Here is a 57671-nt window from a genome sequence, read left to right as displayed (position 1 = left end):
ACAGTCGAACAACGTCACTCGGCAGGCATGGTTACACGCCGGACTGCCCTACGGCACCGCGTCGACGACCATCGACTGTGCCTGTGGATCATCTCAACAGGCCGTACACATAGTCGCCGGTCTCATCGCATCCTGTCAGATCGACGCCGGTATCGGATGCGGCGTCGAGGTCATGAGCCGGGTCTTCCTCGGTCAAGCCGCCACCCCGGAAACTGGAAACCCGTATCCGCCGGACTGGACCATCGACATGGGTGACCAGTTCACCTCGGCGCAACGCATCGCCGATCTTCGCGGAATCACGAGGGAAGACGCCGACGCGTTGGGCCTGCTCTCGCAGCAGCGGGCCGGCCGCGCGTGGGCAGATGGGGTCTTCGACCGCGAAATCGTCCCGGTCGACGTTCCGGTACTGGGCGAAGATGGCGCCCCCACCGGCGAGAGCGTGCGTGTGGAACGCGATGGGGGTTTACGTGAGACGAGCGCGGAAGCCCTCGCCGGACTTGCGCCCGTGATGCCGAATCAGATTCATACCGCCGGAAACTCTTCGCAAATCAGTGACGGCGCGGCCGCAGTGCTTCTGATGAGCGAGGCACGGGCACTCGAGCTCGGAGTCCGTCCGCGTGCACGGATTCTCGCCTCGGCGATGATCGGTTCCGATCCCTACTATCACCTCGATGGTCCGATCGAGTCCACCGCGCTCGTCCTCGAACGCGCCAAGATGTCGCTTGCCGACATCGATCTCGTGGAAATCAACGAGGCTTTCGCTTCGGTGGTGTTGTCCTGGGCCCAGGTTCACGGTGCAGATATGTCGAAGGTGAACGTGAACGGCGGCGCTATTGCGCTCGGGCACGCAGTCGGTTCGACCGGAGCTCGGTTGATCACCTCGGCGTTGCACGAGCTCGAACGTTCCGACAAGTCCACCGCGCTGGTGACGATGTGTGCCGGTGGTGCACAGTCGACAGCGACGATCATCGAATGCATCCGGTAAGAGCGCACCCGACCGACGAGAGAGCCGAGACTTTTCATGACAATGGCATTGACCGAACAAGAACGGGACCTCACCGATGCGGTTCGCGCATGGGCGACCCGTACCGTCACCTCCGACGTCCTGCGCAGTGCAGTGGATGCAGATACCGAGGAGCGCCCCGCTTTCTGGAGCTCGCTGGCTGCACTCGGCGTGCTGGGTCTTCATCTGAAGGAAGAGGACGGCGGCGCAGGGTGTGGATTGGGTGAAACTGCCGTGGTGGCAGAGGAACTCGGTAGAGCATTGGTTCCGGGGCCGTTCCTCTCGACTGTCCTTCTCAGTGCGGTACTCGACGAAGCAGGTCGCAGCGAGGAGCTCGTAGCCCTGGCCGACGGCTCGAGGATCGGCGCTATATCGCTGCACCCCGGTTCGTTGCGCGTGACTTCCGAGTCGAACCAGTCGGTACTCGTCGGTGCATCTGATTTCGTCGTCAGTGGCCAGATCGGTGATCTCTTCCTGCTGGCCGCGCTCGATGCAGAGAACCACACGGTATTCGTCGTCGTCCCGCGGGAGCGCCTCGAGATCACTGCCGTGGAGAGCTATGATCTCGTGCGACGCAATGCAACTGCGACTGCACGCAGTATCTCGCTCGCGCCCGGTGACATCCTTTCGATCGATGCCCAACGCGTACTGGATCTGGCGGCAATACTGTTCTCCGCCGAGGCGTCGGGCGTCGCAGACTGGGCGGTGCGCACTGCAGGCGACTACGCGCGAACGCGCAAGCAGTTCGGGCGCATCATCGGCCAGTTCCAAGGCGTCAAGCACCGCATCGCGCGCATGCTCATTCGCAGCGAGCAAGCGCGCGTGTGCGTATGGGACGCCGCCCGCGCAGCGGACGCAGGTGCGCCTTCCGCAGAGGTGTCCCTGGCTGCTGCTGTGGCGGGAGCTACCGCACTCGATGCTGCATTCTCGTTGACCAAGGATTGCATTCAGATCCTCGGCGGAATCGGATACACCTGGGAACACGACGCGCACCTCTATCTCCGACGGGCACAGACCTTGCTGCTCATGCTCGGCTCGACCGCGTCCTGGCGTTCTCGGGTGACGGCTGCGACGCTGGCCGGGACCAGGCGTTCACTCGAAGTGGAGCTTCCGCCCGAAGCCGAACAAGTCCGCGCGAAAGTGCGATCCGAGCTTGCTTCGATTGCCGATTCGGCTGATGCCGACCGCATCCGGTTGTTGGCCGAAAAAGGCTATACAGCACCACATTTGCCGGCACCGTGGGGTCGAGGGGCCGACGCTGTCGAACAGCTGGTGATCGCCGAGGAATTGGCCTCGTTCTCTCTCGCTCCGTTCGACATGATCATCGGTAACTGGGTGGTGCCCACACTCATCGAGCACGGCAATCCTGAGCAGATCGAGCAGTTCGTTCCGGCCAGCCTGCGCGGCGACATTCGCTGGTGTCAGCTGTTCTCCGAACCCGGTGCGGGCTCCGACCTTGCCGGATTGAGTACCAAGGCGACCAAGGTGGACGGCGGTTGGCGGCTGCAGGGCCAGAAAGTCTGGACGTCCATGGCGCGTGAAGCGCACTGGGGGATCTGTCTCGCTCGCACCGACGCATCGGTGCCGAAGCACAAAGGCTTGTCCTACTTCCTCGTCGACATGCGGAACAGTCCCGGGCTCGACATCCGACCTCTTCGCGAGATCACCGGTGAATCGTTGTTCAACGAGGTCTTCTTCGACGACGTGTTCGTTCCGGACGAAATGTTGGTGGGGGAGAGCGGCGCCGGATGGAAATTGGCTCGAACGACACTCGCCAACGAACGAGTCTCGTTGTCGAACGATTCTTCTCTCGGTTCGGGTGGCGAGGCGTTGTTGAAACTCGCTGCCGAATTGCCCGGCGGTATCGACGCTCAGCAATCGGCAGTTCTCGGTGAAGTTCTGTGTGACGCCCAGTCCGGTGGGTTGCTCGCACTGCGGACCACGCTGCGCACACTTACCGGTGCCCAGCCCGGAGCGGAATCCTCGGTCGCGAAAGTTATCGGCGTGGAGCACATTCAACAGGTGTGGGAAGTGGCGATGGAGTGGGCCGGGCCGTCGTCTCTGGTCGGTGAGCAGCCCCGAAGTTCCGCGCAACACATGTTCTTGAATGCCCAGTGCCTGTCGATAGCGGGCGGCACCACCAACGTTCAGCTCAACATCATCGGCGAACGGTTGCTGGGCCTGCCGCGGGATCCCGAGCCGGGTAAGTGACCATCCGACAACCACACTCGAAAGATCGAAGGAATCCCCAATGGCTATAGACCTCGCTACCGCGCTCGCCGCAGAGCCGACAGTGCGCGAGATCTCGTGGACCGACCGAGATGTGATCCTCTATCACCTCGGCGTCGGTGCGGGAGAGAACCCACTCGATCCCGGTCAACTCGGCTGGGTGTACGAAAAGAACCTCTCCGTGCTGCCGACCTTTGCTCTGGTTGCTGGAGGAGGCATTTCAGCGGGTGTCTCCAAGAGCACAGGCCTGCAGATGCCGGGCGTCGAAGTAGACCTGCGCAAGCTTCTGCACAGTGGCCAATCGCTGACCGCACATGCACCGATCCCGTCTACCGGCAGCGCCCAGGTCACGACGCGTGTGGCGAACATCTGGGACAAGGGCAAGGCGGCAGTGATCGAACTCGAACATGTTGCGACCGGCAAGGATGGCCGCGCACTGTTCACGACGGTGATGCAAATTTGGGCTCGTGGTGAGGGCGGCTTCGGTGGCGAGGCCGGACCGGACACCACTGACACCGTGCCGGATAGGGAGCCGGATCATGTCCTGCAGTCTTCGACTCGTCCCGATCAAGCGGCGCTCTATCGACTCAGCGGTGACCTCAATCCACTGCACATAGACCCGAGCTTCGCCGCGGCAGTCGGCTTCGATCGGCCCATCTTGCACGGCCTCGCGTCTTACGGGATCGTGTGCAGGACAGTGGTAGACCGTCTGATGGGCTCCGACCCGAGCCGAGTTCGTAACTTCTCGGTCCGTTTCGCCGGGCCGTTGTTTCCGGGCGAGGTACTGGAGAGCTCCGTCTGGGACGAGGGCGGACGCTTGATTCTCCGCACGACGGCTCCCGAGCGCGATGGACAAGCCATCCTGACCCACGCATCCATGGAAGTAGTCTCATGACCACCGGTACGCACCCCACGTATGAAACCAGCCCGTCCGGGACGGTGCTGACCTCGGTCAGCAACGATTCCGCCGTCGATCGAGCCACCCAAGCAGCACGCCGAGTGATCGATGCTCTGCTGCGTACAGATCGTGGCAACGCGAACCTCGAGCGGGTGACAGAGGAGCTGATCAGTGTCGCCCAGCACCTGGAGAGCCATGCACCCGCGGTGGAGGAGCGACTGATCGACATGTGGAACGGTGAGGGTGTTACGCGGCACGATCCGGTGACCGGTCTCGAGAATGCGATCGCCCCTCCGCTCGTGCTGGAAGGCAAGTCCGATGGCTCGGTCGAAGGCACTGTCGTCTTGACGCTCGCATACCAGGGTCCCCCGGGACACGTGCATGGGGGAGTGTCGGCACTGCTGCTCGACCACACGCTGGGAGTCGCCAATGCGTGGGCCGGAACGGCTGGCATGACAGCACAATTGAATCTTCGCTACCACTCCCCGACACCGTTGTTCGAGCCGCTGACTGTCACTGCCAAGCTCGATTCCGTCGATGGCCGCAAGATCAACACGGTCGGCTACATCAGGACCGCAGACGGTCGGGTATGCGTATCAGTCGAGGCATTGTTCATCGACAAAACGGTGCCACGTCCACGCTGAGCTGAGTGGGCAAGCTTGTGAAACGAACGGCGTCGCATAGGGTTTCCACCCGGTGCGACGCCGTTGTCGTGACTGCTCTCACACGGTGATGTCGCGCCGTGAGAGCTTCCCGGTTGCGTTGCGGGGCAAGCTGTCTCCGGTGATACGCCAGCGGGTGGGTACCTTGAAGTAAGACAACCGCTCCGCCGTCCACTCGCGAAGTTCGCTCTCTTCGAGCACAGCGCCCGGTCGAAGAACCACCACCGCAGACACCTCTTGGCCGAGATCGGTGTGCGGTGTTCCGATGACCGCGCATTCGAGTACGTCAGGGTGTTCGTCGAGGCACTGCTCGATCTCGACTGGATAGACGTTCTCTCCACCACGCAGGATCAGGTCCGACCGCCTGCCGGTCAGCCGAAGTCTGCCGTCCTCGATCAACCCGTAGTCTCCGGTCCGCAACCACCGTCCCGGTGCGATCGCGGCGTCGGTTGCCGCCTCGTCTTCCCAGTATCCGAGCATCACGAAGGGGCTACGGACACAGATTTCGCCTTCGGTGCCGTCGGGAAGCCATTCGCCGAACGGATCTCGGATTTCTAGGCTGACGGTGATGATGGGCCGACCCAGAGTTCCGGGATACCGCTCGAGGTCCGGCCCGGCAGCGACGGCGATGGCCGTGCTGCACTCGGTCAGGCCGTAGCTGTCCACCAGCGAGTTCTTGGCGAACGGAACCTCTTGGCGCAGACGTTCTTTGAAGGCGATCGACGAAGGCGCCGAGGCAAGTGCGAACGAGGTCAGCGAACTCAGATCGAAGCGATCGAGATTGCCGTGTTCGACGAGACGGGCAGCCATGGTGGGGACCGCACCCCAGTCCGTCACTCGCTCACGTTCGACGAGACCGAGGATGGTGTCGACATCGAAGGCGCCTTCGCTCATGACGACCGCGCTACCGGTTGCGAGGCGGGGGATCACGAGATTGTGAAGGCTGGCGATGTGAAACAACGGCGAGGTGAGAAGGTACTTCTTCTCGCTCGGAACCGACGGGTCGAGCTCGACGCCGCTGAACGCTGCGATGATGGCGTCGCTGAATCGGTGGTAGTCGACGACCGCGAGGATGTTCCTCTGTGAGTGCAGGGCGCCCTTGGGCTTGCCGCTCGTGCCGCTCGTATAGAGGATGGCTGCGGGATCGTCTTCGTCGACCGCGGTGACCGGGAGCGCGGCACCGCGGTACTGCTCGATGATCTTCGGCAGGTCTTCGTGCATCGTCAGTACCGGGGTGTCGAGGTTCATCCCGGCCAGTGTGGCGGCGCGTTTGGCGTCGGCGATGATCACGCTGGGCCTGCTGTGCTTCACGCCGTATTCGATCTCGCGGGGAACCCACCAACTGTTCAGTGCGACTGTTATCGCGCCGAGCGACTGTGTAGCCCAGAATGCAATGACCCATTCCACCGAGTTCGCGCCGAGAATCGCTACGCGGTCTCCCTTGCTCACCCCGTGGTCATCGCGCAAGGCGGTCGCCAACGCCGCGACAGCGGCGGCGTGGTCCGCGTAGGACAACCTGCGGTCGGCAGTGATGAGGTAGTCCCTCTCACCCCACTTTGCCGACGCGGCCAGCAGTTCGCCCACTCCTCGCGTCCGGTTCTTCATCACGGGCATGCGGGTGCCCAGTACCGATTCCTCGGCCAGTTCGAATCTCCCGCCGGGTCCAGTGAGCCGGGTGATCACCTGATCCAGGTAGAACTGCGGATCTGTAGAAGCGGTCATCGAAAGGGCCTTTCGTCCTCGGGCAGGTGTACCGCCACAAGATGGCACGTAGCGCTCAGTGGCAGACGGTCGTTGCCACTGAGCGAGACTCCCCCCCGGGCAGTCACCATCCGCAGATACGTTACGGGAGTAATCGGACTTGGAGGACAGTTATGACCATAGATCGCGACTCGCTCACCGTGCAGCTCGATCGTTCGGCGTCGGCCATATTCGGGCGGATCACGCTGCGCAGCCGCGTCATCGAAGCAACGACGATTGCGATGCACGCATGACCCAGAACTTGGCTTCGGTGGGCAAGACCATCGCTCAGGACGACCGGGGGCAGCGCGGGACCATCGCGGAGATGCTTCTCGATCGACTGGGCGATCACCACGACGGACTACGAACCCGCGAGCAGGACTGGACGTGGCACGAGGTTGTCCTCGAGAGTGCCGCGCGCGGTGCGCTTGCCGAGTCGATGCGCGTCGACGGACCGTTCCACATCGGTGTCCTGCTCGAGAACACTCCTGAATTCGTGTTCTGGCTCGGTGGCGCGGCGCTGGTCGGTGGAACGATCGTCGGGATCAACCCGACCAAGCGGGGCGGCGAACTCGAAGCCGAGATTCGCTACGTCGATTGCCAGCTGATCGTCACCGACACTGCCGGTATGGCCATGCTCTCCAGCCTCGATCTGGGCCTGACACCGGATCGGTTCGTCCTCGTAGACGAGCCCGAATACCTGGACAGATGCGCCGGTTTCATGCAGGAAGCGCCGGTGGCAGCGCCGTCGGTCGACAGTTCGAGCCTGATGTTGTTGCTGTTCACCTCCGGGACGACGGGCGCGTCCAAAGCGGTCCGTTGCAGTCAAGGACGTCTTGCCAGGCTCGCCTACACCAACTCGGCCAAGTACGGACATTCGCGGGACGACGTCGACTACTGCTGTATGCCGTTGTTCCACGGCAATGCACTGATGGCGCTGTGGGCCCCGGCTCTCGCCAACGGTGCCGTCGTGTGTCTGACCCCCAAGTTCTCCGCGTCGGGATTCCTGCCCGATGTGCGATTCTTCGGCGCGACCTTCTTCACGTACGTCGGAAAGGCTCTCGCCTACTTGATGGCGACACCGGAATCCGAGGACGACCACGTCAACACGCTCGTGCGAGGGTTCGGTACCGAAGCATCCCCGGAGGACAAGGCGGAGTTCGTGCGACGATTCGGCGCCGAACTCTTCGAGGGGTACGGATCGAGTGAAGGCGCCGGTTCGGTGGCTCTCGATCCGAAAGCGCCGGCGGGCGCGCTCGGTCGTCCCGCTCACAAGAACATCGCGATCGTGGACCCCGAGACGCGTGAGAAGAAGGGGCTCGCCCGGTGCGACGAGTACGGCCGGGTTCTCAACCCCGACGAGTGCATCGGTGAGATGGTCGATATGGCAGGCGCATCTGCCTTCGAGGGTTACTACAAGAACGAGAGCGCGATCGCGGACCGACTGCGGCACGGCTGGTACTGGACGGGCGACCTCGGTTACATCGACGAAGATGGCTTCATCTACTTCGCCGGACGTAAGGGTGACTGGATTCGGGTCGACGGTGAGAACACCTCGGCGCTGATGGTCGAACGCATCTGCAGGCGGTACCCGTCCGTCATAGCCACCGGTGTCTACTCGGTGCCCGACCCTCGTTCGGGTGATCAGGTGATGGCTGCGCTGGAGGTGCCCGACGTCGACGCTTTCGACGCCGCGGACTTCGCGTCCTTCCTCACCGCGCAGGACGATCTGGGAACCAAGTCGGCGCCGCGCTTTCTTCGAGTTTCGGCCGACCTGCCCGTGACGGGCTCCAATAAAATTGTCAAAAATAAGCTGCAACAGCAGAATTGGCGCTGCGAAGATCTGATCTTCCGGTGGGAGGGTCGAGGTGCTCCTCAGTACCGCTTGATGACCGAAGAAGACAAAGATCTGCTGGAAAAGGAATTCGACACCTATGGGCGTCGGCGGTTCCTGTCCGCCTGAGTCGATCCACCCATTGGTAGTGACAGTTGGTAGTGACAGCCGGAGTCAGGCACGAGGAGTATTGAGATGAATCTCGAGGAAACACCAGAGCAGAGCGCTCTCCGGCAGGAGTTACGCACGTATTTTGCAGAGCTTCTGCCGCCCGAGAAGCGACGCGTCGCCGGCGAGCAAGGGGTCGGCGGCGAGCACTTTCGGGAGATAGTGCGGTTGCTCGGCAAAGACGGATGGCTCGGAATCGGCTGGCCCGTCGAGTTCGGCGGCCAGGGACGTTCTGCCGAGGATCAGTTCGTGTTCTTCGACGAGGTTCAGCGGGCCGGATTGCCGTTCCCGTTCGTCACCGTCAACACGGTCGGTCCGACGCTGATGAAATTCGGTACCGAAGAGCAGAAGGAACGCTTTCTGCCCGGCATTCTGGCGGGCGAGATCGTCTTCGCCATCGGCTACACCGAGCCCGAGGCAGGCACGGATCTCGCGTCGCTGCGGACGAAGGCAGTCCGAGACGGTGAGGACTGGGTTGTCAACGGCAACAAGATCTTCACCAGTGGCGCCAACACGGCCGACTACGTGTGGCTCGCAGCCCGCACGGACCCGGAAGCTCCGAAGCATCGCGGGATCTCGATTCTGATCGTGCCCACCGACGACGAGGGCTTCAGCTGGTCGCCCATCAATACCGTCGGTGGATTGATGGTCACCTCGACGTACTACAGCGATATTCGGATCACGGACTCCGAAGTGGTGGGCGAGGTCAACGGAGGTTGGCAGCTCATCACAGCGCAGCTCAACCACGAACGGATCGGCCTCGCCGCGCTCGGAGGCCGAACACTCGGTCTCTGGCGACAGGTATTCGACTGGGCTCGGGACAACGGTGCACTCGAAATTCCCTGGGTACGAATCGAATTCGCCCGCACTCACGCCAAGCTCGAGGCGATGCGGCTGATGAACTGGAAGATGGCTGCTGCCGTCGCACAGGACACCCTGTCCGGAGCCGACGCCGGCGCCATCAAGACCTACGGCACGGAAACGCACATCGAGGTCTACCGCGCACTGCAGGGCATCCTCGGTGCGGTGGGGCGTCTTCGGCCCGGATCTCCCGGCGCAGTTCTCGGCGGCCAGATCGAACAAATTTCCAGGCAGTCCGTGGTGAACACCTTCGGCGGTGGGGTCAACGAGGTCCTGCGCGACATGGTCGGCACGATGGGCCTCGGCCTGGTTCGCGCCAAGAGAAACGCATGATCGAGGTGAGCGCACGCCTGCGCGAATTCGAGGGCGCGGTATTGGTCCCACCGACACTCGGACCCGACCCGGTGAACGCACCGATGATCAGACATTGGACGGAGGTCATGGGGGTCGGGGATCCGAAGCATGCCGACGGGTCGGTCGCCCCCGGTGCGATGCTCCAGGTATGGACGATGAAGTCTTACACGGACAAGATGTCCGGAGTCGACCCTTCGCCGACCTGGACCGAACTGATCGCGATCCTCGACGAGGCCGGATTCACCTCTGTTGTGGCCACCGACTCCGATATGGAGTTCTTCCGAGAGCTACGTCCCGGTGACCATCTTCAGGTGTCGGAAGTCGTCGAAGCGATTTCCGAGGAGAAGAAGACCGGGCTGGGCGTCGGGCATTTCATCACCACGCTCAAGACCTACCGAGATGCCGACGGCATGGTCGTCGGCACACAGCGGTGGCGCACGTTGCGGTACCGGCCGGCGGAGAAGGCCGCTCCTCGTGCCCTGCGACCTCGTCCGGCGCTGAACGACGACAATGCGTTCTGGTTCGCAGCTGCCCTCGAACACCGGTTGGTGATCCAGCGATGCACCTCCTGCGGTGTACTCCGACATCCGACCGGTCCGATGTGTGGACAATGCCGATCCACCGACTGGGACACCGTGGACGCGTCGGGGCGAGGCCATGTGTACAGCTTCGTCGTCAACCACCATCCACAGATCGATGCCTTCGACTATCCGTTGATCGTCGCAGTCATCGAACTAGAGGAGGGTACTCGCTTGGTCGCCAACATGACCGGCATCGAGCCCGCCGACGTCACCATCGACATGGCCGTCGAGTTGACCTGGATCGACGCCGACTCGGATCTGACTTTGCCTGCCTTCCGGCCTATTTCATCTCAGGAGCACTGATGGATTTCAGTTTCAGCGAAGAGCAGCGAACGATCGGTGAACTTGCTGCCGATGTCTTCGGAGCGCGCGCAAGTACCGAACGAATCGTGGCTGTGGAAGCCTCGACGGAGCGGATCGATCGGGACCTGTGGGACGAGCTCGGCCGAACCGGTGTGCTCGGCATCGCGGTGAGCGAAGATTTCGGTGGAAGCGCCCTCGATTTCTCCGCACTCTGCGTCGTTCTCGTCGAACAGGGGCGCCGGGTTGCTCCGGTTCCGCTGTGGCCACATTTGTTGAGCGCGTTGATCATCGGAGAGTTCGGAACCGAGGACCAGAAGAGCGAGTGGCTTCCCGCCGCATCCGATGGTTCGAAAATTTTGACTGTCGGACTCGAAGGCTTCGGTCCTTTCGGTAGCGGTGCGCCGTCCATGACTGCAACCGAGGTCGACGGCGTCTGGCGCGTGACGGGATCGAAGGTGGCGGTCCCGTCGGTGCATGTCGCCGCACGAGTTGTGGTTTCCGCCGAGACGTCCTCGGGCCCTGCGCTCTTCCTGTTGGATCCGTCTTCCGACGGGGTGAGCCGCCAGGACAACGAGTCCACGACTCGCGAACTCTGCGCCGACATCACCGCCGAGGGCGCGCGCGTCGATATTCTCGGTGTAGCCGGTGACAGTGCGGTCGGCCGTCTCGAGTCCTACTCCGAAATCGCTTTGGCTGCAGTTCAGTTGGGTGTCGCCGAAAGTGCAGTGAAGCAGGCGGTGGCGTATCTGAACGAACGAGTCCAGTTCGGCCGACCACTCGCCACGTTCCAAGCGGTGGGCCATCAGCTCGCCGACTGCTACATCGACATCGAAGCCATGCGTGTCACCCTCTGGCAGGCAGCCGGGCTTCTGTCGGCGAAGCAGGACCCGGGTACATCTGTGCTGGTCGCCAAGTGGTGGGCCAGCGACGCCGGACAGCGAGTGGTGCACCGAACCCAGCATGTGCACGGTGGCATCGGCGTGGACACCGACTACCCGATTCACCGCTACCTGCTGTGGGGCAAGCAGATCGGCGCCACGCTTGGCGGCGCGGCGTCCGACCTGAATCGGCTCGGCGACCTCTTGGCAACCGGGGTCGAGGTCATCGCATGAGCAGCCCCGTGGTGAGTGTGCGAGCCCCGAGCGATTGTGCAGTTGGAGATGAGCTACCGGAGTCGATCGTGCCGATCACGCGGGCGCTGATCGTGGCGGGTGCGCTTGCGACCCGCGACTTCCAGGATGTTCACCACGACGCCGTGCAGGCGGTCGAGCGGGGGTCGAAGGACATCTTCATGAACATACTGACCACCAATGGTCTGGTGGGACAGTTCGTCAGCGCGTGGGCGGGTCCTGCTGCGACCGTGCGGAGGATAAAGGTCCGGCTCGGGGCGCCCAACTATCCTGGAGACGATATGCATTTGAGCGGAACGGTGTCCAGCAAGGACGGCGATACGGTCGAGGTGACGGTGCGCGGCCGCAACAGTCTCGGTGACCACGTCAAAGGGACCGTGACCGTAGCGTATGAATCCTCGGGTGCTCTATGAGTAGCCAATTATCCGGTGCTGCAGCCATTGTCGGAATCGGTGCCACCGAATTCTCCAAAAATTCCGGGCGCAGTGAACTTCAACTCGCTTGCGAGGCCATCGTTGCAGCCTTGGCAGATGCCGGTATCGATCCTTCCGAGGTCGACGGATTGTCCACCTTCACTGCCGAAACCAACGGTGAGGCGATCGTAGCTCGCAACACCGGTCTCGGTGAACTGAAGTTCTTCTCGCGCATCGGGTACGGCGGCGGGGCCGCATGTGCCACTGTGCAACAGGCAGCGATGGCGGTCGCCACGGGCGTCGCCGACGTCGTCGTCTGCTATCGCGCGTTCAACGAAAGATCCGGTACGCGTTACGGTCTGGGTCAGCACGACCGGCCGATGGACAGTACGGCCGATCGGGCCGCATATGCGTGGTTGACGCCGCAGGGCTTGTCGACTCCAGCTCAGTGGGTTGCGATGTTCGCCCGTCGTTACATGCACGAATACGGCGCGACGAGCGAAGACTTCGGCCGCGTCGCCGTGGTGGCCCGGGCACATGCCGCGGTCAATCCCGCCGCGTGGTTCTACAACCGGCCCATCACACTCGAAGATCACCAGAATTCTCGCTGGATCGCCGAGCCGCTGCACTTGCTGGACTGCTGCCAGGAAACCGACGGGGGCCAGGCATTGGTCATCGTCTCTACCGAGCGTGCACGGGATCTGAAGCATGCCCCGGCGATAGTCCGAGGTGCTGCGCAGGGCTCGGGTCGAGATCAGCACATGATGGCGAGCTACTACCGTCCCGAGATCACCGGCATCCCCGAAATGGGAGTGGTGGCGAAGCAGTTGTACGGCCAGAGCGGGTTGACGCCTGCGGACATTTCCGCCGCAATCCTCTACGACCACTTCACTCCCTTGGTGCTTCCGCAGCTCGAGGAACTGGGCTTCTGTGGGCGAGGAGAGGCGAAGGATTTCATTCGCGAAGGAAATCTCGAGATCGGTGGATCTCTGCCCACGAATACGCACGGTGGTCAGCTGGGGGAGGCCTACCTACACGGTGTGAACGGCATCGCCGAAGCCGTGCGCCTACTGCGTGGGACGTCGATCACCCAACCGAACGAAGTGAACAATGTACTGGTCACTGCCGGTACAGCCGTGCCCACCAGTGGGCTGATCCTAGGACGCGAGCAATGAGTACGACCGAGCAGACCCACAGGACCCCGGACCAGTGGAAAGGCGTGGATCTCGGCACCAGGACGGTGTCCTACGAAGAGAAGGACGCCATCCTCTACGCCCTGGCGGTGGGAGCAGAGGCCGGCGAGTTGGATCTGGTCTTCGAGAAGAACCTTCGTGTTCTGCCCACCTTCGCGTTGACCCTCGCACAGTGGGCGCCCGACGAGTTGGGCTCACGCGGCGGCTTCGACACCACCACCGCACTGCACGGGTCGCAAAGCATGGAGGTCATCGCCCCGCTGCCCGCGAGTGGTTCGATCACCATGCGGGCATCGGTGGGCGAGGTATGGGACAAGGGCGCGGCGGCCGTATTCGAGGTGAAGGTCGAATCGCCGTTCTTCGTGGCAACCTGGGCAATCTTCGCGCCGGGATCGGGTGGCTTCGGCGGCGAGCGAGGACCGGCGAAAACTACCCGACCCGAGCAGAGCCCCTCTTCGACCGATGTGCTCCGCACCAGTTCGAATCAAGCTGCGCTGTACCGCCTCACCGGCGATCGTCACCATATCCACATCGATCCGAAAGCGGCCGAGGCCATCGGTCAGCCGCGACCGATCATGCATGGCCTCTGCACGCTGGCGGCGAGCACACTCGCCCTCGCCCGCAGACTCGGTGTGCATCCGGCCGACCTCGCCAGCGTGAGCGGACGCTTCGCGGCCCCGCTGTTCCCGGGCGACTCACCGGAGCTGCTCTCGTGGGACGAGCCCGACGGCACCGCCTTCGAGTTGGTCCGCGACGGGCAACCGGTCATCGCCGGTGCCCGCGCGCGGTTCAACTCGGGAGAATGAGCGACCGAGGTCAGTGATGGGTTGCCAGGTAACGGGCGGGGTACTCGCCGCCTCCGTGCACCGCGAGGTCTGCACCGTTGACGTACGAGGCCCACTCGCTGGAGAGGAACAAGCACGCTCCGGCGATGTCTTGGGGAACGGCCATCCGGCCGATCGGAAGGGTACGAACCACAGCCGCACCGCCATCGTCGCCGTACACCGCGGCGGCGCTGTCGGTGCGGATCAGACCCGTCGTGATGTGGTTGATCCGCACTTTCGGGGCCCACTCCAACGCAAGGGCCTTGGTGAGCACCAGGAGACCGGCTTTGGCGGCACTGTAGGCAGCGGTTCCGGGTTGCGGATCGTGGGCGGACACGCTGCCGATGTTGACGATCGAACCACCTTCGGGTTGCGTCTGCATCACTGCGTTGGCGGCCTGCGACACATTGAAAGGCGCGAGGAGATTCAATGCCACGATCTTCTCGACGAATCGTGGTGAGACGGTTGCAGCATCGGCGTCCGGTGAGCCGCCGGCATTGTTCACCAGTACGTCGAGTCGGCCGTGGGCTGCGACTGCATCCTCGATCAATCCGGCGGCGTCGGCCGGGTCGCGGACGTCCGTTGCACGGAACTTCGCAGTGCGTCCGTCGAAGCTCGGCAACGTCTCGGGAACTGTGCGGCCGCAGACCATTACGTCAGCACCGGCCGCCAAGAACGCGGTGGCGATTTCGAAGCCGATACCTTTGGTGCCGCCGGTGACGACGATGCTGCGATGGGAGAAGTCGAAAGCTCGAGGGGCAGTCACAGTGAATCCTTCTTCGATGATGGTGGAATCGGTTGAATTACCGATTTTTCGATGGGAACGTATTCGGTTCCGGTCTGACGACAAACAGTAAAGAAAAATCCGATTCTAGATAACGAGGAGTGAAAATGGGAAAGCTCGATGGCAAGGTTGCACTCATAACGGGTGCGGGTCAAGGTATCGGTCAAGGTATCGCACTCGCCTTGGCGAAGGAAGGTGCGGCCATTGCCGTTGCCGGCCGCACCGAAAGCAAACTGCACGACACCTGCGCAATGCTGACCGACATCGGAGTGCGTAGCGAAGCTGTTGTCTGCAACGTGAAAGATCGTGCCGACATCACCGCCGCTGTGGAACAGACCGTGAGTGCCCTTGGTTCAGTGGACATCCTGGTGAACAACGCCAACGACTGCAAGCCCGGACCGATTTTGTCGATAGTCGACGAAGAGTACGAAAGGTCTTTCGCTTCGGGCCCACTGGCAGCTTTGCGCTTGATGCAACTGTGTCATCCGCATATGAAGGCGCGTGGGGGCGGCGTGATCATCAATATGGTGACCGCGGCTTCGGTGCGCTGGGACGCGAGCAACTACGGTGCATACGCTTCGATCAAGGAAGGAATGCGCGCGCTCACCCGGTCCGCTGCCTGTGAATGGGGCGAGGACCGAATCCGCGTTCTGGCCGTGGCCCCGCACGCGAAGACCCCTGCCCTCGAACGGTGGATGCAGAAGAATCCAGAGGAGGCAGCCGAGTTCGTCGAGAGTATTCCGCTCGGCCGGGTCGGTGACCCGGAAACCGATATCGGCCGTGCCGTGTTGTTCCTCGTCAGCGACGATGCCGGCTATCTCACCGGAGCGACGATTCCTCTCGACGGCGGACAGTCGCGCTGGGGATGATTTCTTTTCCGGCCGAGTCTCGCACAGCGGGAACGCGTCGAACCTGCCCAGACGCGCCAGTAAGGTCAGCCTGGATATTTTTCGCATCGGAAAGGGCACAACGCGATGACATTGGTCGAGGCGCCGCACAGTACACGGTCGGTGGTGGTGACAGTTGCTGCCGTAATAGAGGAAACCACGGACGCGCGCTCGTTGGTCTTCGACGTACCCGCCGAGAGTCGGGAGCGACTGAAGTACAAGCCGGGTCAGTTTCTGACGCTACGGATTCCGAGTGAACGCGAAGGGTCGGTAGCACGTTGCTATTCGTTGGCGAGCTCACCCTTCACCGACGAACTCCTCAAGGTGACCGTCAAACGCACCGACGGCGGATTCGGGTCGCATTGGCTGTGTGACAACGTCGCGGTCGGCGACAGCATCGAAGTGCTTCCCCCTGCAGGGGTGTTCACCGTCGTGGACCTCGACGAAGACGTCGCGCTCTTCGCAGCAGGCAGCGGCATCACCCCGGTGATGTCGATCCTGAAATCCCTTCTCGACCAGGGCAAGGGCAAGGTTGCGTTGTTCTACGCCAATCGTGACGAGAACGCGGTCATCTTCGCCGCAGAGCTACGCGAGTTGGCCGCAAAATATGACGATCGACTGACCATCGTCCACTGGTTGGAGTCTGTGCAAGGTCGACCCACGATCGGTCAACTCGCAACCCTCTCGCAGCATTGGACGGACAGGCGCGCATACATCTGTGGGCCGAAGCCGTTCATGGATGCCATTCACGAGTCGCTGGCGAACGCCGGTGCGTCGCGAAGCAAGATCCACACGGAAATTTTCGTCTCACTGACCGGAGATCCTTTTGCGCCGGTGGTCGAAGAACTGATCTCACTCGACGCTACCGACGGGCCTGCACCTGCGTCGGTAGAGGTCGAGATGGATGGTGAGTCTCACGAGATGATCTGGCCACGTAGCGCGACGCTCGTCGACGTGATGTTGTCCAAGAATCTCGACGTTCCGTACTCGTGCCGAGAGGGCGAATGCGGCTCGTGTGCATGCCGTGTCCTCGACGGTGAAGTAGAGATGGGAAATTCGTCCATCCTCGATCCTGCCGATATCGAAGAGGGATACATTCTCGCCTGCCAAGCACGCCCGGTGAGTGACAGGCTGAAAATCGAATTCTGAGAGTGAATCGAAAAGACCGGGAGGGTGGCAATTGCCACCCTCCCGGTCTTTTCGATTCACGGTCCTGCTATTCGGTCACGACTTCTTTTCGCGCAATTCGTTTTTCAGCACTTTGCCCGACGCATTCCGAGGCAGAGCTTCGGTGAACTGCACCGACCGGGGTGCTTTGAAGCCGGCTAGCTTGTCCTTGCAGAACGAGACGATCGCCTCCTCGGACAGATCGGTGCCTGGCCCCAGGACGACGTAGGCGCGGCCGACCTCGCCCATCCGCTCGTCGGGTACACCGATCACGGCGGCCTCGTACACCCCGGGAAGTCGCAGCAACATTGCTTCGATCTCGGCCGGGTAGACGTTGAATCCGCCGCTGATGTACATGTCCTTGAGGCGGTCGGTGATGTCGAGATAGCCGCGGTCGTCGAGGACTCCGACGTCGCCGGTATGCAGCCATCCATCCGAGTCGATGGTCTTGGCCGTCGCCTCGGGATCGTCCAGATAACCGAGCATCACGTTGGGACCGCGCAAGAGGATCTCGTCGTGTTCCCCGATCCGGATTTCGAAACCTGCGGTGGCGCGTCCGGACGAGGTGGAGACCGTGACCGGGTCGTCTTCGATGCGACACATCGTTGCCACTACCGCTTCGGTCTGGCCGTAGGCGGTGAGGACGGCATCGAAGGACAGTTCGGACTGCATCCGTTCGACCAGAGCCACCGGGACCGGGGCCGCGCCGGTGACGGCAATTCGAAGGTTGGACATGTCGTAGTCGGCACGCCGGGGGTGATCGAGAATGCTCTGGTAGATCGTCGGCGCGCCCGGGAGGACGCTGATGCGCTGCTCGGACACGATGGCCATCACGGCCTCCACGTCGAACACCGCCATCGGGAGCACTGTGGCCCCGGCGAGTAGCGCGGTGACGAAACCTGCCTTGTACCCGAAGCTGTGAAAGAACGGATTGATGATCAGGTAGTTGTCTTCTGCGGTGAGAGCGGCATTTTCGGCCCAGGACTGCGCCACTGACATGAGTTGACGATGCGCGCTCAGCACGCCCTTGCTGCGACCGGTCGTGCCCGAAGTGAACAAAATGTCGGAGACGGATTCGGCGTCGACCGCTGCGCTGCGGATGTCGGCCTCTGCGCGGGACGCGGCGGTCCCGACGTCGAAGAATTCGTCCCAGTCGGTGACGCCGGGCTTCGGTTGATCGGTGCCGCTGAGTGGGATTCGCACGATGAGCGGCACCTGCAACTCCGGTGCGGACTCCTGCAGTCGATCGAGTCGATCGGTACCGAGAAAGTCACCGACCACGACGAGGGCCGCGGCATGCACGCGGTCGATGATGTCGGCGGCCTCGGTGCCGGTGTAGCGGGTGTTGATGGGAACGACGACGCCGCCTGCCCAATGGGTACCGAGCGCTGCCACGATCCAGTGGTAGGTGTTCGGCGACCAGATCGCTACGCGCGCACCTGCTTCGACCCCGGAGGCAATGAGCGAGGAAGCGAATGCTTCTACCTGCTCGTGCAGCTGGGCGAAGGTCAGGCTGCAATCGCCGTCGATGATCGCGAGACGGTCGGGATGGTTCTCGGCGGCGCGAGTGAGCGCTGCCGGTGTGGTGCTCGGTCCTTCGATCATTCGGCTCCTAACCTAACGCTTGCTTGGCAGATTATCCTATGGAAGAGGTTCAGCGCATTTCGTTGCCGAATGGCAGATTGAACAACCAAGCACTTGCTTGGTACGCTAACACGGCAATCATGAGAGCTGTCGGCAGCTCGACCGATCGACTTCCACGTCAGCAACGTCAAGGAGACATACACGTGAATGACATGCTCGAGGGACGCGTTGTAATCGTGACCGGAGCCGGCCGCGGTTTGGGGCGTGCACACGCTTTGGCTTTCGCGGCCGCAGGCGCCAAAGTTGTCGTCAACGATTTCGACCCAGGCAAAGATGGACGTCCGACGGGGGAGAGCCCGGCTGAGCAGGTCGTCGATACCATTCGGGCCGCGGGCGGCGAAGCGGTGGTCAACGGAGACGACATCGCGGACTGGGACGGTGCCGAGCGGCTCGTGAACACGGCCCTCGATGGCTTCGGACGCCTCGACGTTCTCGTCAACAACGGTGGATTTCTGCGTGACCGCATGCTCGCGACGATGAGCGAAGAAGAGTGGGATGCGGTCATCCGAGTGCATCTCAAAGGCCACTTCGCACCGATGCGTCATGCCAGCACCTATTGGCGCGCACAGGCGAAGGCAGGCAATGTCGTCGATGCCCGCATCATCAACACCAGCTCGGGTGCAGGTCTGCTGGGCAGCATCGGACAGGGAAACTACGCGGCGGCCAAAGCCGGCATCGCGGCGCTCACCATCCAGGCCGCAGCCGAGTTCGCTCGGTACGGAATCACCGTCAACGCGATCGCACCCGCTGCGCGTACTCGCATGACCGTCGGTGCGGGAGGCGCGATGGCAGAGACCATGGCGGCGCCCGAGGAAGGCTTCGACGCGATGGCGCCGGAGAACGTCTCTCCCTTGGTCGTGTGGCTGGGCAGCACAGCTTCCGCTCATGTCACCGGAAGGGTCTTCGAGGTCGAGGGCGGCAAAGTCTCTCTCGCCGACGGTTGGCGCCATGGGACCGTCATCGACAAGGGCGCCCGTTGGGATCCGGAGGAACTCGGACCGGTCGTCGACGAGCTGATCGGTGGTGCCGCACCGCCGACACCCGTGTACGGAGCCTGAACGCTCGCACTGCCTTTGCTCATCCATCGATTTCGACTCAATCCACTTTCAGGAGCCACACGTGCCCGAAGCTGTCATCGTCTCTGCCGCCCGTTCACCGATCGGACGCGCACGCAAGGGATCACTGCGGGATCTTCGCGCCGATGATCTCGCCGCCACCATCATTCATGCTGCACTGGACAAAATCCCGGCATTCGATCCTCGGGAACTGACCGACATCATGATCGGTTGTGCGCAGCCCGCAGGCGAGCAGGGTTACGGCCTCGCTCGCGTGATTTCCGTTCTTCTCGGTTACGACACCGTGCCCGGTACGACGGTGCAGCGATACTGCGCCTCCAGCCTCCAGACCACTCGGATGGCGTTCCATGCCATTCGCGCCGGCGAGGGCGACGCCTTCATCTCCGGTGGCGTGGAAATGGTCTCGCGTTTCGGACTGGGTAAGTCCGACGGGATGCCGGACACCAAGAACAGCAAGTTTGCGGCACCCGCAGAGCGCGCTGCAGCGCAGGCAGGCAGCACGTGGACGGATCCTCGCGAAGAGGGACTTGTCCCCGATGTCTACCTCGCAATGGGCGAGACCGCGGAAAACGTCGCGAGCCTTCGGTCCATCAGCCGTCGCGAGCAGGACGAATACGCCGCGCTCAGTCAGGCACGTGCTCAGGAGTCCATCGCTTCCGGATTCTTCGATCGCGAAATCACCCCCGTTCAGACTCCGGACGGACAGACGGTCTCTCGCGACGACGGCCCCCGCGCCGGTGTCGACGTCGATTCGCTGTCGACGCTCGAGCCGGTCTTCCGCCCGGATGGAACAGTCACAGCAGGAAACTGCTGCCCGGTCAACGACGGCGCAGCGGCCCTGGTCATCATGTCCGAGCAGCGAGCCAAGGATCTCGGGATCGAGCCGCTCGCACGCATCCTGTCGACCTCGGTTTCCGGAATATCTCCCGAAATCATGGGCTTGAGCCCGGTTGAAGCTACCCGTCGGGCCGTCGCTTCGGCAGGGTTGAACGTCAGCGATGTCGACCTGTTCGAGATCAACGAAGCCTTTGCCGCACAGGTCATTCCCAGCTACCGCGATTTGGGAGTCGACGTCGATCGGGTGAACGTGCACGGCGGTGCCATTGCACTCGGGCACCCGTTCGGTATGACCGGGGCCCGGATGACGGCGACGCTGCTCAACGCTCTTTCCTGGGGCGACAAGGAGATCGGCGTCGAGACCATGTGCGCAGCCGGTGGCCAGGGCATGGCAATGGTGGTTCAGCGCCTGAAGTAATTCATGGCCGTATGGTGCCCGCTAGTTCCGTTGGCCCAGAAGGGGCATGGTGGCGGGCACCATAGAGTCAACGCTCGAACAGTGCGCTGAGCGCGGGGCCGACGTCACGATAGGTGCGGATGACCTTGATGCGGCCGTGCCCGAGGCGAGCGAGATCGCGGCCGAGGTCTACGTCGTTCTCGCCAGAGGTGTCGAGCAGGATGTCCAGGCGCGGAATTTGCGCCGCGGTAGGGCGTGGATCGGGTCCGGCGTTGTGCACGCAGTCGGACAGCAGAACCACTCGCGAGTCCGGTGAGGACACTGTCCGTAGCAACCCGGCCGCGGTGTCGAGCGCGAACTGGACGTTGGTCAGACCGCGGGCTGGAATCCGCAGGACGGTATCGAGGATTCCGAGAGGTGTCATCGGGTCACCGAAGCGAGTGAGAACGGCTGCGTCGGAACAGAATGCGACCACGGCAAGGTTGTCGCGATTCAGTTCACCCGCGAGTGCGCCGACGGTCGCCGCGGCTGTCCGTACTCGTTCGCCCTTCATCGATCCGGAGATGTCGACGACAAGAACGACGGACCGTTTGGTGTGCAGGCGTTCTCGTACCACGATGTCTTCGTCCTCCGGCATCGGAATGGCAGCGAGCACATCGAGCGTGCGGTCGAGGTCGATCTCGTCGCTGCTGCCCCGGTATCGGATCGAGGTCAGTTCACCTACCCCGCGTCGGGCATGGGTGTCGCGACGGGGACGTCGGACAGCCAAGCGAGCAGCGATCTTTCGAGCGCGTGCTCGGGTTGCGGCATCGGACGCCGATTCCTGCGCGGTGGCTTCTGCGAGTGCGATCACCTCGGCAGTTTCCTCGGTGAGCCCCGGAGTCGACGGGTTGTTCTCCCCGGTAGTCATCCCCGGCCCAGGACGCCCGTCGGCGATGAGCACCGCGCCGGCCCCACCGCCGGGACGAAACAGTGACGGCGACTCGGTGAGTTGTTTCGGCCTGCGCCGCAACGGCTTCAACGCGCCGCCGGTGCCTCGGTTCCCGGGCCTACGGACCGGTGAGTCGGCAGTGACGGCTCTTCAACCGGGTGCCGCTGCGGCGGGGCGGAGCACGAAGTGGTCCTCCCAGATGGAGCGCAGAATCATTTCCGGTGTCGCACCCGAAGTCTCGTCGACGTGGATGCGTCCGGACAGTGCGAGCAGGATCGCGTCGAGCATCACCTGCTGGTAGCTCTCCGGTAGATCACGAGGGGGTTCTACGTCGGTACTCGCGGGGAGTTCGACGGAGCGGAGCAATGCCAACTGCTGTGCGATAAAGGTCAGATCGATCGCGCCGCGCACACTGCTGCCCTGCGTGATGTCCTCGTGCTCGCGCGTGGCTCGGGTGATCGCCACCGAATCTGCAATCAAGCGCGGGGAGTCGGATTCGGTTCGTAGTCCGACGATTCCACGTTCCGCCTCGGCATTCTGGTAACCGATGGCGAGCCTGCACAAGCGATCGTGCACGCTCGTCGACAATCGTGTGGTACCGACGTTGTCGTAGGGATTCATCGATGCGATCAAACGGAACGTCGGGAGGGCGTGCACGGTACCGACACGCGGGATGGCGATGCGTCGCTCTGCCATTGCGGTGAGCAGCGTGTTCAAGGTGTCTTCCGGTGCGCGGTTGAACTCCTCGATGTACAGAAATCCGCCGGTGCGCATGGCCTCGACAAGCGGCCCAGGCACGAAGTTGTCCTCGCTGTAGTCCTCGCGAAGAACTCGGGCAGGGTTGTGGTGGCCCACGATTCGGGCGGGCGTCAGGTCCGCGTTGCCCTCGACGAACAGTAACGGGATGTTCCACTCGGCGGTGATGGCACCGAGCAGAGTGCTCTTGCTGGTGCCGGGCGGACCCTCGATGAGGAGGTCCCGCCCGGCCGCAACCGCAGCCAACAGCAGATCGAGTTCGTGCTCTCGCCCGACGACGCGCGCCGCGATCCGGCCGCGGATCTCGACGATCGACAACGGAGCGAGCTGCGTCTTGCCATCGAGCTGTGCCATGGGTTCTGCTACTTCGCCAGGTATCCGGCATCGATGGGCAGTGTGACGCCTGTGACATAGCGGGCCTCGTCCGAGACGAGCCAGGCAATGGCGTTGCTGATATCGATGGACTCGATCATCGGGACGGGCAGGAGATTGCCCGCCAGCGCAATGGCTTCGGGGTTGGCGACGAGATAGTTCTGCATGGCCTCGTTGAGCACCATCGGGGTGCTCACTCCCGTCGGATGCACGCTGTTGACTCGAATGGAGTGCTGCGCCAGCCAACTGGTGAACGTACGCATCAGCCCGACGAGGGCGTGTTTGCTTGCCGCGTAACCGTCGGCCGCGCCCGATCCGGTGCCGCCTGCACCGGACAGGCCCTGGGTGGAACTCGTCAGGACGATGGATCCGCCCTGGCCCTTCTCGATCATGGAGGGTACGCCCACGTGGACGGTGTTCCACGCGCCGAACAGGTTGACCTCGATGACGTCTCGGAAGGTTTTGACGTGATCCGGGTTCACGGCACCCAGTGGTGCGATACCGGCATTGGCGAGAATGATGTCGATCGGACCCAATTCGGCGACCGCCCCATCGACCACATTCTTCAGCGCGTCGTAGTCACGGACGTCTGCTTCCGTGGCGATGATCCGCCGGTCGAGTGCCTCGACCTCCTTGACGGTCTGCGCGAGATCTTCCGGTGTTGCCAGGGGGTAGGGGACCGTATCGATCTGTGCGCAGATGTCGACGGCGATGATGTCGGCACCTTCTTGTGCGAGCTTGATGGCGTGGCTACGGCCTTGGCCGCGTGCTGCACCGGTGATGAAGGCTACTTTCCCGTCGAGCTTTCCCATGATCGAGCTTCCTTGTTGTCCGTCGATGAAATCAGTTCGAGCGCAGAACGCTTCGCCGAAGTGGACGAGGGCGTGGTGCGGCGCGATGTCCGTGTGGACACCCGCTCGAACGTATATGACACCGAGTGCAGGAGTGGGCGGATTGCTCGAAATTTCTAACTGCTGTTCAGCGTGTCGAGTAACTCGGTTACCGCTGCCCGCCCGGCCCGATTGGCGCCGATGGTGCTCGCCGACGGCCCGTACCCGAGCAGGTGCACGCGATGGTTCGCCGCGACACGGGTCGCGAGTCGGCCGTCCATGACGATTCCGCCGCCGGGCCCGCGCAATCGTAGCGGCGCCAAGTGGTCGAGCGCGCTGCGAAATCCGGTCGCCCACAGGATCACATCGGCATCCACGCTCGTACCGTCCTCCCACCGGACCCCGTTCGAGGTGATCTGCGAAAACATCGGTAGGCGTTTCAAGGCGCCCCGATTCCGCGCTGCCTTCAGACGATCGGTGAGCAGCAATCCGGTGACGGACACGACCGAGCCGGGCGGCAGTCCGCGTCGAACTCGATCCTCGACCATCGCGACGGCAGCTCGCCCGGCCTCGGGTCCGAAGTTCTCTTCGCGGAATTCCGGTTCGCGGCGCGTGACCCACGTCGTGCGGGTGACCTGAGAAATCTCGTCGAGCAGCTGGACGGCCGAGATGCCACCGCCGACGACGATCACGTGTTCGCCGGCGAATTCGCCTGCCGTTCGATAGTCCTTCGTATGCAGTTGCCGGCCGGCGAACAACTCGGCGCCCCGATAGTGCGGGATGAACGGTTTCTCCCACGTACCGGTGGCATTGATCAATCCTCGTGCCGACAGAACTGTCTCACCGGCTTCGATGCGGAAGCGTGGTTCGCGGCCGCAGACGACGTTCACCGTGACCGGCCGTCGCACCCGGAGGTCGAACTTGTTCTCGTAGGCGCGGTAGTAGCGAGGCACGGCCTGGGCTGCCACGACGGAGTCGGGGGCCTCACCGGTCAACGTATCGGCAAATTCCATTCCTGGCAGATCGTGGACCCTGTTGACGGTACTCAGCGTCAGTGACGGCCAGCGGTACTGCCATGCTCCACCCGGTGCGGGAGACCGGTCGAGCATCACGAAGTCTTCTTCGGCATGCAACCCTGCCCGATGCAGGTGGTAACCGGCCGACAGCCCGGCCTGTCCCGCGCCGATCACGGCAATATCCGTTTCGATCACATCGACCAGTAGATCAGCCCGCGCAGCACCACTGTCGCTACCGCTGGGTAACGTCTAGGTCATGATCGGACAGACTCGTGACGGCGATGTCGTCACACTCGAACTTCAGCGACCGGAACGCCGCAACGCGCTCGACACTGCACTGTGTGTGGCCCTGCGTGAGGGAATCGAAGACGCCGTCGCCGGCGACGCCAGAGTGATCGTCATCACGGGGCAGGGCTCGAGCTTCTGTGCAGGCGCCGATCTCAGTGGCGACTCGTTCCCGAGCGACTTCCCCGAGACCCTGAACACACTGCTGCAGACGGTCCAGAATGTCCCGATCCCGGTCATCGCCGCGGTCAACGGTCCAGCGGTCGGTGCCGGTACCCAGCTCGCCATCGCAAGCGATCTCCGGGTCGTCGCGGACGGTGGCTACTTCGAGATCCCCTCGACCCGCCTGGGTATCGCGGTCAACAACTGGACCATCAAGCGGCTCTCCTCGCTCGCAGGCGGCTCGGTCGCGCGCACGATCCTTCTCGGTGGTGAACGTCTGCATGCAGATCAGGCACATCACAGCGGACTCGCCAACAAGCGCGGAGGAGTGGACGTCGCGCAGCAGTGGGCACAGTCGATCACCGCGCTCGCGCCGCTGGCATTGCGGCACCTCAAGCTCGTCTTCAACGACGACGGTGCGCACGACGAGCCGAAGCCCGAGCAGTGGGAAGCGTTCGGCGCTGCGTGGAAGAGCGAGGACATGCAAGAAGCCCGGCGTGCACGCAACGAAAAGCGCCCGCCGAAGTTCCTCGGCCGCTAGCTGCCAACTGCCTTCCCGCGTGCGTATGCTTTTCACGTGAACCGGGAGGTGTGGTGAGCACCGAAGAGAATTCGCGCCTGCAGTACGAAGGGTCCGACGGCGTGCGACACGAGGTGATCCTCTCGCCCGAGCGCGTCCGACTCACCGTCGGACGTTCCCCGCAGGCAGACATCGCGTTCGAAAACGATCACGAGGTCTCACGGCTTCACGCGGCCATCGAGTGGATGGGAACGCACTGGACTCTCGTCGACGACGGATTGTCCAGAAACGGTACCTACCTGAACGGGGACAGGCTCGCCGGTAGGCGGAGTCTGCGGCAGGGAGACACAATCCGCATCGGTGGGTCGACTCTGACCTTCCGCGACTACTCCGGACTCCGCGACGAGGCCACTCGCATCGCCGCGGATCTCCCCAAGGCCAGGACACTGACCGACACTCAACGCGCCGTTCTCGTCGCGTTGTGCAGGCCCTACAAACACAATGCGACGTTTGCGAACCCGTCGTCGAATCAGCAGATCGCAGCGGAAATCTTCCTGAGCATCGATGCCGTCAAGACTCACCTGCGGGTCTTGTTCGCCAAGTTCGGGGTCGAGGACTTGCCGCAGAATCAGAAGAGAGTCAAACTCGCCGAACGTGCCCTGCAGAGCGGTGCCATCTCACAACGCGACCTGTAGGGCGGCGCCGGTAGTCGTTGTTGCGGCGGTCTCCGCTGCCACGACGAGAGTACGGATCGCGTCGGCTACTACTGCTGCGCGTTCGAGGATCACCATGTGCCCGGCGTTCTCGATGCTCACCATTCGGGCGGCGGGCAGTAGGGCTGCGATGGCATGCGAGTGACGGATGGGCGTCATCGAGTCCTCGGACCCACACAACACGAAGGTCGGTACGACGGCTAGGGCGGCAAGGCTCTTCCGCTCGTCGAAGTCGTGCAATGAGCCGAGGAATCCTGCCATCGTGACGACGGAGGTGTCGTTGAGCATCGCTGTTGCCAGCGCGACGACCCGTGGTCTGACCCGGCGGGATCCGCACCCGGCTGCCCGGACGATGGGGGCGCACACTCCCCGGCTCATGCGCTTGGTGATTCCCATGATCGACGGGGCGCGTCGAACCGCTGATTGGCACATCGTGACCAGCGGATGCGCGAGGCAGACACCGAGGCCCTCCTCTGCCAATCCCGAGGATGCGGTGGCGACCAATCCGACGCCTACCAGGCGTTCGCCAACTTCGCCCAGGTGCTGACGGGCGTAGGACATCGTGGCCATTCCACCCATCGAGTGACCGACGATCACGTATCTTCCGGTCGGGACAACCGCCCGTACCACTGCACCGAGGTCGCGACCGAGATTGTCGATCGTGTACGACTCTGCGTCGGAGGATCCGGATGCGCCATGTCCGCGGTGGTCGTAGAAGACCATCCGAACGTCCGCTCCCCATGACTGCTCCAGTTCGTCGCGTACGTCGAACCAGGATTCCATTCGTAGACAGTGACCGTGCACGAAGACCACGGTCAGGCCGGCATCGAGGCGTCCGCTCTCGTGAACGGCCAGCGTGGTGCCGTCGTCTGTCACGACTGTGCTGTGCCTGCGCTGTTCGTTCATGAGGGACTCCGATGTCTTCGATGGCCTCTAGTGGTGATTCGCGGGAACCGTCACTTGTGTTACCTACATCACTGTGCCGCGTAGCTTCTGGCAGCGGAATGCACCTGAGGGGGGTGGGGCCGCACCCCAGGGGGCACGATTTCCACCCTCGGGTGGGTAGTGACCAAACCATCTACCGCGCAGGATCGAACTACATAGAGGCGCAGGGTGAGCAGGGAGGACGGGGCGATGACCGATGTCGACGTCGTGGAGTTGCTCGAGGCGCAGGTAGCGCTGGCGGTAGTCGGAGACCGTGTAGCACTCGGCAAGGTCCTCGAGCTGGTACAACCGCGCCTGAAGCGTTACTGCGCTGCGCGTTTGGGCAATCTGGACGTCTCGGCCGACGACGTCGTGCAGGACGTATGTCTGGCGTTGGTGACTGCCGTTCCCAAGTACCGCGACATGGGGCGGCCGTTCATGGCGTTCGTGTTCGGCATCGCGTCACACAAACTGGCCGACGCAGGTCGACGTGCAACCATTCGGCGCGCCTACTCGCTCGAAGCGGTAACCGACGAATTGGTGTCGGAAGAAACGCCCGAGGACCGCGTTCTGGAAATCGAATTGCAGAGCCACGCGCAGGCGTTGATGGATACTCTGTCGGCGCAGCACCGAAAAATCATTCTGATGCGCGTCGTGTGGGGGATGACGGCCCCAGAGACAGGCCGTGCCCTGAATATGACCGCCGGGGCGGTTCGGGTAGCGCAGCACCGAGCGCTGAACAATCTGCGCTCGTCGTTGACCAACTTTTCTCTACTGTGTGCGTGAACGTGTATCGCCGAGCTGAGTGAACAACATTTTTATCAAGTGAACCCCCAAGCTCTTCCGAGAGCAAGGGGGTTCACTCGAGAAAAAGGGTGCGCGGTCAGCGGCACACGCACCCCGGGCCGACTAGACCGTCCGCGTCAATCGATCGGCAAGCAAGCGGGAGAACTTGGCAGGGTCCTTGAGTTCGGTGCCCTCGGCGAGCAATGCTGTCGCATACAGCAACTCGGCTGTCTCTGAGAGGTTCGGGTCCTCGCTGCGATCCTCGCGAGCCTTCTTCAGACCCTTCACCAGATCGTGAGTCGGGTTGAGTTCGAGGATGCGCTTGGACGGCGGAAGGAACTGTCCCGACGCCTTGTACATCTTCTCGAGTTGCGGCGAGAAGCTGAACTCGTCGCCGACGACACAGGCAGGTGAGGTGGTCAGACGTGAAGAGAGGCGAACCTCTTTCACGTCGTCACCGAGAGTCTCGGTCATCCACGTCAGCAGGTCGGCGAAGTCCTTGTCCTGCTCTTCGCGCTGGGCCTCGGCTTCCTTCTTCTCCTCCTCGGTGTCCAGGTCGACCTCGCCCTTGGATATCGACTGGAACGCCTTGCCGTCGAAGTCAGGGACGTTTCCGACCCACACTTCGTCGACCGAGTCGGTCAGCAACAGCACTTCGAGGCCGCGAGCCTTGAAGGCTTCCATGTGCGGGGAGCTTTCGATCTGCGAACGGGACTCGCCCGTCATGTAGTAGATCTGCTCCTGGCCGTCCTTCATTCGATCGACGTACTCGGCCAGCGTCGTGACGCCGTCCTCGGAGTTCGTGGAAGCGAAAGACGAAATGCCCAAGAGGGTTTCGCGATTGTCGTTGTCCGAGATCAGGCCTTCCTTGATCGCGCGACCGAACTGCAACCAGAAGGTCTTGTACTTCTCGGGCTGCTCGGCCTGCATTTCCTTGATCGTCGCGAGCACCTTACGGGTGAGGCGACGGCGGATCGCGCGAATCTGCCTGTCCTGCTGCAGGATTTCGCGGGAGACGTTGAGCGAGAGATCTGCAGCGTCGACGACACCGCGGACGAAACGCAGGTATTCGGGCATCAACTCCTCGCAGTCGTCCATGATGAAGACGCGCTTGACGTACAGATGTACGCCGGTCTTGCCCTCGCGCATGAACAGGTCGAACGGTGCCTGCGACGGAATGAACAGCAGCGCTTGGTATTCGAAAGTGCCCTCGGCCTTGAACGGGATGACCTCGAGTGGCTCGTCCCAGGCGTGGCTCACATGCTTGTAGAACTCCTTGTACTCCTCTTCGGACACTTCGTCCTTGGAGCGGGTCCACAGTGCCTTCTGGGAGTTGACGGTTTCCGTCTCGATTGTGACGGTCTCTTCGCCACCCTCGCCGTTCTCGTCTTTCGGACTCGTGACCCGCTTCTCCACATCGATGCGGATGGGCCAGGCGATGAAGTCGGAGTACTTCTTGACGAGTTCCTTGACCTTGCGCTCGTCTGCGTAGTCGTGGAGATGGTCCTCCTCGTCCGCAGGCTTGAGGTGCAGAGTCACCGAGCTGCCCTGAGGTGCGTCCTCGACGTCACTGATCTCGTAGGTGCCCTCGCCGGTGGACTCCCACTTGGTTGCCGTGGCCTCGCCTGCCCGACGCGTCAGCAGTGTCACCTTCTCGGCGACCATGAACGTCGAGTAGAAGCCGATGCCGAACTGTCCGATCAGCTCTTCGGAGGCTGCTGCGTCCTTGGCTTCTTTGAGCTTCTTGCGTACTTCTGCGGTGCCCGACTTGGCGAGCGTGCCGATGAGGTCGATGACCTCCGCACGCGACATGCCGATGCCGTTGTCGCGGATGGTGAGTGTGCGTGCCTGTTTGTCGATGTCGAGTTCGATGTGCAGATCGGAGACGTCGACGTCGAGGTCTTTGTTCTGATACGACTCGAGGCGCAGCTTGTCGAGTGCATCGGAGGAGTTGGAAATCAGCTCGCGTAGAAAGCTGTCCTTGTTGGAGTAGATGGAGTGAACCATCAAGTCGAGGAGCTGTCGCGTCTCCGCCTGAAATTCCCGCTGTTCGGTGGTCATGGGTAGGTGAGATCTCCTTCTAGGGCAAACGGTCGCCGAATATTCTAGTGCAAGGCTACTTCTGCGCGCATATGGCGAGCCGGCCGCACCTCGCGCGAAGCGCGGCTGACCTACTGTGGTGCGGTGACGAAGAAAACGATAGTGCCGATCGCGCTCGCAACTGCCGGCGCGGCGTGGCTGACCAGGGCTGCCTGGGGTTTTCCGGCGCAGCTGGGAGCCGGGCCCGCGAAGATCGCCCCGTATGCGGCGGGCTCCTCGCGATATCGTGACCGACGTTTCCACAATTCCGAACCGAGTTCGAGCTTCACCGGCGGCGACGAGTCGATCCTGCGGTCGCTGCTGCGCGGTCGTTCGCAGGGGCGGCCGAGCCGTCCGGTTCCGCTCGCCCCGCTGATCGCCCCCGTCGATGCCGGCGATATCGCAGTGACTTGGTACGGGCATTCGAGCGTCCTCATCGAGATCGACGGAGTCCGAGTGTTGGCCGATCCAGTGTGGAGCAACCGGGTATCTCCGTCCACGGTCGTCGGACCCGCACGATTGCATCCGACCCCCGCGCCGCTCGACGCGTTGCCACGTGTCGACGTGATCGTCATTTCCCACGATCATTACGACCATCTCGACAAGACGACCGTGCAGCAGCTCGCGGGCCTGCACGATGCACCGTTCGTCGTACCGGTCGGGATCGGCGCTCACCTTCTTCGGTGGCGAATTCCTCAGGACCGAATCATCGAGCTGGATTGGGACGAGCAGACCCAGGTCGCCGGATTGACCATCACGTGCACCGAGGCGCGGCACTTCTCCGGACGTGGGCTCAGGCGGGATCTGACGCAGTGGGCGTCGTGGGCCTTCGCCGGCGCCTCGCACCGCGTCTTCTTCGGCGGCGACACCGGATACACCACCAAATTCGCCGAAATCGGTGCCAAGTACGGCCCCTTCGATCTCACGTTGTTGCCGGTCGGGGCCTACGACCCGCGCTGGGCAGACATTCACATGAATCCCGAGGAAGCGGTGCGCGCACACGGAGACCTCGGCGGCGACGTCCTGGTTCCCGTGCATTGGGCGACTTTCAATTTGGCGTTCCATCCGTGGTCGGAGCCGATCGTCCGATTGACCGCGGCGGCCGAGCCGTCGGGTGTGAAGGTTTCGGTCCCGATGCCTGGTCAACGGGTGGACCTCGCGCGAGGGTCGACCGGCGACCGTTGGTGGGCCCGGCTCGGCTGATCGACGGCCTAGTCTTACTGCCATGTCGATCGAAACGGACGCTCAGCGCAAGAACGGACTCACCGAAGCCGAGGTGGCGACACTTCGGTCCGAGGGCAAGTCCAACGACGTCCCGGCCCGCGCAAGCCGGTCTGTCAAGGAAATCGTTCGTGGCAACGTCTTCACCCGCATCAACGCGATTCTGGGTGTCCTACTGGCCATCGTGCTGTCGACGGGTTCGATCATCGACGGCATGTTCGGGCTGCTGATCGTCGCCAACAGCGGTATCGGCATCATCCAGGAGATTCGAGCCAAGAGAACTCTCGACGCGCTTGCGATCGTCGGGCAGAGCAAGCCGGTCGTCAGGCGTGATGGTGAGGCCAGAGAAGTCGCGCCGGACGAGGTGGTGCTCGGTGACATCATCGAGCTGGGTTCGGGTGATCAGATCGTCGTGGACGGGGTGGCGATCGAATCGGACAGTCTCGAGATCGACGAATCGCTGCTGACAGGTGAGGCCGACACCATTCATAAGCAGGTCGACGACGAGGTGTTGTCGGGGAGTTTCGTCGTCGCGGGGAGTGGTGCCTACCGGGCGACGAAGGTCGGTCACGATGCCTATGCCGCCAAGCTTGCCGACGAGGCCAGCAAGTTCACTCTCGTACATTCCGAACTGCGTAGCGGCATCGACAAGATTTTGAAGTTCATCACCTATCTGATGATTCCGGCGGGCACCCTGATCATCTACAACCAGTTGTTCTCGAGCGGACAGTCTCTCGGACCTGCGCTGAACGGCATGGTCGCGGCGTTGGTCCCGATGGTTCCCGAGGGCCTGGTACTGATGACCTCGATCGCGTTCGCCGTCGGAGTGGTCCGACTCGGCCGGCGGCAGTGTCTCGTGCAGGAACTGCCCGCGATCGAGGGTCTCGCGCGCGTGGATGTGGTGTGCGCCGACAAGACCGGAACGCTCACCGAGAACGGTATGCGTCTGGCCGAACTGCGGGTCGTGAATCCAGATGATGCCGAGGTCCTTCCTCAGGTTCTCGCTGCGCTGGCGAACGACGATCCGCGGCCGAACGCGAGCGTGCTCGCCATTGCCGAGGCGTACCCCGACGCTCCCGGTTGGACGCAGACCGCGGTAGCTCCGTTCTCCTCGGCCAAGAAGTGGAGCGGATTGTCCTACGGCGACAACGGGGATTGGCTGCTCGGCGCGCCGGATGTACTGCTCGACCCGGAATCGGATACTGCGCGTGCGGCCGAGGAAGCCGGATCGGCCGGTCTGCGAGTCCTGTTGTTGGCGAGCAGCAACCTCCCCGTCGACGACCCCTCCGCCCCGGGGGAGGTGACGCCCCGCGCACTGATCGTTCTCGAACAGAAAGTGCGCACGGATGCCCGTGAAACGCTCGGATTCTTCGCAAGCCAGTCCGTTGCAGTCAAGGTCATCTCCGGTGACAACGCGGTCTCGGTCGGAGCTGTTGCCAGTTCGCTCGGTCTGACGAGTTCGCCGATCGACGGACGCGATCTGCCGGAGAACTCGGAAGATTTGGCCGACACCGTAGAGAATTCGACGACTTTCGGACGGGTCCGGCCGGATCAGAAACGAGCGATGGTCGGCGCGTTGCAGTCGCGCGGGCACACCGTCGCGATGACCGGCGACGGAGTCAACGACGTCCTGGCACTCAAGGATGCCGACATCGGTGTGGCAATGGGCTCGGGTAGCGCGGCAACTCGTGCCGTCGCGCAGATCGTGTTGTTGGACAACAAGTTCGCGACACTTCCGTATGTGGTCGGCGAAGGCCGCCGGGTGATCGGCAACATCGAGCGCGTATCGAATCTGTTTCTGACCAAGACCGTCTACTCGGTGTTGCTGGCGTTCCTCATCGGACTGACCGGGGTGTTGTCGCAGATCTTCCATTTCGAACCGATTCCGTATCCGTTCCTCCCGCGGCACGTGACCATTGCGGCCTGGTTCACAATCGGTATTCCGGCATTCGTTCTCTCGCTCGCACCCAACAACGAACGTGCCCGAACCGGCTTCGTGTCCCGCGTGATGCGCTTGGCGATTCCCTCCGGCGTGATCGTCGGTGTCGCGACGTTCGTGTCGTATCTGCTCGCCTACCAGGGCGCCGACGCCACCGAAGCGCAAACCGTCCAGGCCAGTACGACAGCATTGATCACGTTGATCATGATCGCGCTATGGGTGCTCGCGGTCGTCGCAAGACCGTACGTGTGGTGGAAGATCGTACTGCTCACGGGATCGGTAGTCGGCTATCTACTGCTGTTCACCATTCCTTTCTGCCGCACGTTCTTCAAACTCGACCCCTCGAATGTCGCTATGACGACGTCGGCGATCGTCATCGGGGCCGTGGGTATCGTCGCGGTCGAGGCGGCCTGGTGGATCAGTGCCGCTCTGCACGGTGAAAAGCGTCGACTGTTCGGTGCCATGCCGGTGGGCGGCGCGACGTAGTCTTGTTGCCATCCACGAATGAAAAGGAGCGGTAATGAGTTTTGCAGATTCGTTGAAGGGCCTTATCGACAAGGGGCAGAAAGCTGCCGCCGAGAATTCGGACAAGATCGAGCAGGCCGTGGACAAAGCCGGAGACTTCGTCGACAAGAAGACCGGCGGCAAGTACGCCGACCAGGTCGACAAGGTTCAGGACGCCGCAAAGAACGCCATTCCGGACAAGTAATGAATTCTCGCCGCCCGTGTGTGCGTAGTCGGCACCGACCGAGTACACACGGGCGCTCGGTGGACGGCACAATCTGGGGTCCGTTGCAACCTTCGTCCCGGGCGTGCCACCAGAATTCAAGAACGTCAGGTGTGGCCCACGGTCGACCTTCTGCTCGAGGCGTTCGTGTTCGCGTACATGGGTCTGCAACTGAAGTTCGTCATCGAGGATGTTCGAGCCGACGGCCTACCGGTGCTGCACATCTTCGCGTATGCGCTCTTGATTCTCGCCTTCGTCGTCGCGGTCGGCACGTTGTCGATTCAAGGGCTGACGCTTCCTTACCTGATCCGTCGCTTGGACGTTGCCGACCCACACGAGAAGCAACAGAACGACGAGCAGTGGGCTCTCGCGCGGACCATTTCCCGCACAGCGGCCGAAACGTACATGAGGGGCGCTGCGCGCGAGGGACTTCCGGGTGTGAGGCAAGAATCCGTCGATGCCGTTCTCGAACGAGTAAGAAGATCCGTTCGCGCCCGAATGGACGCCGACGAAACCGAGGACCATGAGGAACGGGCAGCCGCTGCAGGGGCACTGTTCGATGCGCTTCGCCGAAACGTTCTGGTGGCGCAGCGTGCCGCCCTTGTCCAAGCGCGAGACTCCGGCGAGCTCGACGACGAGGTTCTTCGAGACGTCCTCGACGGTCTCGACGTCGAAGAGGCTGCTGCCGAGGCTCGCATCGATCGTAGGAGCAGGTAGATGCGCAGGACGAAAATGGCGGCCTTTTCGGCGCTGACCCTATCGGTGCTGACCCTGGCTGCCTGCGCTCAGCCCCAAGCGGTGACATTCCCACCCGCTCACGCTCCCGTTCCTGCTGCGCCGGTCGGCGCCGAGCGCGGTTCGATCGTCTCCTCGATCGAGATTGGGCATACCGATCTTGCGGTCCGCGTCCTCGGTGCCACCGCCACCCGCGTCGTGTATCGGTCGACATCGCGAACGGGAGATACCGGCACCGAGGTGTCGGGAGTGGTGTTCGTGCCTAAAGGGGCTCCGCCCGCAGGTGGCTGGCCGATCGTGTCCGTCGGACACGGCACGACCGGGGTCACCGACGAATGCGCGCCCTCGCTCTACCCGAACCTGTTGGGCACCATCGGCACGGTAGCGCCGTTCCTCGAACGCGGCATGGTGGTCACGATGACCGATTACGAAGGCCTCGGGACGCCGGGGAAGCATCCCTATCTCGATCCCGATGCAGCGGCCCACAACATCATCGATGCCGTCCGAGCAGCCCGCAATGTCGTGCCCGATACCGGAACCAGATGGGGTGCCGTCGGTAACTCGCAAGGTGGACAAGCGGTGTGGGCCGCTGCCGAGCGCACGGACTACGGCGACGGTCTCGAACTCGTCGGCAGTGCTGCGCTGTCGCCTGTTCTCGATCTCGCCCCCATGTTCGATCTCGACGCGTCGAACACTCTTGCTCGAATGCTGTTGGTCCCTTTTCTGGTGGACGGGCTCCGCTCACAGCAGCCGGACGTTTCCGACTCCGATTACATCAGCGGCGCGCTGGTGACAGATCAGCGAGCCCTGACGGCGTGCACGGACCTGCTCGGTTTCCAGAAGGCGGAAGCAGCAACGCGATTGATGCCGAGTGACGCGAAGCCTGCTACCGAGGCTGCCCGCATCACGATGGTCGACTGGTTGCGTTCGGTAGCACTGCCACGAACCCCGACTGGTGCCCCGCTGTTGGTCGTCGTCGGCGAGCAGGATCAACTGATCGACCCGAAATGGACACAGGACGCCGTCACACAGGCATGCTCGATGGGTGACGTCGTCGAGCTTCGTCGATCGCCGGACCAGGGTCATTCCGATCAAGGCGCGACGAACGACGCAGTCGAGTGGCTCAGCGGTCGTCTCGCGGGACAACTTGCAAGTGATACCTGCCAGGGAGGCTGAAGGATGCTCGATCGACCGACACCAGAGGCCGCCGAGCCACTGCTGATGTTGCGCGCGCTGTGCATGGCACTGCCGGAGGCAACCGAACGCGTCAGTCACGGCGAGCCTGCATGGTTCGTCCGTAAGTCACCGCAATTCGTCATGTTCGCCGACCATCATCACGACGACCGCATCGGGTTCGTGGCAGCAGCTCCTGCCGGGGCGCAACAGGATTGGATCGCTCGTGATGGGAGCCGATTCTACGATCCACCGTACGTCGGCGGTCGCGGCTGGATCGGGGTGTACCTCGACGTCGAACAGGACTGGGAGCAGATCGCCGATATCGTCGAGGATGCGTACCGAACCGTCGCGCCGCGAACGCTCATCACCCAACTCGATGCGGAGCGGCAACCGGAGTGAGTTCTGCGCTCATGTGGTTCGCCGTGATCGTGGCGTTCGCAGTCGTCGCCATCGCTGTGATCGGCCTGCGGGGGCGCCGCGCACTGACGACGCCGGAGGAGCGGGCAGTCCATTCGACATTGCACACTGCCTCACTTGCGGCACGACCACTTCGGCAGGGACTGGCTGTGGAATCCGCAGCCGAGGCGGCCCCTCATCTACGTGCACTGACCGGGACCGACGCACTCGGGGTAAGCGACGCGGACGGTGAACTGTTGACCTGGAACGGCCCCTACGACGAGCTGTCGGAGCTCTTTCACCAAGCCGCTCGACGCGCGATCGACGGCGAGCGTCGGGTGCTGTTGGCGTATCCGCTCGGCGGGGACCATGCGGTACGTGCGTTGATCGCCCAGCCTTTGCTCATCGAGGACGTCGGGGTGGTCGGTGTTCTCGGTGCCGTCACCACGAAGGTGCCGGGACCCGGCATGCTCGGTGCTATCGCCGAGGTCGCGCGCTATGCGTGTGGCCAGATCGAACTCGCCGAACTCGACGCATCCCGCGCGAGGTTGGATCGTGCCGAGGTTCGGGCGCTCCGAGCTCAGATCAGCCCACATTTCATATACAACGCGCTCGGCACCATTGCCTCGTTCGTGCGAACGGATCCTGATCGGGCACGTGAACTGGTACTCGAGTTCGCCGACTTCACGCGATACTCGTTCCGAACCGCAGGAGAGTTCACCGTCCTCGCCGACGAGTTGCGCAACATCGACCGGTACCTGACGCTCGAACGCGCACGCTTCGGCGACGCGCTCCAGGTGACGCTGCAGGTAGCTCCTGAGGTCTTGGGCGTCGCGCTGCCGTTCCTGGCGCTGCAACCGCTGGTGGAGAACGCCGTACGGCACGGGCTCGCAGGCCACCCCGGCGGCGGCAGCATCACGATCGTGGCGGCCGACGAGGGCACCGACTGTTTGATCAGCGTCGAGGACGACGGCGTCGGGATGGATCCGGAACTGCTGCGCGCAGGTTTCCCGAGCGCCGACTCCGAAGGGTCGACCCACGCTCACGTCGGGCTGTCGAACGTCGACGACCGGTTGCGTGCTGCTTTCGGCAACGACTACGGCCTCGTCGTCGACACTGCGCCGGGATCGGGTACGAAGGTGAGCATGCGGGTGCCGAAGTTCAAAGCAGGTATTCGAGCGTGACCTTCATCTGGCAACATGAGCGGCGCCCATGACTCCAACTCCCGAAGCCCCGGCCCATCCTGGTCTGACTGTGCTCGCAGTCGACGATGAGAAACCTGCGCTCGACGAGCTTGCATACCTGTTGAGCAGGCAGGATGTCGTCGGTCAGGTCTATATGGCTTCGGACGCCACCACCGCACTGCGACGGCTACAGCAGCAACCGGGCCCGTCCTCACCCGTCGTCGATGCTGTATTTCTCGACATCAACATGCCGGGTCTCGACGGCTTGGAACTCGCTGGAATTCTCGCGAACTTCGCTCGGCCGCCTGCCGTGGTGTTCGTGACGGCACACGAGAACCGTGCGGTTGCTGCGTTCGATCTCGGTGCCGTGGACTATCTGCTCAAACCCTTGCGCGAGGAGCGGCTCGCCGAGTCGTTGCGCCGGATCGTCGCTGCGGGCCGCAGCACCGGCGGTCAGGAATCTGCGGGGAGTGACGAGATCATTCCCGTGGAACTCGGCGGCACCACAACGCTGGTGCAACGCTCGTCCGTCGGGTGGGTCGAGGCGGAGGGCGACTATGCCAGGCTGCACACCACCGGGGGGTCGCACCTCGTTCGGATTCCGATCTCGACGCTCGAAAGCCGCTGGGCCGACATCGGATTTCTGCGAGTGCACCGTTCCTACCTCGTATCCTTGGCACTGGTGACGGGCATCAAAAGCGTCGGATCGGGGCTGGTGGTCTGCCTACGAATGCAAGGCGAGCTTGCCGCCGTCGAGCTGCCGGTGAGCCGCAGACATGCCCGCGAGCTGAAGGACCGTCTCGTTCGCGGGCCATTACAGGCATGGTCCAAACAGGCTGGATCCAAACAGGCTGGGTCCAAACAGGCTGGGTCCAAACAGTCTTGGCCCAATCCATGACGGATGGCAAGCCCGCGCGGCAGCGTGTGATCCTCGCGCAACGGCGTGGGGCAAGAATCGTGCGCACCCGGGTCGAGGTGCAGGAGCAGACCGAAGTGGGCGACGCGATGGTGCGAAGCCTCGTGCGCGCTCAGTTGTGGTTGTCGATCCGATCGGCCGCTCTGGCGTTGGGTGTACTGTTCGCGATTCCGCTTGTCGGACTCTTGGTTCCAGCATTCGCCGATGCCGTGGTGTTCGGGATTCGACTGCCTTGGTTGGTACTCGGCGTGCTGATCTACCCGTTGCTTCTCGGTGTGGGATGGATCTACGTGCGCCAGGCGGAGCGCAACGAACACGAATTCACCGATCTCGTGGACGACTAGCCGTGGCAGTGCCGTGGGTAACGGTGGCGGCGTTGTTGGCTGCCGCCGTCGCTACCGTTGCGATCGGAATCTACGGTGTCCGGTTGGCCCGCACCACCTCCGATTTTCTTGTCGCGTCACGTACTGTCGGGCCGCGTTGGAACGCCGCGGCGATCTCGGGGGAGTACCTCTCCGCCGCCTCGTTCCTCGGAGTCGCCGGGCTCGTCGCCAAATACGGCGCCGACGCGCTGTGGTACCCGATCGGCTTCACCGCCGGCTACCTCGGCCTGCTGTTGTTCGTCGCCGCACCGCTACGACGAAGTGGCGCATACACCGTCCCCGACTTTGCCGAGTTCAGGCTGGGATCACTGTGGCTCCGCAAGCTTGCGATGGTCGTCGTCGTCATCATCTGTGCGCTCTATCTGGTTCCGCAGTTCCAAGGCGCGGGGTTGACGCTGAACATTCTCCTCGGCGTACCCGGTTGGGTCGGCGCAGCGTTGGTCGGTGTCATCGTCATCGCGAATGTGGTGGGCGGCGGCATGCGCTCGATCACCTTCGTGCAAGCGTTCCAGTACTGGCTGAAGCTGACCGCTGTTGCCGTCCCCGCCGTCGTCCTGGCACTGCACTTCTACGGCGACGATCGCGTGGTGGGGAGTTCGGCCCCGCCGACGGTCGACCGCGAGACCACCGTCGAGATCAGCACAGATGTTCTGGTGCAGGTGGATTCGCGCATCGAGGTGACCGTGTACGGCACTGTCGACGACGAACCGGTGGACGGCAGGATCGTCCTGGACGACGGCACACACGAACTGGGTGAGGGGACATCGCTGATTCTCGACGCGCATTCGCCGGTGCCGGTAGTCGCAGGTGCGCCGACGATCGATCGCGAATGGGCCACGCCCGGTTGGGGTCTCGGTGGAACGCATCCGATGTATCAGGTCTATTCGCTGATACTCGCGACGTTCCTCGGCACCCTGGGTCTGCCGCACGTGTTGGTGCGGTTCTACACCAACCCCGACGGACGTGCAGCCCGGCTGACCTCGCTCACTGTGCTCGGCCTACTGAGCGTCTTCTACCTGTTTCCCACGCTGCTCGGAGTCTTCGCGCGCCTGTACGTGCCACAACTGCTGATCACCGGAGCTTCCGATGCGGCCGTGCTGTTGTTGCCGGGTTCGGTGCTGTCCGGGGTGGGAGGGCAGCTGCTCGCCGCCCTCGTCGCGGCCGGTGCGATCGCTGCATTCCTGTCCACGTCCTCGGGCTTGTTGGTAAGCATCGCCGGGGTGCTGAGCACCGATGTTCTGCGGGGCAGAGTCCGAGACTTCCGCATCGCTGCGATTCTCGCGGGGGTGGTTCCGCTGGTTCTGTCCCTCGGATTGGTCTCGCTCGACTTGTCCAGGACGGTGGGTCTGGTCTTCGCCGTCGCCGCGTCGACTCTCTGTCCGCTGCTCGTGCTCGGTATCTGGTGGCGCGGCCTGACTCCGGCCGGGGCGGCGTCAGGACTGATCGGCGGCGGCGTCTTATCGCTCGGCGCCGCGTCGTTGTCGGTGTTCGGCATTCCCGATCGACTGTGGGGCGGCTGGGTCACGGCGATTCTGGGCTACCCGGCCGCGGTCAGCGTGCCGATAGCGTTCGCTCTGATGATCGTGGTGAGCAAGGTGACGTCGTCGTCGATTCCGGCCGACGTCGGCCGAATCTTCACCAGGCTTCATGCGCCCGAACGTCTCGGTGTGGGACGCGATCGTGAGCAGGAGTTGTGAGCCCGTTCGCCGTTGCCACACGACCGTTCGGCGCACAACCCGACAGCTGAGCGTGTGATCGCCACCACTACATCATTTTGTGAGCTGGCTCTCTTACAGTTTTCCCTCAGATGTGAGTCACAGCCCGTGACGAGCGAGATGAGGAGCTGACAAGGTGACACGACCGGATACTTCACCGCCGCCACCGGATGCGCAGGCATTCATCGACATGCAGGCGAGTCCGGAGTTTCAGGAGCTCCGACGTAGATTGCGCAGCTTCGTCTTTCCGATGACGGCGTTCTTCCTCCTCTGGTACCTCGTGTACGTCTTGCTCAGCACCTATGCGACGGACTTCATGTCCACTCTCGTTTGGGGAAACATCAACATCGGCTTGTTGCTGGGTCTCGGACAGTTCGTCACCACCTTCGCGATCACTGGCATCTACGTGAGATTCGCGAACCGTGAACTCGACCCACGCGCGCTGGCCCTGCGTACCGAGATGGAAGCCTCCCAGGAGTTGAAGCGATGAATCTCGCGCAAGCAGCGGACACGACAGTCGGCGAGCCAATAGTCAACATCTCCATCTTCGTGGCCTTCGTGCTCATCACGATGGTCGTCGTCATCCGGGCCAGCAAGAAGAACACCACGGCGTCGGAGTTCTTCACCGCAGGCGGTGGCTTCTCCGGACCGCAGAATGGCATCGCGATCGCCGGTGACTACCTTTCTGCCGCAAGCTTTCTCGGTATCGCCGGTGCAATCGCCGTCTACGGGTACGACGGCTTTCTGTACTCCATCGGCTTTCTCGTCGCGTGGCTCGTCGCGTTGCTACTCGTCGCCGAATTGCTCAGGAACACCGGCAAATTCACGATGGCAGACGTATTGAGCTTCCGGTTGCGGCAAGGGCCGGTGCGCACGGCTGCTGCATTGTCGACGCTGACGGTCTCGCTGTTCTACCTGCTGGCGCAGATGGCAGGCGCGGGTGGCCTCGTCGCCCTCTTGCTCGACATCTCCGACCGCACTGGTCAGTCGATCGTCATCGCGATCGTCGGTGTGCTGATGATCGCGTACGTCCTCATCGGCGGGATGAAGGGCACGACCTGGGTGCAGATCATCAAGGCCGTGCTCTTGATCGTCGGCGCCGCGTTCATGACCGTTCTCGTGCTGGCCAAGTTCGGACTCAACTTCTCCGAGCTCATCGGTAGCGCGCAGACCATGGTGTCCGGATCCGCCGACGCCACAGTCGCCGCACGCGACATCATCGAGCCAGGTGCGCAGTACGGCGGCAGTGCGACGTCGAAGATCAACTTCCTCTCGCTCGGTATCGCACTGGTTCTCGGCACCGCAGGTTTACCGCACGTTCTGATGCGCTTCTACACGGTGCCTACCGCGAAAGAAGCTCGACGCAGCGTCGTATGGGCGATCGCTCTCATCGGTGCGTTCTACCTGTTCACCCTGGTACTCGGGTACGGTGCCGCCGCGATCGTCGGACCGGACCGGATCCTCGCTTCGGCAGGTGGCCAGAACTCCGCTGCGCCACTGCTCGCTTTCGAACTCGGTGGCGTCATTCTCCTCGGCGTCATCTCGGCAGTAGCCTTCGCGACGATCCTTGCGGTCGTCGCAGGATTGACCATCACCGCGTCGGCATCCTTCGCCCACGACATCTATGCCGGTGTCATCAAGAAGGGCAAGGTCGACGAGAAGAAGCAGGTCAAGGTGTCGCGCATCACAGCCGTCGTCATCGGTGTCATCGCCATCGGCCTCGGAATTCTTGCCAACGGTCAGAACATCGCATTCCTCGTCGCACTAGCGTTCGCCGTCGCTGCGGCAGCGAATCTCCCGACCATCCTGTACTCGTTGTTCTGGCGTCGGTTCAACACCACCGGCGCACTGTTCAGCATGTACGGCGGTTTGATCTCGACCATCGTCCTGATCATCTTCTCGCCTGCGGTGTCCGGCTCGAAGACCTCGATGATCCCCGGATCGGATTTCGCATGGTTCCCGCTGTCGAACCCAGGCATCGTATCGATCCCGCTCGCGTTCGTCCTCGGCATCGTGGGCACGTTGATTTCCAAGGATTCGGAGAGTAGAGCGAAGCAGGCCGAGATGGAGGTCCGTTCGTTGACCGGCATCGGAGCAGAGAAGGCCTCAGCTCACTGACCTTGGGATTTTCCAATCGAGACGCCCGTGTGTGTGCTCCTCACACGGGCGTCTCGACGTGTCCGGCTACCATCCGTGCTGTGGCCAAGCTCAAAGTGACCGCCGACGTCCCCCTCGACCCGGCACAAACGTGGACGCATGCGTCCGATCTCTCCGACTACGACAAGTGGCTTTCCATCCACGAGGCGTGGCGCGGTGAGTTACCCGCCGAGCTCGCCGTCGGCACCACTCTCGACTCGGTCGCCAGTGTCAAAGGCATGCGCAATCGGGTGCGCTGGACCATCGAAAGCTACGATCCGCCGAACAAGCTGAAGCTGAAGGGCAACGGCAAAGGTGGCGTCAAGATCACCCTCGTGCTATCGGTGAGCGCCGCGGGAAACGGCGGTTCGCAGTTGACTCTCGACATCGATCTCGGTGGTGCACCCCTGTTCGGTCCCATCGGCTCTGGCGTTGCGAGAGCTCTCAAAGGTGACATCGAGAACTCGTTGAAGACCTTCGAGTCGCTCTACGCATAACGCGTGCAGGTCAAAGCCGCGCTACGCTTCGGCGAGCCGCGCAGCGGGGGTCTGATCGGAGGCTCTTGCTCATACGGAGAGGTTCTTCACAATGCCTGGTAGACACAGTCCAGCGAAACACAGTGCCGCGCGTTCGACGGCCGACGCGACCGGATTGGTGAAGTACGGCGTTCTCGCTGTCGTACTTCTGGTGATCGTCGGCGTCGGCGTCTTCGCCGCGCAGAAAGCATTCGGGTCCGGGTGCAAGGATCCTTCCACTTACACGCTTGCTGCCGACCCGGCGATCGCGAGCGTCGTGCAGGATGTGATAGACGACACATCGGCCGAGGATCTCGGTTGCGCAAACATCGAGGTGACGGCCACCGACTCGGGAGAGGTATCCGCCGCCGTGTCCAAGGGCGTGGATGTTCCCTCGCTGTGGATACCGGATTCGGCACTCTGGGTGGGTAAGACTGTGCGGGCCACCGGTTCGCTCGTCGACCTCGCCAGCCAATCCGTCGCGAGTTCGCCTGCGGTGATCGCCGCTCGTCTAGACGAGGTGCCCTTCTTCGATACCTGGCTCACCGCACTACAACTGAAAAGTCTCCGGATCGGAAATCCGTTGACCAACACGATCTCCGACGCCGCGATCCTCGGTGCCCTTGCCGAGGCCGGTGCAGACGCCGCCACAGTCGACTCCGTCTCCGCTGCCCTGGTGCCGATCGCACAGGCACAGGCTTCGACGAGAGGCGAAGCAGATCCGGTTGTCCGCCTCGACGACATGTCTGCCGATGGTGGCGTTTCGGTCGTCTCCGAGCAGACGCTGGTGGACTACGAGGTCTCGACCGGCACCGAACTCGGCACCACGACACCGCCGACGGGAAGCTTCTTCCTCAACTATCCACTCGCCGTCACCGAACCCGCCGGTGAATCTCACGAGAGCGCCAAGACCGTCGGCCTCGCCGTCGCCGATGCAATGGGCTCCTCTTCCGGTCTGGCAGCGCTGTCCGATGCGGGCTTCCGCTCACCGGACAACACACCTCTCAGCGACGGCCGCGGTGTCGGAAAGATCCTGACGTTGACCATCGCCGACCAGCAGACCGCCGAGGCGACGTTGCGGCAATATCAAGTCCTGGCCCTCCCGTCGCGGACTCTGGTGATGGAGGACGTCTCCGGTTCGATGGCCTACGGTGCCGGTGCGGACACTCGCATCGGATTGACCGTTCAAGCCAGCGAAACGGGAAGCAAGCTCTTCCCCAACAATGCGGCATTAGGGCTGTGGGCGTTCTCGATCGGTCTCGGTGGCGGAAGCCAGGACTACAAAGAATTGGTTCCGATTCGCCGTCTCGACGAAGACGTGAACGGGACCTCGCAACGAAATGTCATCGTCCAGCAGATCGGCACCCTACCGAGTCTCGTAGGTGGCGGCACTGGCCTCTACGACACGACTCTTGCCGCCTTCCGCAAGGTCAAAGAGGGATACGATCCCGACTACATCAACAGCGTCATCATCCTGACCGACGGTTCCAACGAGGATCCAGGCAGCGTGGGGCTAGAGGAGTTGCTCTCCACGCTCCGCTCGGAGCAGGACCCGACGAAGCCGGTCATCATCGTCACCATCGGCATCACCGACGACGCCGACGCTGGGGTTCTCCAACAGATCTCTGCGGCCACTGGCGGTACAAGCTTTTTGGCTCGAAATCCCGCAGAAATTCCCAATGTGTTCGTGAATGCTCTCAAAAGTCGATCAGGTCGCTGATTTTCTGGCTTTTTTGGGGTAAGCGTCTCCATAGGTCGCAATTTGGTGCATGATGCAGGTCGCTGCTAATTAGCTGACCAATGGGGGAGTGCGCGGAAATGTCTGGGCGTCACGGAACAGGAACTCGGAGTACTCCGGCTGCAAAATGGGCAGCGGTTGTGGTGGTCGCGGTCGTGGTCGTCGTGGGCGCGTACTTCGGAGTCCAGGCCGTACGTGCGACGGTGGCAGGCTGCGATTCCACGGGCCAGGTATCACTGGCCGTGGACCCGACCATCGAGCCGGTGGTGACCGAGGTGTTGAGCCGGTCCAGCGAGCTCGACCGCGGTTGTACCGATTTCGAGGTTCGCGCCGAAGCTCCGACCGACACCGCAACGGAGCTTGCAGGTATCGATGGCAGCCGGCCCGACCTGTGGATTCCCGATTCGACGCTCTGGTTGCTCAAGACACTCCGCTCGACGGGGGCGCTACCGGAAGTTGCGAAGTCCGCGGTCGCCAAAACGCTGCCGGTCGTGGTTACGAGAGTGGGCGAACCATCCACGGCACAGAATTGGCTGCAGGTTCTGCAGACTCCGCAGCAGCGAATCGGAGATCCACTCAACAGCAGCGCGTCGATTGCCTCGATATTGGGTGCGTTGGCCGAATCAGAGGTCTCGATCTCCGATCCGAAGGCAGTCTCGGCGGCGCTCGTTCCTATCGCCCAGGACTTCGGGCGAATCGCAAACACACCGCACGGCACGACCGACCTGATAGCGCAGGTCGCTGCTGAGGGAGGTAGCAGTGTCGCCACCGAACAGAGCGTGGTGGCCTACAACAAGGCCAACCCGCAAGCGCCTCTGCTCGCGTCGGTCCCTCCGACCGGCAGTTACTTTTTGGACTACCCACTTGCCGTGACCGCAGCAATGGGACCGGACTACGACGCCGCGAAGAAGGCAGGGACTGCTCTGGCCTCGTTGTTGGCGAACTCGACGACAGTTGACGCGCTGCTCGACGCAGGCTTTCGACAGGCCAGTGGAACTCCGTTGACCGACGGCACCGGTGTCGGGTCGGTCGCCGCCCTCGAGCTGAAAAATCCACTCTCCATCGAGTCGACGCTGCGGGACTGGTCTGTCCTGGCGCTGCCACTGCGGACCGTTGTGGTCGAAGACGTGTCCGGGTCGATGGCAGCCAAGTCGGGGGACTCGACCCGCATCGCGCTGACCGTGGAGGCCAGTCTCGGCGGTAACGCACTGTTCAACTCGCAAGCAGAGATGGGCTTGTGGGCGTTCTCGATCGGCCTCGGCGGAGGTAATCAGGATTATCGCGAACTGGTCCCCATCGGACCCGAAAGTAACGTCGTCAACGGTCTTCCTCAACGCGAAGCAATCCTGGCCGGAATCCGGACGCTACCGTCGTTGGTCGGCGGGGGCACCGGTCTCTACGACACGACGCTCGCTGCCTTCCGCAATGTCAAAGCAGGCTACAACCCCAACTTCGTCAACAGCGTCATTCTCTTGACCGACGGCGCCAACGAAGATGCGGGTAGTCCTAGTCTCGACGATCTGATCGCCACTCTCAAACGCGAGCAGGATCCAGTACGACCCGTGGTCATCGTGACAATCGGTATTACTACGGACGCGGATCCCGTTGCCCTGCAGAAGATTTCCGCGGCCACTGGCGGGACGAGCTACATCGCCGAGGACCCGCGCGACATCCCTGACGTGTTCGTCAAAGCGCTCAACAGTCGAACGCAACGTATCGGCGGGGAATAGCCGCATCGCTCACAACGCGAACGTGACCACCAGTGCTGCGGCGCAGCTGAGCACGACGACGGTGAAGGCAATGACGTCGGACAGGTGCGGTCGGCTGGGATAGGCGGTTATCTGTCCAGCGCCGCCGCGCGCGGTGATGGCTTCACCCATCTCCGTCGCCCGTCGGATGGCAATGGACATCGTCGCCGTGATGAGGTCGACGATCGAATTGTCCGCGACGCTGTTGAGGACAGATTTGGGGCGCAGGCGGCGGGCAGCGATCATGACGCGCACTTCCTCGATCAACAACGGAAGTGAACGTAGGCACAATGCGACGGTCGCGGCCCATTCGTCGACCGGCAACTTCAGCTTCTTCAGCGGTGTTCCGAGAATCGAGACAGCGGGTGCGATATCGCTCATCGACGTCGTCCACCCGATCATCAGCGACGCCCCGAGCAGCACGAATGCGAACACCATTGCACGCAGAAAGAGCAGCACAGCCGAGAACCCCAACGGGGCGTTGATGAGCGCGCCGATGAGGAACAGAACCCAGATCAGCTTCGGCGGGCGGGGTATTGCGGTAGGCGGCACGCGCGCGATGATCGCGGTGACCACCAGCAGGCCGACGACGATCCCGAGGGCGGGCCACGATGGCGCGGTCAGCAGCGTGATGCTGATGAGCACCACCGACAGCAGTTTCGTGCCGGCCCAGAGCCGGTGGATCGGCGAGTGGCGAGGAACTTGGCGAAGTACAACAGTGGTCACGACGTCACCCCGCGGTTTGTCTTTTCGGACGTGATGCGCCCGCTGGCAAGGGTAATCGTTCGGTCGCAGACGCTGTCGATACCGTCGATGTCGTGCGAAATGACTATTATCGCGATTCCCTGTCGTCGTAGTTGACCGAGCACGCCGATGATGTCGGTTCGCCCCGGCGGATCGAGCCCGGCCAGCGGTTCGTCGAGGACGAGCACCCGAGGTTTGTTCACCACGAGCCCGGCGATGACGACCCGACGCATTTGTCCGCCGCTGAGTGAATCGATCTCTCGACCTGCGAGCAGTCGATCCAAGCCGACTGCGTCCATCGCGCGTGAGACATGCACGGAACCCGCTTCTGGGCCCCCGGCGGCCGCGATGTCCTCCGCGACGGTGCGGCGCTGAAGTTGTAGCCGTGAATGTTGAAATGCCAGACCTACGACACCGACGTTGTCCGACACCGGAGAACCCTCGAACTCTGCGGTCCCGGTCGACGGCTTGGTCAGGCCGGCGAGAATCCACGCGAGAGTGGACTTTCCGGATCCATTGCCGCCCAGGACAAGTAGCCCGTCGCCCGCGTGCACAGTCAGGTCGATCCCGGTGAGGGCCAGCTGTGACCAGGGCGTGTGCCTGTTGTAGATGTGCCCTACGCCGCGAAGAGTCATGATCGGTGATCCGGCACGAAAGTGGGTGGTCGCCGGGTCGAGGAACGCCGTGCGCATCCATTCGGCGCTGTGTTGCACCTGCGCCCCGCCGTGAAGATGTACGACGCGATCGGCCGCAGCTGTTTCCAGTTCTTGATGCGTCACGAGTACGACGGACATCCGGTGTCGAGTGGGGAGATCGGCCAGCAGTGCCACCAGGCTCGCTCGGCCTGCGGCGTCGACCATCGTGGTTGCTTCGTCGGCGATCAGCAATGCGGGGCGCCGCGCCAGTGCAGCCGCAACCGCCAACCGTTGCATTTCACCGCCCGACAGAGTCGAGGTTTCGCGTGCTCCCATTCCGCCCAGACCCACTTCGGTCAGCAACGCGTCGATATCGGTTTCGGCGTCTGCGGGAAGGCCCCACACGACGTCGTCGCCGACGCGGCTGCCGAGAATCTGACTTTCCGGCCGCTGCAGAACTACTGCCGTTCCACCTGCCAGCCCCAAACCGGCGACACCGGGACGGTCCACGGTCCCGGTGGTGGGTGTGCGCCCCGCAAGAATTCTTGTCAGCGTCGACTTTCCGGACCCGTTGTGTCCGACCACTGCGACGAACTCCCCGAAATCGACGGTGAGGTCGACGCTCTGCAAGGCGGCGGTACGGGAACCCTCGTAGCTGAAGCCGACGTTGGTCAACCGGACGGGTAGCGGTGCCACCACTCCGTCCACCGCAGCAGGCAGGTGATCAGCGACGGGGATGGTCGAGAGACGGTCGAGAATTGCCCCGAGGATCAGCCATGTGAAGAACACGCCGAGGACAATGCTGAATATTGCGGTGCCGAGTATCCACCACCACCAGTTGTCCAGCACGGCACCGACACCCGAGCGCAACGTGTCCGCAGCAGGGATCAGAAATTCGGTCCTCGCCATCAGTCGGGCGACGCCCTCGATGGTGTTCTCGATAGTTTTGAGAAACAGCTCACGCAGTGGCGCCAACAGGAACAACACGCCCACCGTCACCAGGCCGATGGCGGGCCCGACGATCGCTGAGGTGACGAGCACTCGGAACAGGCCATGGCCGAGACGTTTGGCCCGCCCGACCATCCCACCGAGAAGAGCGGCCGTGGCCACGGTGACGGCCGTCGACCATCCGGCGGCAACGAACGCGACGAGAGTCCCGGCGACAGCCGCCGAGACGAGCACCCGAGTGCGATGGCGTTGCGCAACGACAGCCATCGGTACAGCAGCTACGATCTGTAACGCGGTGGCCAGCGGAACCACCATCGCAACCACCGAGAGAGCGACTGCAAAGCTGCTCATCACGGCAGCCGTCGCGAGTTCGACAGGCGTCAACGCAGTCGACGTGCGGTGTTCGGTGCGGCTTACGGTCACCGGTCCAGTGTGCCAGCACCGTCCTTACCCTCACGCCAACAGGAACCAGAGAGGCGTACCCGAGTGATCACGGTGGAAGAAGAAGGCTGGGATACCCCGGCCGGGGCGCAATTGCGAGCCGCTCAGCGGGCGGAACTGGATGCTCGCTACGGAAACAGCAGCCACGAACCGGGGATGCCACCGTCCGGGGAGGACATGCTGGTATTCGTCGTCGCGCGCGACGATTCGTCGGTGGGCATCGGGTGCGGGGGACTTCGGTTGCTAGGGGGCGAGGAAGCGGAGATCAAGCGGATGTACGTCATTCCCGCCGAGCGCGGACGCGGCGTATCGATCGCCATCCTGCGCAAACTAGAAGAGAGCGCACGAGCCCACGGCATTCGCACTCTCAAGTTGGAAACCGGATCGCGTCAACTGGATGCAGTGAGGTTCTACGAGCGGGAGGGCTACACCAGAATCGAGCCATTCGGCCCGTACGTCGATGCCTTGACCTCGATCTGCTACGCCCGCACGCTGTAACCGAGTCCGAAAACGACTGTGCGCGCGCAACCATCGGTTGCGCGCGCACAGTCTTCGTTGGATCTAGCGAGTACGGCTCGCGGCAGGCCCTGCGGGACGACGACTACGTCCTCCGCCGCCGCCGGCTGCGTGCTGGCGTGCTGCGCCGCCTTGGCTTCCCTGGCCCTGACCGCCGCCGCCGCTGCGACGCGGAGCGCCGCCGCTGCGAGGGTTGCTGCTGCGTGAGCTGCCGTTGCCGCGTGGGCTGCCCTGGCGCGGCTGCTGAACAGCCTTGACCGGTACGGGCTCGACGTACCGAGCCTGCTCGCCGACCAGTTCGGACACCTGAGGCGAGTCCGCCGTGACGCGGACCGGGGTCACCTTGATGTTGGCCTTGCGCAGGAGGATTGCGGTGTCCTTGCGCTGCTCTGGGAGAACGACCGTCACAACATCTCCGGCGCTTCCCGCGCGAGCAGTACGGCCCGAGCGGTGCAGATATGCCTTGTGCTCGGCGGGCGGATCCACGTGCACGACGAGCTGAACGTCGTCGACGTGAACACCGCGAGCGGCGACGTCGGTGGCGACGAGTACGCGCGCCGAACCCGAGGAGAATGCGAGCAGGTTGCGGTCACGTGCACCCTGAGAAAGGTTGCCGTGCAAGTCCACCGACGGAATTCCAGCTTCGGTGAGCTGTTTGGCGAGCTTGCGGGCTTGATGCTTGGTCCGCATGAACAGGATGCGACGTCCGGTGCCCGAAGCCAGTTGCTGCACGAGCTTCTTCTTGGCTTCGACGCCGTCGACCTCGAAGACGCTGTGCGTCATGGCTTCTACGTGTGAGTCGACTTCGTCGACGGAGTGCGTCACCTGGTCGGTGAGGAACCGCTTGACGAGCTTGTCCACGCCGTTGTCGAGCGTCGCCGAGAACAGGAGACGCTGACCCTTCGGCGGGGTAGCGGCGAGAATACGAGTCACCACCGGAAGGAACCCGAGGTCGGCCATGTGGTCGGCTTCGTCGAGGACGGTGATCTGCACGCCGTCGAGTGAGACGTGGCGCTGCTTCATCAGGTCTTCGAGCCGGCCCGGGCAGGCGACGACGATATCGACGCCACCCTTGAGGGCGGATACCTGACGGTTCTGCGAGACGCCACCAAAGATGGTCGTGACGCTGAGCTTGTACGCCGCGGCCAACGGTTCGATTGCGGCGGCGATCTGGGTTGCGAGTTCGCGGGTGGGCGCAAGGATCAGTCCGCGAGGGCGGCCTGGCTTGCGGTTACCTGGGAGCTGTCCGGCGAGGCGGGCAACCATGGGGATAGAGAAAGCGAGTGTCTTGCCACTGCCCGTCTTTCCGCGACCGAGAACGTCGCGTCCTACGAGAGTGTCGGGGAGTGTGTCAGCCTGGATAGGGAAGGCGTCGACCTTTCCCTGGCTGGAGAGAACTTCGGCGAGCGCGTTCGGAACGCCGAGTGAAGCAAAGGTAGTCATAACGATGTGATGCGCCTTTCGGGCAAGGTGTTGCACCACGGGCTGTGCCCGACAAGTGCAAAGGGGTGGCGAGACTGCCGGTGGGCAGTTTCGATCGCCGTAAGAAAAGCCTGTGCGCGGTGCACATGGACTACGCGGCCGGGGCCGGGCGGAAGTAGAAGCATTCCACGACGTCTGACGTGCAGCTACGCGCGTCGATGCCCAGTGTAACCGGTGGCGCTGTCGTTTCCTTCCCGGAGTGACTTATCAGGCATCTACGCCGCGTAGAGGTCGATCACCAACTCTTGCTCGACGAACGACGGGTAGCTGATGACCACGGGCATCGGCGGCGCTGTCGAGCTGTACTCATGCCCGGTCGGTGTGGTCATGTCGTAGATGTGGATGACGCCGGGCTTCCGTGCTGTTCGAGGTTCGGCACTCCACCCGTCTGCCTCCTTGGCGTGATTGCATGCGGCGCACAAGCCTGCGCCGTTGCTCGCGCTGGTGTCGCCTCCGCGTGCGTAGGACCGAATGTGGTCGTGGTGACGGATCGGTGCATCGCACCACGGTGTTCGGCACGTTCGATCACGCACGTCGATCAATCGGGCCAGCGCTGGTGAGAAGATGCGAGCTTTCGATTCCATCGCGGTGAGTGCGCCGGTCGAGGGGGTGGCATACACCCTGCGGAGCTCGACCCGTGTGGTGTCCGCACACGCAGTGCCTACCAACTTGCGGGCGATGACCGCGGGGATCTCTCCGTATCCCTGCAGGTGTGCGGGGACGGTGCTGTCGGCGAGAAGAGTCGTGTCGGCGATCACGAGGTTGACCGACACCGGCGCGCCCGCGCCCGCTGATGTCGTTCCAGTGATGCGCTCGTATGCCAGATCGGCCATGATCTGGTCCCTGGTTCGGCTCTCTTCGCCGCCGCTGACGATCGAGTCGGCGTCACGTCGGAGGGTCGCCCACATGCAGACGGCGCGATCCATCGATGTCACCGTGGTGAATTGGCACATGAAGTCCGGTTGTGGCCGAGTACTGGTGCGGCGCGCCGAGAACGCCTTTTCGAAGCGCTTCACTACCGACGCGGGATCGAGTTCAGCGGCCATCGCGCGGACCCTCGCGGCGATGGCGTCGTCACCGAGTCCATTCAGGATGTTCCCGTCCGCGCACAGCCGTCTATCGATGACCTGCCGGTCCTCGACCGTCAAACATGCTGTCTCTCTGGCGATCAGAATGGCGCGGTACTCGTTGAGTTCGCCGCCGCGTAGGCGGTCGAGGGTGTGCGGCATCTCGTGCACGAGTGATCGTGCCAATCCGAGGTAGGTGGCACCTTTGTTCGGGGACACGCGCCGCGCGAGTCCGATCTGCGAGGCGAGGCCTGCCCGCCACTGCGCCTTTGGTTTTCCGAGCGACTTCCGTTGCTCGCTGATCGAGGCGGCGACGGCATCGGTGGCCACCGCCTGGGCGGCAGCGCACGCACAGGTCGCGGTCTCCAGTGCGGTGATCAGGTCGATTCCGATAGCCGCGTCCGCCTCGGGTTTCAGCTCGCTGAGCCGCGCCACGAACTCCAGTACCTCGGATACCTGCATGAGATCCCCCAATCTCGAACGTATGTTCGACAATATCGAACATCGGCCAGTTGCACAAGACCCCATTGAAGTCGACGACTTACCCTTCGCTGCTGTGAGCGGATGGGCGTCGGGCATCTCCGCTCTCGGCAGAGATGCTGGTGCGCAACGGTTCTCGTGAGCAATAGTGGAGCCATGACCGACTCGACGCCACGAATGTTCTCCTCCGACCTCCGCCGACAGCTGTTGCGTCATCGAGTGCTCGTCCTCGACGGTGCACTCGACGACGACAACGGGACCGTCTTGACCACCCATCTGCTGACCCTCGCCGCCGAGAATGCCTCGGCCGACATTGCTTTGTGGATCCACTCTCCGGGCGGTTCGGTTCCGGCGATGCTCGCCATCCGTGATGTGATGCGCCTGGTGCCGTGCGACGTATCGACACTTGCCCTCGGATTAGCGTGCAGCGCCGGGCAATTCCTGCTGTCTTCGGGTACCCACGGAAAGCGATATGCCTTACCGCACGCCCGAATTCTGATGCATCAAGGTTCAGCCGGCATCGGCGGTTCGGCAGTCGAAGTGGAGGTGCAGGCGAACGACTTACGCCACACCCGTGACACGGTGCTCGGTCTCATCGCCGAGGACACCGGACAATCGCGCGAGCAGATTTTCGACGACTCGCTGCACGATCGATGGTTCACCGCCGAAGCTGCACGTGAGTACGGTTTCGTCGACGCCATCGTCGACTCGTTCGATCAGGTGATGCCGGCTCGTCGTATGCCGGTCGGGATGGGGGTGCAGTGATGAGCACGTACACCATTCCCAATGTCATCACCAGAGATTCACGCGGCGAACGCGTCGTCGATGTCTATTCGCACCTTCTCAGCGAACGCATCGTCTACCTCGGAACCGGCATCGATGCGGGTGTTGCGAATGCACTGATCGCGCAGTTGCTGCATCTCGAGGCGGACTCGCCCGACCGGGAGATATCGATGTACATCAACTGCGAGGGCGGTGACACCGCGGCCATGCTCGCGGTGTACGACACCATGCAGTTCATCGGATCTGCCGTTGCAACTACATGTGTCGGTCAAGCGATCGCGACGGGGGCGGTCCTACTTGCTGCAGGTACACCGGGACGTCGATCTGCATTGACCCACAGTCGGGTGGTCTTGCATCAACCGGCAGCGCAAGGTCGCGGTACCATCCCAGACCTAATTCTGGCAGCCGACGAGGTGGTGCGCGTGCGCTCGGAGATGGAGGCGATACTCGCCGAGCACACCGGCCGAGACGTTGCGACGCTCCGGCACGACACCGACCGAGACTTGGTGCTGACTGCGTCGGCAGCTCTCGACTACGGAATCGTCGACCAGGTTCTGAAAAACCGCTAGGCGGCGAGCGTAGTAGCGCCACCCCGGGTGAGGTCTCGGTGCGCGAGGCCCGCGATCTCGGCAATGGACGTCCCCAGCGCCCCGACGACGGCCGCGAGGATCTCGCTCGACGGATCCTTGCGGCCACGTTCGACTTCGGAAAGATACTGCGGTGAAATGCCGGCGCGAGTCGCGGTGTCGGACAATGTGTCGCCTCGGGACTGCCGGCGCTCGCGTAGTCGACGGCCCACCACCTCGCGCCACAACGGTTCCATGGCCGTCGCCCGGCCGAGCGGCGTCGCCCTGCCAGAAGTGCGCGGCGGCCGGCGCGATTGAATGCTGATGACCTCACCCATGGGCCGAACCCTAGTGCTGTTCGGAATGCGGTTTACCGGATTCTGCTCAGAGCGGAGAGACAGTTGGTCGTAAACGACCGTCGGCGACGTTTACGCCGCTACTTTCGGCGACCTTCAGGAGGATCAAATGACCACGATGCAAACGCTCGACCAGCGTGAACAAGGAAGGTCAAAGCTCAACGGCCTCAGAGTTATTGGCTATGTGCGGGTCTCGACCAGCGCGCAATCGACACGTGGACATGGTCTGGGTGCTCAACAGGACCACATGCGAAGCTACTGTGCCGCAAACGATCTGAACCTGCTCACTGTCACTTACGACGTGGTGAGTGGCGGAAGCAGCGAGAAGATGTTCGGTCGAGCTACTGCGTTGGCAGCGATCGAGTCTGGTCTCGCGGATGCACTCCTGGTCCGCGCCTTGGATCGGGCGACAAGAGACCAACTTGACGCAGCATCACTGTTCAAGCGTGCGGCCAAGAACGGGTGGCGCCTGCTCGACTGTGACCGTGCGGACAGCGGCGATCCGAGCCAACGCCTACTTGCGGACGTTCGCATTGCGATGGCTGCGGAGGAGAAGCGCCGCATTTCGGAGCGCACTGTCGAGGGGTTGCGTAGAGCCAAGGCGCAGGGCAAGCAGCTAGGCAGGCCGTCGCGGATCGACCCCGGCATTGTCGCGGAGATCATCGCCATGCGCCAAGAGGACGGTATGAGCGCGCAGGCCATAGCGAAACGGCTCGATGAGATCGGGCTGAGCACCCCAGGCAACGGCCTTCATTGGCACCACAGTACGATCCGTCGCCTGCTCCAGCGAGAGGGCGTGGCCTGATGGGCGGCATCGCAGTATTTCTCATGGTCGTCCTGCCAATCACCTTCGCCGTCATCGGCGTGATCTTCAACAGCGGAAAGAAGTAGCAATGGCCCACATCGAGAAGGCAGAGACCAAGCGGACCAAGAACAGCAAGCCGCAGTCGTCGTACCGGGTGAGGTGGACCGAGAAGGCCCGCGACGAGATGGGTCGACCGATTCCATTCAGCCCCGGCAGGCCCGACGGTCGAGCGAAGGAGGTCAACAGGCAGCGAACGTTCCGCTCGAAAGAAGCCGCGCAGGAGTACTGCGACGAGCTAAACGCTCAGCGGCATAAGGTAGTTGCCGCGTCGCCCTCAGAATTGCGTAAGCTCGGAGACCAGGCGCTCGGTTACTTCGCTCAGCAGTACTTCGAGGGGTTGGCAGGGTTGGTGAAGCCGAGGTATGCGCGGGAGACCGAAGCCGTCTACAAGCGATACATTGCAGCCACCTTCGCCACGCGGGCCGTAGCCTCGATCACTGCCGCCGACATTCGCCGTTTCCGGGCTGATTTGCTGAGTCCGCGACCGCAGCGCAGCTACCGGCCCGACGAGCCGGTGGAGATGGTTACGTTGGCGAGGACCACGATCAAGCCCGCCTACGACGTGTTGCGGCGAATCTTGGACGTTGCGGTCGTGGATGGGGCGATCCCAGCGAACCCGGTACATTCGGTCCCGCTCGGTCGGACCACCGCCACCGTCGACGCGGACACCCCGGAGTTCGAGGCACGACCACTCACCGCTGAGCAGGTAGGCGCGGTCACCGACCACATCGCCAGAGTCCAGGGCTACCCGATTTATGCGCTGGCGGTGACGACGAGCGCCTACAGTGGACTCCGCGCGGGAGAGCTTGCAGGTCTCAACGTCGGGGACGTGGGGCTGCCGGAGGTTGAGGGGCGCAATGGGTCTTTACGCGTGACGCGGACGCGGCGAGCGGTGCGGGGTGGTTTCGAGACAGGCACGCCGAAGAGCAAGCGCAGCCGTCGAACAGTGAGGTTCCCCCCGAAAAGTGGACAGTGGTCACGCGGCCATGATGGGCGCGATCAGTGACTGTTCGTACGTGGTGGGGCTGAGCATCCCGATCGTGGAGTGCCTACGGCGAGTGTTGTAGAAGTTCATCCAGTTGTCAACTGCAGCAACCAATTCAGTGGCATGAACGAAGGTGTGCCGGTAGTAGTACTCGTGCTTGAACGTCGACCACAGACTTTCGGCGCCGGCGTTGTCCCAGCATTGACCGGTTTCACCCATCGAACGCCGCAACCCGTACCGTTCACACGCCTGCTTCATGATGTCAGCAGTGTACTGAGATCCCCTGTCCGAGTGCATGATTGTTCCCGCGACATCGCCGCCACGTTCGGCGACCGCCATCTCCAACGCTTCGACAACCAGCTCGGTGCGCATGTGATCGGCCACGGCCCATCCGAGAACCTTCTTCGAGTGCTCGTCCTTGATCGCGCACAGGTACATATCCCCCTCCCCGCAGGTCAGATACGTTATGTCCGAAGTCCACACCGCATCGAGTTCACCCTGATCGAAACGGCGCTGGACCAGATCATCAGGGAACGAGGCGAACGGATCGACCACGGTGGTGCGGACCTTGAACGTGCGCGGACTGATGCCGACGACACCGAGCGATCGCATGATCTTGGCGACAGTTTTCTCGGTGATCACCTCGCCTCGGTCGTGGAGTTCGGCGGTGATGCGCGGTGCCCCGTACACGCCTTTCGACTCCTGGTGGATCGCGAGGATCTTGATCTCCAGATCGGCTCTACGCTGCTCTCGCTCTGCCAATCGGGTTGTCACACTGCGTCCTTGGTTCTTGTAGAAGCCGGAGGTCGACACCTCGAGCAGGCGCGCCATCCGGTGAACTGCGGAGTTCGCGTACTCCGCGGCCATCAACGTGTAGAGCTCTACTTTTGTTGATTGGCTGCGAAGTACGCGGAC

The 57671-nt window shown here is 62.9% G+C and carries 51 protein-coding genes and 2 pseudogenes (1 of these 53 running past the window's edge); 38 read left to right on the top strand and 15 right to left on the bottom strand.

The features are described 5' to 3' along the window. The 4 genes in view from BJI47_RS02540 to BJI47_RS02525 are tightly spaced (at most 40 nt apart) and all read left to right on the top strand, a layout consistent with a single transcriptional unit that may run on beyond the window. Positions 1-985: the 3' portion of a steroid 3-ketoacyl-CoA thiolase gene (locus tag BJI47_RS02540; protein WP_088942242.1), read on the top strand. It extends 191 nt beyond the left edge of the window; 985 of the gene's 1176 nt are visible here — the last part of the coding sequence; the start codon falls outside the window, past its left edge; its stop codon occupies positions 983-985. A 36-nt stretch (positions 986-1021) separates the two neighbouring features. Further along, entirely contained in the window at positions 1022-3214 is a 2193-nt protein-coding gene (locus BJI47_RS02535; protein ID WP_088942241.1) for an acyl-CoA dehydrogenase, read from the top strand. A gap of 40 nt (positions 3215-3254) precedes the next feature. Continuing rightward, positions 3255-4127 (top strand): MaoC/PaaZ C-terminal domain-containing protein, encoded by an 873-nt coding sequence (locus tag BJI47_RS02530; RefSeq protein ID WP_088942240.1) that lies wholly within the window; start codon positions 3255-3257, stop codon positions 4125-4127. After that, positions 4124-4774, top strand: a complete 651-nt coding sequence (locus BJI47_RS02525) for a PaaI family thioesterase (protein ID WP_088942239.1) — start codon at positions 4124-4126, stop codon at positions 4772-4774. Before BJI47_RS02530 ends, BJI47_RS02525 begins: the two co-directional genes overlap by 4 nt. Before the next feature lie 78 nt (positions 4775-4852). On the opposite strand, the gene BJI47_RS02520 is transcribed toward BJI47_RS02525, so the two are convergent. After that, positions 4853-6514 carry a class I adenylate-forming enzyme family protein gene (locus BJI47_RS02520; RefSeq protein WP_088942238.1) on the bottom strand — a complete coding sequence of 554 codons (1662 nt, stop codon included), beginning with the start codon at positions 6512-6514 and terminating at the stop codon, positions 4853-4855. A gap of 268 nt (positions 6515-6782) precedes the next feature. Between BJI47_RS02520 and BJI47_RS02515 the strand changes: the two genes are divergently transcribed. The 7 genes from BJI47_RS02515 (at position 6783) to BJI47_RS02485 (ending at position 14175) form a co-directional block, all read left to right on the top strand. Next, positions 6783-8495, top strand: coding sequence for an AMP-binding protein (locus tag BJI47_RS02515; RefSeq protein WP_088942237.1), 1713 nt, complete (start codon positions 6783-6785; stop codon positions 8493-8495). 66 nt (positions 8496-8561) lie between these two features. Beyond that, a complete protein-coding gene (locus BJI47_RS02510) occupies positions 8562-9728 on the top strand; it encodes an acyl-CoA dehydrogenase family protein (protein ID WP_088942236.1) in 1167 nt (388 codons plus the stop codon). Then, on the top strand, positions 9725-10633 hold the full coding sequence (locus BJI47_RS02505; protein WP_088942235.1) for a Zn-ribbon domain-containing OB-fold protein: 909 nt from the start codon (positions 9725-9727) through the stop codon (positions 10631-10633). The genes BJI47_RS02510 and BJI47_RS02505 overlap by 4 nt, the downstream gene beginning before the upstream one ends. After that, positions 10633-11745, top strand: coding sequence for an acyl-CoA dehydrogenase family protein (locus BJI47_RS02500; RefSeq protein ID WP_088942234.1), 1113 nt, complete (start codon positions 10633-10635; stop codon positions 11743-11745). Before BJI47_RS02505 ends, BJI47_RS02500 begins: the two co-directional genes overlap by 1 nt. Next, a complete protein-coding gene (locus BJI47_RS02495) occupies positions 11742-12176 on the top strand; it encodes a MaoC family dehydratase (RefSeq protein ID WP_088942233.1) in 435 nt (144 codons plus the stop codon). The genes BJI47_RS02500 and BJI47_RS02495 overlap by 4 nt, the downstream gene beginning before the upstream one ends. After that, positions 12173-13351 (top strand): lipid-transfer protein, encoded by a 1179-nt coding sequence (locus BJI47_RS02490; protein ID WP_088942232.1) that lies wholly within the window; start codon positions 12173-12175, stop codon positions 13349-13351. The genes BJI47_RS02495 and BJI47_RS02490 overlap by 4 nt, the downstream gene beginning before the upstream one ends. Then, complete coding sequence (locus BJI47_RS02485; protein ID WP_088942231.1) at positions 13348-14175, top strand: MaoC/PaaZ C-terminal domain-containing protein; 828 nt, start codon at positions 13348-13350, stop codon at positions 14173-14175. Before BJI47_RS02490 ends, BJI47_RS02485 begins: the two co-directional genes overlap by 4 nt. Before the next feature lie 10 nt (positions 14176-14185). Here the strand turns inward: BJI47_RS02485 and BJI47_RS02480 are convergent, their stop codons facing one another. Beyond that, on the bottom strand, positions 14186-14959 hold the full coding sequence (locus BJI47_RS02480; RefSeq protein ID WP_088942311.1) for an SDR family oxidoreductase: 774 nt from the start codon (positions 14957-14959) through the stop codon (positions 14186-14188). Between the two features lie 125 nt (positions 14960-15084). On the opposite strand from BJI47_RS02480, the gene BJI47_RS02475 reads away from it, so the two are divergent. Both BJI47_RS02475 and BJI47_RS02470 read left to right on the top strand, forming a co-directional pair. Next, complete coding sequence (locus BJI47_RS02475; RefSeq protein ID WP_088942230.1) at positions 15085-15846, top strand: SDR family NAD(P)-dependent oxidoreductase; 762 nt, start codon at positions 15085-15087, stop codon at positions 15844-15846. 105 nt (positions 15847-15951) lie between these two features. Next, positions 15952-17013 carry a ferredoxin--NADP reductase gene (locus BJI47_RS02470; protein ID WP_088942229.1) on the top strand — a complete coding sequence of 354 codons (1062 nt, stop codon included), beginning with the start codon at positions 15952-15954 and terminating at the stop codon, positions 17011-17013. A gap of 75 nt (positions 17014-17088) precedes the next feature. On the opposite strand, the gene BJI47_RS02465 is transcribed toward BJI47_RS02470, so the two are convergent. Continuing rightward, positions 17089-18636 carry a FadD3 family acyl-CoA ligase gene (locus BJI47_RS02465; protein WP_088942228.1) on the bottom strand — a complete coding sequence of 516 codons (1548 nt, stop codon included), beginning with the start codon at positions 18634-18636 and terminating at the stop codon, positions 17089-17091. 182 nt (positions 18637-18818) lie between these two features. Here BJI47_RS02465 and BJI47_RS02460 point away from each other — a divergent pair, with 182 nt between their 5' ends. Together BJI47_RS02460 and BJI47_RS02455 are read left to right on the top strand one after the other, a co-directional pair. Beyond that, complete coding sequence (locus BJI47_RS02460) at positions 18819-19733, top strand: SDR family oxidoreductase (RefSeq protein WP_088942310.1); 915 nt, start codon at positions 18819-18821, stop codon at positions 19731-19733. Positions 19734-19794: 61 nt separating this feature from the next. Then, on the top strand, positions 19795-21006 hold the full coding sequence (locus BJI47_RS02455) for an acetyl-CoA C-acetyltransferase (RefSeq protein ID WP_088942227.1): 1212 nt from the start codon (positions 19795-19797) through the stop codon (positions 21004-21006). A gap of 67 nt (positions 21007-21073) precedes the next feature. Here BJI47_RS02455 and BJI47_RS02450 read toward each other — a convergent pair whose 3' ends face one another. From BJI47_RS02450 to BJI47_RS02435, 4 genes are all read right to left on the bottom strand, one after another. Further along, on the bottom strand, positions 21074-21997 hold the full coding sequence (locus BJI47_RS02450) for a VWA domain-containing protein (protein ID WP_088942309.1): 924 nt from the start codon (positions 21995-21997) through the stop codon (positions 21074-21076). Positions 21998-22066: 69 nt separating this feature from the next. Further along, complete coding sequence (locus tag BJI47_RS02445) at positions 22067-23026, bottom strand: MoxR family ATPase (RefSeq protein WP_088942226.1); 960 nt, start codon at positions 23024-23026, stop codon at positions 22067-22069. Positions 23027-23034: 8 nt separating this feature from the next. Further along, positions 23035-23856: a mycofactocin-coupled SDR family oxidoreductase gene (locus tag BJI47_RS02440; RefSeq protein ID WP_088942225.1), complete on the bottom strand. Its 822-nt coding sequence runs from the start codon at positions 23854-23856 to the stop codon at positions 23035-23037. A 155-nt stretch (positions 23857-24011) separates the two neighbouring features. Beyond that, a complete protein-coding gene (locus BJI47_RS02435; protein WP_176224636.1) occupies positions 24012-25085 on the bottom strand; it encodes an NAD(P)-binding domain-containing protein in 1074 nt (357 codons plus the stop codon). A 61-nt stretch (positions 25086-25146) separates the two neighbouring features. Between BJI47_RS02435 and BJI47_RS02430 the strand changes: the two genes are divergently transcribed. Both BJI47_RS02430 and BJI47_RS02425 read left to right on the top strand, forming a co-directional pair. Beyond that, a complete protein-coding gene (locus tag BJI47_RS02430) occupies positions 25147-25878 on the top strand; it encodes an enoyl-CoA hydratase (RefSeq protein ID WP_088942223.1) in 732 nt (243 codons plus the stop codon). Between the two features lie 77 nt (positions 25879-25955). Then, a complete protein-coding gene (locus tag BJI47_RS02425) occupies positions 25956-26552 on the top strand; it encodes an FHA domain-containing protein (RefSeq protein ID WP_254900340.1) in 597 nt (198 codons plus the stop codon). Here BJI47_RS02425 and BJI47_RS02420 read toward each other — a convergent pair. Further along, positions 26535-27476 (bottom strand): alpha/beta fold hydrolase, encoded by a 942-nt coding sequence (locus BJI47_RS02420; protein ID WP_088942222.1) that lies wholly within the window; start codon positions 27474-27476, stop codon positions 26535-26537. The genes BJI47_RS02425 and BJI47_RS02420 overlap by 18 nt on opposite strands. 228 nt (positions 27477-27704) lie before the next feature. On the opposite strand from BJI47_RS02420, the gene shbA reads away from it, so the two are divergent. Next, on the top strand, positions 27705-28280 hold the full coding sequence (gene shbA / locus BJI47_RS02415; protein ID WP_088942307.1) for an RNA polymerase sigma factor ShbA: 576 nt from the start codon (positions 27705-27707) through the stop codon (positions 28278-28280). Between the two features lie 123 nt (positions 28281-28403). Here shbA and htpG read toward each other — a convergent pair whose 3' ends face one another. Continuing rightward, the gene (gene htpG, locus BJI47_RS02410) at positions 28404-30341 is read right to left on the bottom strand and encodes a molecular chaperone HtpG (RefSeq protein WP_088942221.1); all 1938 of its coding nucleotides are present in this window, start codon (positions 30339-30341) and stop codon (positions 28404-28406) included. A 123-nt stretch (positions 30342-30464) separates the two neighbouring features. Here htpG and BJI47_RS02405 point away from each other — a divergent pair, with 123 nt between their 5' ends. The 15 genes and pseudogenes from BJI47_RS02405 (at position 30465) to BJI47_RS02335 (ending at position 46870) form a co-directional block, all read left to right on the top strand. Further along, positions 30465-31562, top strand: coding sequence for an MBL fold metallo-hydrolase (locus BJI47_RS02405; RefSeq protein ID WP_088942220.1), 1098 nt, complete (start codon positions 30465-30467; stop codon positions 31560-31562). Between the two features lie 22 nt (positions 31563-31584). Next, the gene (locus BJI47_RS02400; RefSeq protein ID WP_088942219.1) at positions 31585-34005 is read left to right on the top strand and encodes an HAD-IC family P-type ATPase; all 2421 of its coding nucleotides are present in this window, start codon (positions 31585-31587) and stop codon (positions 34003-34005) included. A 34-nt stretch (positions 34006-34039) separates the two neighbouring features. Next, entirely contained in the window at positions 34040-34228 is a 189-nt protein-coding gene (locus BJI47_RS02395; RefSeq protein ID WP_088942218.1) for an antitoxin, read from the top strand. Between the two features lie 105 nt (positions 34229-34333). Further along, positions 34334-34963 (top strand): annotated as a pseudogene (locus BJI47_RS02390) (hypothetical protein); the annotation flags it as partial. Next, positions 34964-36157, top strand: a complete 1194-nt coding sequence (locus BJI47_RS02385; RefSeq protein WP_088942217.1) for a lipase family protein — start codon at positions 34964-34966, stop codon at positions 36155-36157. Positions 36158-36160: 3 nt separating this feature from the next. Then, positions 36161-36556: an MmcQ/YjbR family DNA-binding protein gene (locus BJI47_RS02380; protein ID WP_088942216.1), complete on the top strand. Its 396-nt coding sequence runs from the start codon at positions 36161-36163 to the stop codon at positions 36554-36556. Positions 36557-36567: 11 nt separating this feature from the next. Next, positions 36568-37737, top strand: a complete 1170-nt coding sequence (locus BJI47_RS02375; RefSeq protein WP_088942306.1) for a sensor histidine kinase — start codon at positions 36568-36570, stop codon at positions 37735-37737. A gap of 28 nt (positions 37738-37765) precedes the next feature. Next, positions 37766-38572 (top strand): annotated as a pseudogene (locus BJI47_RS02370) (LytR/AlgR family response regulator transcription factor); the annotation flags it as partial. A 59-nt stretch (positions 38573-38631) separates the two neighbouring features. Continuing rightward, the gene (locus BJI47_RS02365) at positions 38632-38997 is read left to right on the top strand and encodes a hypothetical protein (RefSeq protein WP_088942214.1); all 366 of its coding nucleotides are present in this window, start codon (positions 38632-38634) and stop codon (positions 38995-38997) included. Further along, complete coding sequence (locus tag BJI47_RS02360; RefSeq protein WP_088942213.1) at positions 38934-40733, top strand: cation acetate symporter; 1800 nt, start codon at positions 38934-38936, stop codon at positions 40731-40733. The genes BJI47_RS02365 and BJI47_RS02360 overlap by 64 nt, the downstream gene beginning before the upstream one ends. 208 nt (positions 40734-40941) lie before the next feature. Then, the gene (locus BJI47_RS02355) at positions 40942-41241 is read left to right on the top strand and encodes a DUF485 domain-containing protein (RefSeq protein ID WP_084347713.1); all 300 of its coding nucleotides are present in this window, start codon (positions 40942-40944) and stop codon (positions 41239-41241) included. Then, on the top strand, positions 41238-42869 hold the full coding sequence (locus BJI47_RS02350; RefSeq protein ID WP_088942212.1) for a cation acetate symporter: 1632 nt from the start codon (positions 41238-41240) through the stop codon (positions 42867-42869). Before BJI47_RS02355 ends, BJI47_RS02350 begins: the two co-directional genes overlap by 4 nt. A gap of 80 nt (positions 42870-42949) precedes the next feature. Beyond that, positions 42950-43384: an SRPBCC family protein gene (locus tag BJI47_RS02345; RefSeq protein WP_088942211.1), complete on the top strand. Its 435-nt coding sequence runs from the start codon at positions 42950-42952 to the stop codon at positions 43382-43384. Positions 43385-43475: 91 nt separating this feature from the next. Further along, positions 43476-45122, top strand: a complete 1647-nt coding sequence (locus BJI47_RS02340; protein ID WP_254900336.1) for a VWA domain-containing protein — start codon at positions 43476-43478, stop codon at positions 45120-45122. 98 nt (positions 45123-45220) lie between these two features. Further along, positions 45221-46870 (top strand): substrate-binding domain-containing protein, encoded by a 1650-nt coding sequence (locus BJI47_RS02335; protein WP_088942210.1) that lies wholly within the window; start codon positions 45221-45223, stop codon positions 46868-46870. A 9-nt stretch (positions 46871-46879) separates the two neighbouring features. Here the strand turns inward: BJI47_RS02335 and BJI47_RS02330 are convergent, their stop codons facing one another. Both BJI47_RS02330 and BJI47_RS02325 read right to left on the bottom strand, forming a co-directional pair. Continuing rightward, complete coding sequence (locus BJI47_RS02330; RefSeq protein ID WP_088942209.1) at positions 46880-47614, bottom strand: energy-coupling factor transporter transmembrane protein EcfT; 735 nt, start codon at positions 47612-47614, stop codon at positions 46880-46882. Continuing rightward, complete coding sequence (locus BJI47_RS02325) at positions 47611-49638, bottom strand: ABC transporter ATP-binding protein (RefSeq protein WP_254900335.1); 2028 nt, start codon at positions 49636-49638, stop codon at positions 47611-47613. The genes BJI47_RS02330 and BJI47_RS02325 overlap by 4 nt, the downstream gene beginning before the upstream one ends. A gap of 63 nt (positions 49639-49701) precedes the next feature. Here BJI47_RS02325 and BJI47_RS02320 point away from each other — a divergent pair, with 63 nt between their 5' ends. Continuing rightward, positions 49702-50154, top strand: a complete 453-nt coding sequence (locus tag BJI47_RS02320) for a GNAT family N-acetyltransferase (RefSeq protein WP_088942208.1) — start codon at positions 49702-49704, stop codon at positions 50152-50154. A gap of 63 nt (positions 50155-50217) precedes the next feature. Here the strand turns inward: BJI47_RS02320 and BJI47_RS02315 are convergent, their stop codons facing one another. Together BJI47_RS02315 and BJI47_RS02310 are read right to left on the bottom strand one after the other, a co-directional pair. Continuing rightward, positions 50218-51615 carry a DEAD/DEAH box helicase gene (locus BJI47_RS02315; RefSeq protein WP_088942207.1) on the bottom strand — a complete coding sequence of 466 codons (1398 nt, stop codon included), beginning with the start codon at positions 51613-51615 and terminating at the stop codon, positions 50218-50220. Positions 51616-51869: 254 nt separating this feature from the next. Continuing rightward, positions 51870-53183 (bottom strand): HNH endonuclease signature motif containing protein, encoded by a 1314-nt coding sequence (locus BJI47_RS02310; RefSeq protein ID WP_088942206.1) that lies wholly within the window; start codon positions 53181-53183, stop codon positions 51870-51872. Positions 53184-53357: 174 nt separating this feature from the next. Here BJI47_RS02310 and BJI47_RS02305 point away from each other — a divergent pair, with 174 nt between their 5' ends. Beyond that, positions 53358-53966: a ClpP family protease gene (locus BJI47_RS02305; protein WP_088942205.1), complete on the top strand. Its 609-nt coding sequence runs from the start codon at positions 53358-53360 to the stop codon at positions 53964-53966. Further along, entirely contained in the window at positions 53966-54553 is a 588-nt protein-coding gene (locus BJI47_RS02300; protein WP_088942204.1) for a ClpP family protease, read from the top strand. Before BJI47_RS02305 ends, BJI47_RS02300 begins: the two co-directional genes overlap by 1 nt. Here the strand turns inward: BJI47_RS02300 and BJI47_RS02295 are convergent. Then, entirely contained in the window at positions 54550-54807 is a 258-nt protein-coding gene (locus tag BJI47_RS02295; protein WP_217808499.1) for a helix-turn-helix domain-containing protein, read from the bottom strand. The genes BJI47_RS02300 and BJI47_RS02295 overlap by 4 nt on opposite strands. A 208-nt stretch (positions 54808-55015) precedes the next feature. On the opposite strand from BJI47_RS02295, the gene BJI47_RS02290 reads away from it, so the two are divergent. Further along, on the top strand, positions 55016-55711 hold the full coding sequence (locus BJI47_RS02290) for a recombinase family protein (RefSeq protein ID WP_088942202.1): 696 nt from the start codon (positions 55016-55018) through the stop codon (positions 55709-55711). A gap of 88 nt (positions 55712-55799) precedes the next feature. Next, a complete protein-coding gene (locus BJI47_RS02285) occupies positions 55800-56777 on the top strand; it encodes a hypothetical protein (protein WP_088942201.1) in 978 nt (325 codons plus the stop codon). Here BJI47_RS02285 and BJI47_RS02280 read toward each other — a convergent pair. After that, positions 56748-57671, bottom strand: a 924-nt coding sequence (locus tag BJI47_RS02280) for an IS3 family transposase (RefSeq protein ID WP_088942194.1), incomplete at its 5' end; no start/stop codon positions are given. The two genes, BJI47_RS02285 and BJI47_RS02280, sit on opposite strands and share 30 nt — an antisense overlap.

This window comes from Rhodococcus sp. 1168 (assembly GCF_002091955.1).
Lineage (GTDB): Bacteria > Actinomycetota > Actinomycetes > Mycobacteriales > Mycobacteriaceae > Rhodococcoides.
The sequence above is the reverse complement of the archived record's forward strand: the minus strand, read 5'-3'. Positions and strand labels throughout refer to the sequence as shown.

Bases quoted from the DNA above. Each gene is read 5' to 3' on its own strand.
- BJI47_RS02420 (WP_088942222.1), bottom strand. From the start codon at position 27,476: ATGAACGAACAGCGCAGGCACAGCACAGTCGTGACAGACGACGGCACC.
- BJI47_RS02465 (WP_088942228.1), bottom strand. From the start codon at position 18,636: ATGATCGAAGGACCGAGCACCACACCGGCAGCGCTCACTCGCGCCGCC.
- BJI47_RS02365 (WP_088942214.1), top strand. From the start codon at position 38,632: ATGACGGATGGCAAGCCCGCGCGGCAGCGTGTGATCCTCGCGCAACGG.
- BJI47_RS02300 (WP_088942204.1), top strand. From the start codon at position 53,966: ATGAGCACGTACACCATTCCCAATGTCATCACCAGAGATTCACGCGGC.
- BJI47_RS02375 (WP_088942306.1), top strand. From the start codon at position 36,568: ATGTGGTTCGCCGTGATCGTGGCGTTCGCAGTCGTCGCCATCGCTGTG.
- BJI47_RS02335 (WP_088942210.1), top strand. From the start codon at position 45,221: ATGTCTGGGCGTCACGGAACAGGAACTCGGAGTACTCCGGCTGCAAAA.
- BJI47_RS02490 (WP_088942232.1), top strand. From the start codon at position 12,173: ATGAGTAGCCAATTATCCGGTGCTGCAGCCATTGTCGGAATCGGTGCC.
- BJI47_RS02380 (WP_088942216.1), top strand. From the start codon at position 36,161: ATGCTCGATCGACCGACACCAGAGGCCGCCGAGCCACTGCTGATGTTG.
- BJI47_RS02530 (WP_088942240.1), top strand. From the start codon at position 3,255: ATGGCTATAGACCTCGCTACCGCGCTCGCCGCAGAGCCGACAGTGCGC.
- BJI47_RS02475 (WP_088942230.1), top strand. From the start codon at position 15,085: ATGGGAAAGCTCGATGGCAAGGTTGCACTCATAACGGGTGCGGGTCAA.
- shbA (WP_088942307.1), top strand. From the start codon at position 27,705: ATGACCGATGTCGACGTCGTGGAGTTGCTCGAGGCGCAGGTAGCGCTG.
- BJI47_RS02285 (WP_088942201.1), top strand. From the start codon at position 55,800: ATGGCCCACATCGAGAAGGCAGAGACCAAGCGGACCAAGAACAGCAAG.
- BJI47_RS02535 (WP_088942241.1), top strand. From the start codon at position 1,022: ATGACAATGGCATTGACCGAACAAGAACGGGACCTCACCGATGCGGTT.
- BJI47_RS02395 (WP_088942218.1), top strand. From the start codon at position 34,040: ATGAGTTTTGCAGATTCGTTGAAGGGCCTTATCGACAAGGGGCAGAAA.
- BJI47_RS02520 (WP_088942238.1), bottom strand. From the start codon at position 6,514: ATGACCGCTTCTACAGATCCGCAGTTCTACCTGGATCAGGTGATCACC.
- BJI47_RS02470 (WP_088942229.1), top strand. From the start codon at position 15,952: ATGACATTGGTCGAGGCGCCGCACAGTACACGGTCGGTGGTGGTGACA.
- BJI47_RS02290 (WP_088942202.1), top strand. From the start codon at position 55,016: ATGACCACGATGCAAACGCTCGACCAGCGTGAACAAGGAAGGTCAAAG.
- BJI47_RS02310 (WP_088942206.1), bottom strand. From the start codon at position 53,183: ATGCAGGTATCCGAGGTACTGGAGTTCGTGGCGCGGCTCAGCGAGCTG.
- BJI47_RS02430 (WP_088942223.1), top strand. From the start codon at position 25,147: ATGATCGGACAGACTCGTGACGGCGATGTCGTCACACTCGAACTTCAG.
- BJI47_RS02525 (WP_088942239.1), top strand. From the start codon at position 4,124: ATGACCACCGGTACGCACCCCACGTATGAAACCAGCCCGTCCGGGACG.
- BJI47_RS02385 (WP_088942217.1), top strand. From the start codon at position 34,964: ATGCGCAGGACGAAAATGGCGGCCTTTTCGGCGCTGACCCTATCGGTG.
- BJI47_RS02440 (WP_088942225.1), bottom strand. From the start codon at position 23,856: ATGGGAAAGCTCGACGGGAAAGTAGCCTTCATCACCGGTGCAGCACGC.
- BJI47_RS02315 (WP_088942207.1), bottom strand. From the start codon at position 51,615: ATGACTACCTTTGCTTCACTCGGCGTTCCGAACGCGCTCGCCGAAGTT.
- BJI47_RS02500 (WP_088942234.1), top strand. From the start codon at position 10,633: ATGGATTTCAGTTTCAGCGAAGAGCAGCGAACGATCGGTGAACTTGCT.
- BJI47_RS02510 (WP_088942236.1), top strand. From the start codon at position 8,562: ATGAATCTCGAGGAAACACCAGAGCAGAGCGCTCTCCGGCAGGAGTTA.
- BJI47_RS02360 (WP_088942213.1), top strand. From the start codon at position 38,934: ATGGATCTACGTGCGCCAGGCGGAGCGCAACGAACACGAATTCACCGA.
- BJI47_RS02355 (WP_084347713.1), top strand. From the start codon at position 40,942: ATGCAGGCGAGTCCGGAGTTTCAGGAGCTCCGACGTAGATTGCGCAGC.
- BJI47_RS02445 (WP_088942226.1), bottom strand. From the start codon at position 23,026: ATGGCACAGCTCGATGGCAAGACGCAGCTCGCTCCGTTGTCGATCGTC.
- BJI47_RS02485 (WP_088942231.1), top strand. From the start codon at position 13,348: ATGAGTACGACCGAGCAGACCCACAGGACCCCGGACCAGTGGAAAGGC.
- BJI47_RS02295 (WP_217808499.1), bottom strand. From the start codon at position 54,807: ATGGAACCGTTGTGGCGCGAGGTGGTGGGCCGTCGACTACGCGAGCGC.
- BJI47_RS02400 (WP_088942219.1), top strand. From the start codon at position 31,585: ATGTCGATCGAAACGGACGCTCAGCGCAAGAACGGACTCACCGAAGCC.
- BJI47_RS02350 (WP_088942212.1), top strand. From the start codon at position 41,238: ATGAATCTCGCGCAAGCAGCGGACACGACAGTCGGCGAGCCAATAGTC.
- BJI47_RS02515 (WP_088942237.1), top strand. From the start codon at position 6,783: ATGACCCAGAACTTGGCTTCGGTGGGCAAGACCATCGCTCAGGACGAC.
- BJI47_RS02340 (WP_254900336.1), top strand. From the start codon at position 43,476: ATGCCTGGTAGACACAGTCCAGCGAAACACAGTGCCGCGCGTTCGACG.
- BJI47_RS02495 (WP_088942233.1), top strand. From the start codon at position 11,742: ATGAGCAGCCCCGTGGTGAGTGTGCGAGCCCCGAGCGATTGTGCAGTT.
- BJI47_RS02505 (WP_088942235.1), top strand. From the start codon at position 9,725: ATGATCGAGGTGAGCGCACGCCTGCGCGAATTCGAGGGCGCGGTATTG.
- htpG (WP_088942221.1), bottom strand. From the start codon at position 30,341: ATGACCACCGAACAGCGGGAATTTCAGGCGGAGACGCGACAGCTCCTC.
- BJI47_RS02305 (WP_088942205.1), top strand. From the start codon at position 53,358: ATGACCGACTCGACGCCACGAATGTTCTCCTCCGACCTCCGCCGACAG.